The sequence below is a fragment of the Microbacterium barkeri genome (genome assembly GCF_027921765.1).
Lineage (GTDB): Bacteria > Actinomycetota > Actinomycetes > Actinomycetales > Microbacteriaceae > Microbacterium > Microbacterium barkeri.
Map to the genome: position 1 here is coordinate 1 of NZ_BSEJ01000006.1, position 57,157 is coordinate 57,157.

At 70.7% G+C, this 57,157-nt stretch carries 51 protein-coding genes and 1 pseudogene (1 of these 52 cut by a window edge); 25 read left to right on the top strand and 27 right to left on the bottom strand.

Annotated features, from left to right (window positions below; all coding sequences use genetic code 11):
* Positions 1-156: 156 nt before the first annotated feature.
* The 3 genes from PKE79_RS07505 to PKE79_RS07515 form a co-directional block, all read right to left on the bottom strand.
* Positions 157-2,715, bottom strand: a complete 2,559-nt coding sequence (locus tag PKE79_RS07505) for a GH116 family glycosyl-hydrolase (RefSeq protein WP_271173066.1) — start codon at positions 2,713-2,715, stop codon at positions 157-159.
* A complete protein-coding gene (locus PKE79_RS07510) occupies positions 2,712-4,229 on the bottom strand; it encodes an FGGY-family carbohydrate kinase (RefSeq protein WP_271173067.1) in 1,518 nt (505 codons plus the stop codon). Before PKE79_RS07510 ends, PKE79_RS07505 begins: the two co-directional genes overlap by 4 nt.
* A 108-nt stretch (positions 4,230-4,337) precedes the next feature.
* A complete protein-coding gene (locus PKE79_RS07515; RefSeq protein WP_271173068.1) occupies positions 4,338-5,327 on the bottom strand; it encodes a LacI family DNA-binding transcriptional regulator in 990 nt (329 codons plus the stop codon).
* 121 nt (positions 5,328-5,448) lie between these two features.
* Between PKE79_RS07515 and PKE79_RS07520 the strand changes: the two genes are divergently transcribed.
* The 4 genes from PKE79_RS07520 to PKE79_RS07535 are packed head-to-tail and all read left to right on the top strand — an operon-like array spanning position 5,449 to position 9,974.
* On the top strand, positions 5,449-6,588 hold the full coding sequence (locus PKE79_RS07520) for a glycoside hydrolase family 172 protein (RefSeq protein WP_271173069.1): 1,140 nt from the start codon (positions 5,449-5,451) through the stop codon (positions 6,586-6,588).
* A gap of 4 nt (positions 6,589-6,592) precedes the next feature.
* Positions 6,593-7,789, top strand: coding sequence for a DUF4185 domain-containing protein (locus PKE79_RS07525; RefSeq protein WP_271173070.1), 1,197 nt, complete (start codon positions 6,593-6,595; stop codon positions 7,787-7,789).
* Complete coding sequence (locus PKE79_RS07530) at positions 7,789-9,420, top strand: glycoside hydrolase family 183 protein (protein ID WP_271173071.1); 1,632 nt, start codon at positions 7,789-7,791, stop codon at positions 9,418-9,420. The genes PKE79_RS07525 and PKE79_RS07530 overlap by 1 nt, the downstream gene beginning before the upstream one ends.
* Positions 9,417-9,974: a GNAT family N-acetyltransferase gene (locus PKE79_RS07535; protein ID WP_271173072.1), complete on the top strand. Its 558-nt coding sequence runs from the start codon at positions 9,417-9,419 to the stop codon at positions 9,972-9,974. The genes PKE79_RS07530 and PKE79_RS07535 overlap by 4 nt, the downstream gene beginning before the upstream one ends.
* 444 nt (positions 9,975-10,418) lie before the next feature.
* Here PKE79_RS07535 and PKE79_RS07540 read toward each other — a convergent pair whose 3' ends face one another.
* The 5 genes from PKE79_RS07540 to PKE79_RS07560 all read right to left on the bottom strand — a co-directional run bounded on the left by PKE79_RS07540 (position 10,419) and on the right by PKE79_RS07560 (position 17,009).
* Positions 10,419-11,483, bottom strand: a complete 1,065-nt coding sequence (locus tag PKE79_RS07540) for a glycoside hydrolase family 183 protein (RefSeq protein ID WP_271173073.1) — start codon at positions 11,481-11,483, stop codon at positions 10,419-10,421.
* 160 nt (positions 11,484-11,643) lie between these two features.
* Positions 11,644-13,686, bottom strand: a complete 2,043-nt coding sequence (locus PKE79_RS07545) for a DUF5005 domain-containing protein (protein WP_271173074.1) — start codon at positions 13,684-13,686, stop codon at positions 11,644-11,646.
* Between the two features lie 79 nt (positions 13,687-13,765).
* Positions 13,766-14,587: a carbohydrate ABC transporter permease gene (locus PKE79_RS07550; protein WP_271173075.1), complete on the bottom strand. Its 822-nt coding sequence runs from the start codon at positions 14,585-14,587 to the stop codon at positions 13,766-13,768.
* A gap of 13 nt (positions 14,588-14,600) precedes the next feature.
* A complete protein-coding gene (locus PKE79_RS07555) occupies positions 14,601-15,596 on the bottom strand; it encodes a carbohydrate ABC transporter permease (RefSeq protein WP_271173076.1) in 996 nt (331 codons plus the stop codon).
* A gap of 75 nt (positions 15,597-15,671) precedes the next feature.
* The gene (locus PKE79_RS07560) at positions 15,672-17,009 is read right to left on the bottom strand and encodes an ABC transporter substrate-binding protein (protein ID WP_271173077.1); all 1,338 of its coding nucleotides are present in this window, start codon (positions 17,007-17,009) and stop codon (positions 15,672-15,674) included.
* Between the two features lie 347 nt (positions 17,010-17,356).
* Between PKE79_RS07560 and PKE79_RS07565 the strand changes: the two genes are divergently transcribed.
* Positions 17,357-18,943, top strand: coding sequence for an alpha-amylase family protein (locus tag PKE79_RS07565; protein ID WP_271173078.1), 1,587 nt, complete (start codon positions 17,357-17,359; stop codon positions 18,941-18,943).
* On the opposite strand, the gene PKE79_RS07570 is transcribed toward PKE79_RS07565, so the two are convergent.
* A complete protein-coding gene (locus PKE79_RS07570) occupies positions 18,940-19,689 on the bottom strand; it encodes an enoyl-CoA hydratase/isomerase family protein (protein ID WP_271173079.1) in 750 nt (249 codons plus the stop codon). The genes PKE79_RS07565 and PKE79_RS07570 overlap by 4 nt on opposite strands.
* A gap of 156 nt (positions 19,690-19,845) precedes the next feature.
* Between PKE79_RS07570 and PKE79_RS07575 the strand changes: the two genes are divergently transcribed.
* The 6 genes from PKE79_RS07575 (at position 19,846) to PKE79_RS07600 (ending at position 26,078) form a co-directional block, all read left to right on the top strand.
* On the top strand, positions 19,846-20,604 hold the full coding sequence (locus tag PKE79_RS07575) for an SDR family NAD(P)-dependent oxidoreductase (protein ID WP_271173080.1): 759 nt from the start codon (positions 19,846-19,848) through the stop codon (positions 20,602-20,604).
* A gap of 76 nt (positions 20,605-20,680) precedes the next feature.
* The gene (locus PKE79_RS07580) at positions 20,681-22,207 is read left to right on the top strand and encodes an MmgE/PrpD family protein (protein ID WP_271173081.1); all 1,527 of its coding nucleotides are present in this window, start codon (positions 20,681-20,683) and stop codon (positions 22,205-22,207) included.
* Positions 22,207-23,106, top strand: coding sequence for a methylisocitrate lyase (gene prpB, locus PKE79_RS07585; protein ID WP_271173082.1), 900 nt, complete (start codon positions 22,207-22,209; stop codon positions 23,104-23,106). Before PKE79_RS07580 ends, prpB begins: the two co-directional genes overlap by 1 nt.
* Positions 23,107-23,119: 13 nt before the next feature.
* The gene (locus PKE79_RS07590; protein WP_271173083.1) at positions 23,120-24,298 is read left to right on the top strand and encodes a bifunctional 2-methylcitrate synthase/citrate synthase; all 1,179 of its coding nucleotides are present in this window, start codon (positions 23,120-23,122) and stop codon (positions 24,296-24,298) included.
* Positions 24,299-24,329: 31 nt separating this feature from the next.
* Entirely contained in the window at positions 24,330-25,511 is a 1,182-nt protein-coding gene (locus PKE79_RS07595) for a thiolase family protein (protein WP_271173084.1), read from the top strand.
* 414 nt (positions 25,512-25,925) lie between these two features.
* Positions 25,926-26,078, top strand: a complete 153-nt coding sequence (locus PKE79_RS07600; RefSeq protein ID WP_271173085.1) for a hypothetical protein — start codon at positions 25,926-25,928, stop codon at positions 26,076-26,078.
* 9 nt (positions 26,079-26,087) lie between these two features.
* Here the strand turns inward: PKE79_RS07600 and PKE79_RS07605 are convergent, their stop codons facing one another.
* Together PKE79_RS07605 and PKE79_RS07610 are read right to left on the bottom strand one after the other, a co-directional pair.
* Positions 26,088-27,020: an aldose 1-epimerase family protein gene (locus tag PKE79_RS07605; protein WP_271173086.1), complete on the bottom strand. Its 933-nt coding sequence runs from the start codon at positions 27,018-27,020 to the stop codon at positions 26,088-26,090.
* 95 nt (positions 27,021-27,115) lie between these two features.
* Positions 27,116-28,303, bottom strand: coding sequence for an MFS transporter (locus PKE79_RS07610; protein ID WP_271173087.1), 1,188 nt, complete (start codon positions 28,301-28,303; stop codon positions 27,116-27,118).
* 65 nt (positions 28,304-28,368) lie between these two features.
* On the opposite strand from PKE79_RS07610, the gene PKE79_RS07615 reads away from it, so the two are divergent.
* The 4 genes from PKE79_RS07615 to PKE79_RS07630 all read left to right on the top strand — a co-directional run bounded on the left by PKE79_RS07615 (position 28,369) and on the right by PKE79_RS07630 (position 32,371).
* On the top strand, positions 28,369-28,941 hold the full coding sequence (locus PKE79_RS07615) for a TetR/AcrR family transcriptional regulator (RefSeq protein ID WP_271173088.1): 573 nt from the start codon (positions 28,369-28,371) through the stop codon (positions 28,939-28,941).
* Positions 28,942-28,967: 26 nt separating this feature from the next.
* The gene (locus PKE79_RS07620) at positions 28,968-30,383 is read left to right on the top strand and encodes an amino acid permease (protein WP_271173089.1); all 1,416 of its coding nucleotides are present in this window, start codon (positions 28,968-28,970) and stop codon (positions 30,381-30,383) included.
* Between the two features lie 64 nt (positions 30,384-30,447).
* Positions 30,448-31,560 (top strand): baeRF11 domain-containing protein, encoded by a 1,113-nt coding sequence (locus tag PKE79_RS07625; RefSeq protein ID WP_271173090.1) that lies wholly within the window; start codon positions 30,448-30,450, stop codon positions 31,558-31,560.
* Between the two features lie 28 nt (positions 31,561-31,588).
* On the top strand, positions 31,589-32,371 hold the full coding sequence (locus PKE79_RS07630) for a DUF429 domain-containing protein (RefSeq protein ID WP_271173091.1): 783 nt from the start codon (positions 31,589-31,591) through the stop codon (positions 32,369-32,371).
* Here PKE79_RS07630 and PKE79_RS07635 read toward each other — a convergent pair.
* On the bottom strand, positions 32,272-33,849 hold the full coding sequence (locus PKE79_RS07635) for an HNH endonuclease signature motif containing protein (RefSeq protein ID WP_271173092.1): 1,578 nt from the start codon (positions 33,847-33,849) through the stop codon (positions 32,272-32,274). The two genes, PKE79_RS07630 and PKE79_RS07635, sit on opposite strands and share 100 nt — an antisense overlap.
* A gap of 385 nt (positions 33,850-34,234) precedes the next feature.
* On the opposite strand from PKE79_RS07635, the pseudogene PKE79_RS07640 reads away from it, so the two are divergent.
* Positions 34,235-35,403, top strand: a pseudogene (locus PKE79_RS07640) (RtcB family protein).
* A 30-nt stretch (positions 35,404-35,433) separates the two neighbouring features.
* On the opposite strand, the gene PKE79_RS07645 reads toward PKE79_RS07640, so the two are convergent.
* Positions 35,434-36,471, bottom strand: coding sequence for a LacI family DNA-binding transcriptional regulator (locus PKE79_RS07645; protein ID WP_271173093.1), 1,038 nt, complete (start codon positions 36,469-36,471; stop codon positions 35,434-35,436).
* Entirely contained in the window at positions 36,450-38,471 is a 2,022-nt protein-coding gene (locus PKE79_RS07650) for an aldo/keto reductase (protein WP_271173094.1), read from the bottom strand. The genes PKE79_RS07645 and PKE79_RS07650 overlap by 22 nt, the downstream gene beginning before the upstream one ends.
* A gap of 192 nt (positions 38,472-38,663) precedes the next feature.
* On the opposite strand from PKE79_RS07650, the gene PKE79_RS07655 reads away from it, so the two are divergent.
* From PKE79_RS07655 to PKE79_RS07670, 4 genes are read left to right on the top strand one after another with little or no spacing between them, the layout of a single operon-like run.
* Positions 38,664-38,996, top strand: coding sequence for a PadR family transcriptional regulator (locus tag PKE79_RS07655; RefSeq protein ID WP_271173095.1), 333 nt, complete (start codon positions 38,664-38,666; stop codon positions 38,994-38,996).
* A gap of 2 nt (positions 38,997-38,998) precedes the next feature.
* Positions 38,999-39,364 carry a DUF1048 domain-containing protein gene (locus tag PKE79_RS07660; RefSeq protein WP_271173096.1) on the top strand — a complete coding sequence of 122 codons (366 nt, stop codon included), beginning with the start codon at positions 38,999-39,001 and terminating at the stop codon, positions 39,362-39,364.
* Positions 39,361-40,128 carry an ABC transporter ATP-binding protein gene (locus tag PKE79_RS07665; RefSeq protein WP_271173097.1) on the top strand — a complete coding sequence of 256 codons (768 nt, stop codon included), beginning with the start codon at positions 39,361-39,363 and terminating at the stop codon, positions 40,126-40,128. Before PKE79_RS07660 ends, PKE79_RS07665 begins: the two co-directional genes overlap by 4 nt.
* Complete coding sequence (locus tag PKE79_RS07670) at positions 40,125-40,886, top strand: ABC transporter permease (RefSeq protein WP_271173098.1); 762 nt, start codon at positions 40,125-40,127, stop codon at positions 40,884-40,886. Before PKE79_RS07665 ends, PKE79_RS07670 begins: the two co-directional genes overlap by 4 nt.
* A 75-nt stretch (positions 40,887-40,961) precedes the next feature.
* Here PKE79_RS07670 and PKE79_RS07675 read toward each other — a convergent pair whose 3' ends face one another.
* Genes PKE79_RS07675 through PKE79_RS07685 form a run of 3 tightly spaced genes read right to left on the bottom strand, consistent with a single transcriptional unit; the run spans position 40,962 to position 42,567 of the window.
* A complete protein-coding gene (locus PKE79_RS07675) occupies positions 40,962-41,501 on the bottom strand; it encodes a YaeQ family protein (RefSeq protein ID WP_271173099.1) in 540 nt (179 codons plus the stop codon).
* Positions 41,502-41,534: 33 nt separating this feature from the next.
* Positions 41,535-41,864 carry a branched-chain amino acid transporter permease gene (locus tag PKE79_RS07680; RefSeq protein ID WP_271173100.1) on the bottom strand — a complete coding sequence of 110 codons (330 nt, stop codon included), beginning with the start codon at positions 41,862-41,864 and terminating at the stop codon, positions 41,535-41,537.
* Positions 41,857-42,567 (bottom strand): AzlC family ABC transporter permease, encoded by a 711-nt coding sequence (locus tag PKE79_RS07685; RefSeq protein ID WP_271173101.1) that lies wholly within the window; start codon positions 42,565-42,567, stop codon positions 41,857-41,859. The genes PKE79_RS07680 and PKE79_RS07685 overlap by 8 nt, the downstream gene beginning before the upstream one ends.
* A gap of 62 nt (positions 42,568-42,629) precedes the next feature.
* On the opposite strand from PKE79_RS07685, the gene PKE79_RS07690 reads away from it, so the two are divergent.
* On the top strand, positions 42,630-43,082 hold the full coding sequence (locus tag PKE79_RS07690) for an Lrp/AsnC family transcriptional regulator (protein ID WP_271173102.1): 453 nt from the start codon (positions 42,630-42,632) through the stop codon (positions 43,080-43,082).
* 6 nt (positions 43,083-43,088) lie between these two features.
* Here the strand turns inward: PKE79_RS07690 and PKE79_RS07695 are convergent, their stop codons facing one another.
* From PKE79_RS07695 to PKE79_RS07725, 7 genes are all read right to left on the bottom strand, one after another.
* Positions 43,089-44,627 carry a molybdopterin-dependent oxidoreductase gene (locus tag PKE79_RS07695; RefSeq protein ID WP_271173103.1) on the bottom strand — a complete coding sequence of 513 codons (1,539 nt, stop codon included), beginning with the start codon at positions 44,625-44,627 and terminating at the stop codon, positions 43,089-43,091.
* 75 nt (positions 44,628-44,702) lie between these two features.
* Positions 44,703-45,716: a LacI family DNA-binding transcriptional regulator gene (locus PKE79_RS07700; protein WP_271173104.1), complete on the bottom strand. Its 1,014-nt coding sequence runs from the start codon at positions 45,714-45,716 to the stop codon at positions 44,703-44,705.
* A 78-nt stretch (positions 45,717-45,794) separates the two neighbouring features.
* Positions 45,795-47,012 (bottom strand): endo-1,4-beta-xylanase, encoded by a 1,218-nt coding sequence (locus PKE79_RS07705; RefSeq protein ID WP_271173105.1) that lies wholly within the window; start codon positions 47,010-47,012, stop codon positions 45,795-45,797.
* Positions 47,009-47,692 carry a hypothetical protein gene (locus PKE79_RS07710; RefSeq protein ID WP_271173106.1) on the bottom strand — a complete coding sequence of 228 codons (684 nt, stop codon included), beginning with the start codon at positions 47,690-47,692 and terminating at the stop codon, positions 47,009-47,011. The genes PKE79_RS07705 and PKE79_RS07710 overlap by 4 nt, the downstream gene beginning before the upstream one ends.
* Before the next feature lie 3 nt (positions 47,693-47,695).
* Positions 47,696-48,610 carry a carbohydrate ABC transporter permease gene (locus tag PKE79_RS07715; protein WP_374727765.1) on the bottom strand — a complete coding sequence of 305 codons (915 nt, stop codon included), beginning with the start codon at positions 48,608-48,610 and terminating at the stop codon, positions 47,696-47,698.
* Entirely contained in the window at positions 48,604-49,629 is a 1,026-nt protein-coding gene (locus tag PKE79_RS07720; protein WP_271173108.1) for an ABC transporter permease, read from the bottom strand. The genes PKE79_RS07715 and PKE79_RS07720 overlap by 7 nt, the downstream gene beginning before the upstream one ends.
* Before the next feature lie 62 nt (positions 49,630-49,691).
* Positions 49,692-51,311, bottom strand: a complete 1,620-nt coding sequence (locus PKE79_RS07725; protein WP_271173109.1) for an ABC transporter substrate-binding protein — start codon at positions 51,309-51,311, stop codon at positions 49,692-49,694.
* A gap of 210 nt (positions 51,312-51,521) precedes the next feature.
* On the opposite strand from PKE79_RS07725, the gene PKE79_RS07730 reads away from it, so the two are divergent.
* Complete coding sequence (locus tag PKE79_RS07730) at positions 51,522-51,725, top strand: three-helix bundle dimerization domain-containing protein (RefSeq protein ID WP_271173110.1); 204 nt, start codon at positions 51,522-51,524, stop codon at positions 51,723-51,725.
* 48 nt (positions 51,726-51,773) lie between these two features.
* On the opposite strand, the gene PKE79_RS07735 is transcribed toward PKE79_RS07730, so the two are convergent.
* Entirely contained in the window at positions 51,774-52,679 is a 906-nt protein-coding gene (locus tag PKE79_RS07735; RefSeq protein WP_271173111.1) for a LysR family transcriptional regulator, read from the bottom strand.
* A gap of 105 nt (positions 52,680-52,784) precedes the next feature.
* Here PKE79_RS07735 and PKE79_RS07740 point away from each other — a divergent pair, with 105 nt between their 5' ends.
* Genes PKE79_RS07740 through PKE79_RS07750 form a run of 3 tightly spaced genes read left to right on the top strand, consistent with a single transcriptional unit; the run spans position 52,785 to position 55,809 of the window.
* Entirely contained in the window at positions 52,785-54,164 is a 1,380-nt protein-coding gene (locus tag PKE79_RS07740) for a YfcC family protein (protein ID WP_271173112.1), read from the top strand.
* A 1-nt stretch (position 54,165) separates the two neighbouring features.
* The gene (locus PKE79_RS07745) at positions 54,166-54,972 is read left to right on the top strand and encodes an alpha/beta hydrolase (RefSeq protein WP_271173113.1); all 807 of its coding nucleotides are present in this window, start codon (positions 54,166-54,168) and stop codon (positions 54,970-54,972) included.
* Between the two features lie 42 nt (positions 54,973-55,014).
* Complete coding sequence (locus PKE79_RS07750; RefSeq protein ID WP_271173114.1) at positions 55,015-55,809, top strand: DNA/RNA non-specific endonuclease; 795 nt, start codon at positions 55,015-55,017, stop codon at positions 55,807-55,809.
* Between the two features lie 27 nt (positions 55,810-55,836).
* On the opposite strand, the gene PKE79_RS07755 is transcribed toward PKE79_RS07750, so the two are convergent.
* Positions 55,837-57,045 carry an amidohydrolase gene (locus PKE79_RS07755; protein ID WP_271173115.1) on the bottom strand — a complete coding sequence of 403 codons (1,209 nt, stop codon included), beginning with the start codon at positions 57,043-57,045 and terminating at the stop codon, positions 55,837-55,839.
* Positions 57,046-57,056: 11 nt separating this feature from the next.
* A protein-coding gene (locus PKE79_RS07760) for an AbgT family transporter (RefSeq protein WP_271173116.1) crosses the window boundary here: on the bottom strand, positions 57,057-57,157 show its final stretch. 1,450 nt of this gene lie beyond the right edge of the window; only the last 101 of its 1,551 coding nucleotides appear in the window; the start codon falls outside the window, past its right edge — the gene reads right to left on this strand; its stop codon occupies positions 57,057-57,059.

Below are 57,157 nucleotides of genomic sequence, written 5' to 3' on the forward strand. Positions count from 1 at the left end.
GGTCGTTCAGCACGCGCGTCACCGCGGACTCGAGCGCGACCTGCGTGGGCCATCCTGCGACGTTCGCGGACTCGCGCAGATCGCCCGACGCGATGAGGTAGGCGGTCTTCGGCGGGGCGGTGACGCGCTCGCGCGCGGGCGGGAGGGTATACGTCGTCATGGCATCTCCTGGGGTGAAGGGTCTGGGATCGGGGTGGCGGCGCAGGCGACGCTGTCGCCCGCCGCGACGATGAGAGGACCGGAGGCGGTGCACCCGCGCAGCACGAGCCGGTCGAGGTCGAGCCGGCCACCGTCGACGTGGAGCACGATGTCGTCGCCGCTGATGTCGACGCGGCCCCATGCCTGGCCGGTCGTGAAGGCGGCACGGAAGGGCTCGTCACCGATCGGATCGAACGCGAGCGTCCGGGTCGGCGCATCCCATTGCGCGCCCGTGAAGGCGAGCAGCAGGCCCCACGACGCGAGCGAGCGAGCGTAGTGGTTGCCGCACTCGATCTCGTTCCACGGGTTGCGGGTCGTGCCGTCGTACCGTGCGCGCAGCGTGCGCTCCACCTCGAGGGCTTCGTCGACGAGACCCGCGTAGGCGAGCGACGCCGCGACCTGGTGCTCGACGCCGGTCCACACCTCGTCGGAGTAGACGAACGGGATCGCCGGACGCCCGCCGAGCGGCCACGAGGCGAGCAGGAGCCCGCCCTCGTCGTTCAGCGCGTAGACGCGCTGCGTGCTCTCGTGCGCCGTGAGGTCGGAGCGGTGGTTGTGCGTCACGATGGCGCCCAGCGCGCGGCGCACCCGCTCGCGCGGCAGCAGGTCGCCGAGGCCGTTGATCCACGCGTGGAACTGCCCGAGCAGCTGATCCGACAGCACACCGTCGCCGTACTGGTAGCGATGCGCGTCGACATCGCCGATCACCTGGCGGTAGTACTGACCGTTCCAGAGCACCTCGTCCATTCCGCGCGCCGCGCGATCGGCGCGGTCGAGCCAATCGGCCGCACGGTCGGTCTCGCCGAGGTGCGCGGCCATGCGGGCGCCGGCCCGGAGTGCGGCGGCGAACATGCCGTTGGCGAGCGGATCGATCCCGTGGAACTCGATGTCGTACGTGTTGTGCAGCTCGCCGTCGAGGAGCCCGTCGCCGTCGCGGTCCCACTCTCGGATCGCGTGCTCGAGGGTTCGCACGGCGGCCGGCCACGATTCGCGCAGGAAGTCGTCGTCGCCCGAGAACCGCCACTCGCGGTGCAGCCGCAGGAACGTCCCGAGCTGCCCGTCGACGGCGGGCCCCATGAACCACGACTCACCGCCGAAGACGCGGTTGCTGCGGAACTTCTGCGCCCCCTCGGCATCCGTCTCGAGCAGGAACTCCACTCGTCGAGCGCTGCGCTCGAGCGACGGGAAGAGCCACGCGACGGTCTGCGCGTACGACCACACGTGCGTGCACGTTCCCTCGCACGATCCACCGTGGTCGAACGACCCCTCCCACGCGGCGAAGACAGGTCCCGCGCCGAGCTCGGGGTTCGGACTGTCGACGACGAACGCCGTGGTCGACCGCACGGCGGCGATGTTCGCGCCGACGGCGTCGGCGATCACCGGGTCGAGCGTGCCGCCGTACAGCGCCTCGACGAACGCGAGCGTCGTCGCCTCGAGCGCGGGAAGCTCACGATGCAGGTGGGATGCCGCCGCCCACGCGTCGGGCCAGAGCCCTGCGTAGTGGTTGCGCATGACCCCCTCGTCGGGGACGCGCGCATCGGCCACGATGTGACCGCGCCACGATCGGTGACGGTTCGGGAAGCTCCACGCCAGCACGAACTCGAAGTCGCGGCTCTCACCTGGCGCGACCTCGTGGACGATGCCGAGCGAGCCCGTGCGCAGGCGCGGGAGCGTGTCGAGCAGCTCCTCCTCCGTCATCGCGCTGTCCGGTTCGGGCGCCGAGTCCGCGAAGAGTCCGCGCGGCCGGTCCTCGAGCGTCGGACGCGGCTCGGGCTCGAGCAGGCCGTCGGCGGTGAGGTCGTTCCAGAACAGGCGGGGCCCGTCGGGCCAGAACCCGGTGACCCATTGCGGCTTGGCGGTGGTCGAGGAATCCGTCGTTGTGAGACTGAGGGTGCCGTAGCCGAGGTCGTCCTCGGGAAGACGGATGCCGAAATCCAGCCCCCGCACGCCGCTCTCGTCCCGCCAGCGCACGGTCTGCTGTGCGCGCATGCCGAAGGGGCCGTCGCCCCGGCCGGCGGTGTGGCTCATGCTGCCGACGACCGTCACGCGCGCGCGGGTCGGGCCCGGGTTGGTCACGCGGTAGCGCAGCACCGCGGCGGGGATGCCCGACGCGTCGGGGTCGAGGGGCACGAGCGGGGTGAAGGCCCGCAGCGACACCTCCACGGGGAGAGTGTCGTCGTGGAAGTCGATGTCGACGACCGGGTACTCGCCGTGCATCGTCGCGCCGCGCAGGCGCGGAAGGCCGGCCTGCCGCTCGAAGGGATAGCCCGCGTCCCCGTCGCGACGCCCGGTGATCTGGGCCTCGAGAACCCGCGTCACGGCGGTGCCGCCCTCGGGCGCGGCGTGGATCGCGAAGAACGAGTACGGGTTGACGCGGCCCTTGTCGGGAAGATTCTCGAGCTCCCAGTCGCGCAGCTCGCCACGCGCGCCGAGCGACACGTTTCCCGTGCCGACGCCGCCGAGCGGGAACGCCGCGCGCTCCGCCGTATGCGGGATGCCGCGAGCGCGCCGGCTCATGCCGCGACCTCCGCGGGCACGCGGCGCTGATCCGCAGCCAGCTCGTGGACGAGGCTCTTCGTGCTCTCGCAGAGCCGCGCGTACCGCTCGAAGAGCTCGTCGTAGCGCGGGACGAGATCGGGGTCGGGGTTCACCACCGTCTGGACCGGATTCCAATCGCCGATCCGCGGCGGCTCAGCCGACACGGCGCGCGCTGCCAGGAAGGCCGCGCCGTAGCTCGCGCCGATGGTCGTGCGCGGCACCTCCTGCACGAGCCCCGTGGCGTCCGACACGATCTGCAGCCACAGCTGGCCCTGCGTGCCGCCGCCGACGGCGACGATGCGGCGGATGTCGGCGCCCGCCGCCCGCATGGTCTCGACGTTGTGCCGCACACCGAACGCCGTCGCCTCGAGCGCGGCGCGGTAGAGGTCGCCGCGCGTGTGGTCGAGCGTGAGCCCCGCCACCACACCGCGTGCGTCGGGATCGAGGATCGGTGTCCGCTCGCCGGCGAAGTACGGAAGCATGAGCAGGCCGCGCGCTCCGGGACCTGATTCCTCGGCCTCCTCGAGGAGCGTCGGGTAGTCGGCGCCGGTGAGGTCCTTCAACCAGTCGGTCAGCGCGCCGGAGGTTGCGAGCCCGCCGGCGAGGTTGCGGGTGCCCGGGAAGGCGCCCACCGTGGTCCACATCGAGGGCGTGCGCAGCGTCTGCGACCCCGTCGCGATGAGGAACATCGTGGTGCCGTACATCAGCATCAGGTCGCCGTCCTCGTGTGCGCCGACGCTCACCGCCTCGGTCCACGCGTCGATGGTCCCCACGATGACCGGCGTACCGGCCCGGATGCCGGTGACGGCGGCCGCAGCTTCCGTCACCCCTCCGGCGACGTCGCCGGGCCAGGCGAGCGGAGGCGCCTCGATGCCCGGAGCGAACCGCCGCCACCAGGGCGCGTGCCACGCGAGGGCCTCGACGTCATACAGCGGCGACACCTGGCTCGCGGACTGATGATCGAGCACGTACGCGCCGGTGAGGCGGCGTGCGAGCCACGACGCCGGCATGAACAGCCGGCGGGCGCGGGCGAACGACTCGGGCTCTTCCTCCGCAATCCACTGGATCTTGGGCCCCGCGGCCTGTGACGTGAGGATCGAGCCGCCCACACGAGTGATCTCGCCGGCACCGAGCGCGGCGGTCATGCGCTCGATCTGAGAGCCGGCGCGCATGTCGACGCCGTAGAGGATCGCCGGACGCACCGGCTCGTCGTGCTCGTCAGCCAGCAGCACGCAGGGGCCCATGCCGCTCACGCCGACCGCGGCGACGTCGGGCTCGATGCCCTCGGCCCGCGCGGTCCTCATCAGCTCGCGCGAGATCTCGACGAACTCGTCCCACCAGACGTGGGCGTCCATCTCGACATGTCCCGGTCGCGGCCGCGATACGTCATGGGCGACGGATGCCGTCGCCAGCAGCCGCCCCGACGCGTCGACGAGCACGCCCTTGCTGCTGGACGTGCCGATGTCCACACCGAGCGTGCAACGGACGGTCATCGATCCTCCTCGATCATGACAGGGCCTGCGAATGCGTTCACTCTAGACGAAATCGATTTCATGCTCAACCGAGCAAAACGGGGGTGGGGCTGAAGGCGGACGGCCCCGTCAGACTCGCAGCGAGGAGCGCGCCGGCTGCACCTCGTTGCGCAGCACGACCGTGCGCGCAGGCTGCTTGTCACCGTTGATGCGCTCGAGCAGCATCTTGGCCGCGGTGACGCCCATGTGGCGCGCGGGCAGCCGCACCACCGTCACCGCGGTCGGCGACAGAGTCGTGAAGGGCAGCGAGCCGACCACCGCGACGCCGATCTTCGGCGGCGTCAGCCCATGCTCGGTGAGCACCTGGATGGCGCCCACCCCGAGGAGGTTGTTGCCGGCGACGACCGCGTCGGGCGGCTCGGGAAGCGCCAGCAGCTCCTCCATGACCTCGCGTCCGCCGTCGACACGGAAGGTCGAGTAGCGCAGCAGCTCGTCGGCGTCGGCGTCGGGGAAGTGCCGCGCCAGCACGGCACGCCAGCCCTGCGCGCGCTCGTACGCGGTCTCGATGTGCTGCGGCCCCGTGATGCAGGCGATGCGGCGGTACCCGGACTGCACGAGGTTCTCGGTCGCGGCCTGGCCTGCCGTGCGATTGGACATCACGACGCCGTCGATGTCGTAGCCGGTGCCGCGGTCGACCGCGACCACGGGACGCCCCGTCGCCATGAGATCGTCGAGGTTCGTGTGGTCCGACGCCGCGGCGAGGATGACACCCGCCATATGCTCCGAGATCGCGATCTGGAGGTAGGTGGCCTCCTTCTCGATCTGCGAGTCGGTGTTGCACAGGACGACGGAGTATCCGGCCTGCGACGCGACGTCCTCGACGCCGCGCGCCATCTCGGTGAAGTACGGGTTCTCGATGTCAGGGATCACGAGGGCGATCACCTCGGACGCCTGCTTGCGCAGCGTGCGCGCCGTGCGGTTGGGAGTGAACCGCAGCGCGCGTGCAGCCTCGCGCACGGCGAGCGCCTTCTCGTCCGAGACGCCCATGCCGTTGAACACCCGCGAGACCGTGGCCGGCGACACGCCGGCGAGCTTCGCGACCTCATAGATCGTGGCCATGGCACCTCGCTCCCGCGCGCCCGGCCTCGTTGACATGCCGGTCTGCCAACCATACAGTGTTGAAATCGATTCCAAAAGTGCGCCGCGATTCGGCGTGCCGACACGAGGATGTGCTGCCCCGATGAGTTCCCCCTTCCCTTCCCCCGACCTCTCGTCGATCGCCGGCCTGCGCCGCCTGCAGACGCGATCGATCTCGCCGGAGAACTTCGACGGCGCCGTCGGCGGCGGCGGGCGAGCCACCGAGGGCACGGGCGCCTCCTGCGCGCGGGATCTCGGGCCGGGCTGGAAGATCTCGCCGAGCGTCGACATCAAGGCCGGCGAGACCTTCGACCTCGCGAACATCGAGGGCGCCGGCAAGATCACGCACATCTGGATCACGACGCACACCGACAACTGGCGCACGCTGATCCTGCGCGCCTACTGGGACGGCTCGGAGGCACCGGCCGTCGAGGTGCCGTACGGCGACTTCTTCTGCAACGGCTGGGGCGTGTTCGCCCAGGTGAACTCGCAGGCGATCGCCGCCAACCCACACGGCGGGTTCAACTCGTACTGGCCGATGCCGTTCCGCTCGGGGGCGCGCCTCACGATCGAGAACACGTCCGTCGTCGACGTCCGGGTCTACTACCAGGTGACGTACGAGATCGGCGGCGACTACTCGCAGGACGGATACTTCCACGCCCAGTGGCGCCGCTCGAACCCGCTCGAGGAGCTCGTGCCCCACACGATCCTCGAGGGCATCGAGGGCCAGGGCCAGTACGTCGGCACGTACATCGCGTGGGGCGTGAACTCGAACGGCTGGTGGGGCGAGGGAGAGATCAAGTTCTACCTCGACGACGACACCGACTATCCGACGATCTGCGGCACCGGAACCGAGGACTACTTCGGCGGCGCATGGAACTTCGACATCCCCGGCGAGGGCTACACCGAGTTCTCGACGCCGTACCTCGGCATGCCCCAGGTGATCCGCCCCGACGGCCTGTACGTCAGCCAGCAGCGGTTCGGCATGTACCGCTGGCACCTGCTCGACCCGATCTTCTTCGCGACCGGCATCCCCAAGGTCGACATCCAGGCGCTCGGCTGGCGCAGCGGCTGGCGCTACCTCCCGCTGCGCGACGACATCGCCTCGACCGCGCTGTTCTACCTCGACCGGCCCACCGCACGTCGCCCCCAGACGCCGACCGCCGACGACATGGAGGTGCACCTAGGGACCGCCCCGGTCCCCGACCTCGGTTCCACTCCTCCGCGCGCACCCCAGGACTGAGCGCGTGCCGGCTCTCCGCAGGAGGGCGCGTGGCGCGATCGCCGGGGTCGCGGCATCCGTCCTCGCCCTCACGGCGTGCGCGCAGGCCTCGCCGCCTCCGGGTGTGACGTTCGGCGACCCACTCCCGGGCGCCTCGCTTCGCGCGAGCGTCGGCGACGCGGTCACCGCCGTCGGCGTCTCGGACGGCGACCTGTGGCCCAGCTGCTGGTCGGATGACGACGCCCTCTACGCCGCGAACGGCGACGGCGCGGGATTCGGGAACGAGTTCTTCGACATCGCGGTCAACCGCATCACAGGGTCGCCGAGCGACGAGAACGGCCTCGAGGGCGAGTTCCTCGCGGGAGGCGACGACGTCGGCCAGGTCTGGTCGGGGGAAGGCTTCACGCGCAAGCCGACGGGCATGCTGTGCGTCGACGGCACGATCTACCTCGCCGTGCAGGATCTACGCCTCGACTTCAACGAAGCGCCGGCGGCGACGATCGCGCGCAGCGACGATCACGGCAGGACGTGGACGTGGGATGCCTCGGCGCCCATGTTCGACGAGGGCGTCTTCACCACCGTATGGTTCGCCGACTACGGCAGGGACGCCGAGCACGCGCCCGATTCCGAGTACGCCTACGCGTACGGCCTCGACGGCAACTGGCGCGACTCGTTCGACGACTCGGTGCCCGATCCGACGGAGCTGTTCCTCGCGCGCGTGCCCGTCGACTCGATTCAGGATGCCTCGGCCTGGGAGTTCTACGCCGGCGAGCCTGGCGACGCCGAGCCGACGTGGACCGACGACATCGCGGCGAAGCAGCCGGTGCTGGTCGACGAACGCCTTCAGCACCCGGGAAACGCTGCGGCGGAGGACGGACAGACGGTCGGCGCGCAGAACCTCACCGTGATCTCGCAGGGCGGCGTCACGTACCTGCCGAAGCTCGACCGGTACATCTACGCGTCGTGGACCGAGCTCACGTTCGAGTTCTACGAGGCGCCGACACCGTGGGGACCGTGGACGCTGTTCCTGAGCGAGGACTTCGGCCCGTACCCGTGGACCGACGAGCGCTACGGCGGCTACGCCACCACGATCCCGTCGAAGTTCCTCTCGGACGACAACCTGTCGATGTGGGTGCAGTCGAACGTGTGCCCGTGCGCGCCCGCGGGCATGTCGTCGTACTGGTTCGGGCTGCGGCCCCTGTGGATCTCACCGAGCGAGTGATGTCGGCATCCGCGTTCCCCGTCGTCGACGGCGCGCCGGTGAATCCGGGTGCCGCCCCGCTGCGCCTGCGCGTCGCCCACGTCGACCAAGCGAACACGGTATGGGCCGACGGCGACGGCGACCTCTGGCCCTCCGCGTGGGCCGACGACGACGGGCTTTACACGGCCGCCGGCGACGGCACGGGGTTCGCACGACACGGCTGGCACGACATCCTGGTCGGCCGTGTCGACGGGATGCCGCAGGCCGGACTGACCGGCACGCCGATCGCTGCCGGCGACGAGGTCGCCCCGACGTGGGACCCACCGCGGTTCAACCGCAAGCCCACCGGCATGGTCGCCGTCGACGGCGACGGTGACGGCCGCGACGAGCTGTACCTCGCCGTGCAGGACCTGCGCTGCGGCGACGAGCCCGGCATCTTCGACGAAGCGCCGACCGCGACCGTTGTGCGCTCCGCCGACTACGGGCGGACGTGGACGTGGCCGGCCGAGCCGCTGTTCACGGACCACGTCTTCACGACCGTGATGTTCCTCGATCTCGGGCGTTCGAACGGCGGCAGCCCGTGGGTGTACGCATACGGGATCGATGGCAACTGGCGCACGTCGTTCACGCGCATCGTGCCCGATCCGACAGCGCTGTTCCTCGCGCGGGTGCCCGCGGCATCCATGCAGGACCGGTCGGTGTGGCAATTCTTCACGGGACACGACGACGACGGGATGCCGCGCTGGAGCCACGACATCGGCGAGAAGTCGCCGGTGCTCGAGGACGAGCGCGTGATGTACCCCGAACCTGCGCCGTACGGCGGTCGCGCCGGCTTCACCGCGATCGCGCAGGGCGGTGTGGTCTGGAACCCCGGCCTCGGCCGGTACCTGTACTCATCGTGGAGCGAGTACACGCACGAGTTCTACGAAGCGCCCGCGCCGTGGGGCCCGTGGCGGCACCTGCATTCGGCCGACTACGGGCATTTCCCATGGCAGGGCCCGATGTCGCCTCTCGCGAAGCACGGCGGGTACGCGCCGACGACGCCGTCGAAGTTCCTGTCGGCCGACGGGCGCGACCTGTGGCTGCAGAGCAACTGGTTCTTCGGTGCCGCATCGCGGGGCGGGCGCGCGTACACCTTCGGCCTGCGTCGCGTGCGCTTCGATCCGGGAACGGATGCCGTCGCCCCCGACTCCGACGGCAACCTCGCGCTGTCGCCCGACACGTGGCCGCTGGTCTCACGCGTCGCGGACGGGCAGACGTCGGTGCTCAACGACGGCCGCCGAGACCTCGTCGAGGACTCTTCGCGCGGTCCCGGCGCCGGCGAGGATGTGTGGGGCTACCAGTGGCCTTCGCCGCGGCGCTTCGACCGGGTCGTGTACGTGCCCGGCGGTCAGGACTCGATGGGCGGATGGTTCGCCGACGGGCCCCGCCTCGAGGTACGCGTGGACGGCGAGTGGCGGGCGGTCGAGACATCCGTCGCTCCGCCGTATAGGAACGCCTACACCGCGCTCGAAGAGGACGCGTACGTGTTCGACTTCGCCGAGGTGTGCGCCGACGGCGTGCGGATCACCGGGACGCCCGGCGGCCACCTGCGATACACGTCGATCGCCGAGCTCGAGGTGTGGCTGGTGTCTGGGGAGGAGCACGGATGAGTGTGCGTGTGGTCACAGCGACGTCCTCGGATATCGAACGTCTCACCGTCGCCTTTGGATCGTGGCCCAAGCCGCCAGAGCTGTTCGCCGACTATCTACGCCGGCAGGCGGGTGGAGAGGTCGAACTCGTTGTCGCGTACGTCAGTGACGCCGTCGCCGGATACTGCCTGCTGGAGTGGGAATCGACGTACGAACCCTTTGCTCGGGAAGGTCTGCCGGAGATTAAGGATCTCAATGTGATCCCCGAGCAACGTGGCGTGGGCGCCGGCGGTGCCCTGCTGTCAGCGGTTGAGGATCTCGCCGCCGTGCGCTGCGCGGCGGTGGGGCTACGCGTCGGCCTTTACGCCGACTACGGCGTTGCTCAGCGGACGTATGTGCAGCGCGGGTATATGCCCGACGGGCGTGGTGTCTCGGTCAGGGCTGGCACGCCAACCTCCTCGCTGAGATGCAGGAGTCGATCTCCGAGAACCACGGCTACGTGTGCGCCCCACGCCGAGGTGTCTGCATTGAAGAGCACCAGATCGAGGTCGCTCACGTCATCCAGGCCGGGGTGAATCATCGCAGGATCCGCCCACAGCTCGCTCGACCGATGGGGCGGGACCACCCGACCGAATAACGCAAGCACCGCGTACGCATGGCGTTGACAGTTGGCTCCATCCGACAGGGGCGCATCCGTGGCCTGCGGGTGTCGCGCAGCGACGTACGGCGCCCGGAACACCCACTCGGGCCACCCGCCCTGAGGTGTGGGCTCGGTTGGCATCGACGCCCTCGCAAAGATCATCGAACTCCCTCGATCGTCTCTTCGCGAGACTGAGTCGGCACGCGCCGCGCTTCCCGTGCGCTGCAGTCGCTTGCGCCCGCTGCCGCATAGTGCAGCCGCGGCAGTGCGCGGCGACCGTGCGCGGTATGTTCCGACGCTCGCTCCGTCTTGCGACGGCGCGAACGTCAGAAGCTGGCGCGCCCGCACCGCACCCCGCCGGTGCGGTGCGGGCGGCTCGTCAGACGAGACCCTGGATACGGAACTGCTCGGAGTGGTACACGCTGTTGTTCGCCGTGTTCCACTGACTCACGCTGAGGTGCAGATCCGAGAGCGTCGACCCCGGGATGATGTACCCGCCGTACAGCTGGGCGACGTGCGAGGCATCCTCTGCACCCCAGCTCGTGCCGGTGAGCAGGGTGGTCTTGGGCGCGGTGTAGAGGTTGTCAGTCGGCGTGTTCAGCACCATCGCGTCGATGCGGTACGCGGCCGCGTTGAACCAGACCAGGATCCACTTGCCGCCGAGCGGACGCAGGCACATCTCGCCAAACGATCCCGGCAGCACCTCGGTCACCGGCTTGCCCCACCCCCACGAACCGTCCCAGCCCCACGCCTGATAGGCCGACAGCGAGGTCATGCTGTGCGAGGGCACACGGTAGAGCACGATCCCTTTGTCACGTTGGAAGCCGGTGCCGTAGATGTACACGTAGCCGTCGTTGCCCTCGCCCCACGTGATGCACTGGAACCGCCCGCCGGCCATGTCGGCGGGGAACTGCAGACCGGTGTGCTGCCACGTCGCGCCGTTGTCGTCGGACTTCCAGAGCTCCGTCCACCGCACGGCGCCGAACTGCGGGCCGTTGACGATCGCGTGCAGGTACATGCGCGAGCCGATGGTGATCACGTCGGACGGGATGACGGTCGTGAAGTACCCGTCATGCGGGTAGTACCAGAGCTGCGGCGCGGTGCCCTGGGTGTTCGCTCCGGCGCCCGCGCAGCCGTTGAATGTTACCCCCGCGGTGAGGTTCGTCGTCGACGAGTACAGGGCGACGGGCGAGCGCCAGTTCGTTCCGCCGACGGTGTCGGCCCACGTGTCGCCGAACATGAACAGCATGCGGCCGTCCGGCGTGCGGGCGGGGATTCCGAGGTCGGTCGCCCCGATTCCGTATTGGACGGGGCTCTGGGTGCCGGCGAGGACCTTGATCCTCGACACCGACAGCGGGCCCGCGGCCGCGGCGGGCGCGGCCGTCGAGGCGACCAGGGCGGCGCCGAGCGCGGCGCCTCCCTGCAACAGGGTCCTGCGGGTCAAGCGGGGTGTGGTCTTCATTGAGTGCGACCTCTCGTCTCGCTAAGGCGCGACGAGCGGATGTCCGCCGCGCCGGTGGTGCCGGCGCCGCGTCGGAGCCGGCGTGTACGGCACGCCCGCCGTCAGATCCGTGGTGGATCTTGCGGCGGGCGTGCCGGTTCCCTCAGACCGCGCCAGGCTTGCCGGGCTTCTCGGGCTTGCCCGGCATGTCGGGGAACTCGGGGCGCGGCGGCCGCGGGTCGTAGTGCACCGCGGTCAGCGTCAGCTCGCAGCCGTCGCACGACGTGAGGATCGCACGCTCGCCCGTCGCCGACGTGGTCACCGTCAGCACCGAGTCGGTGCGAGACGCATCCCGGCGCACCGTCGCGGCGAACGTGACCGTGAGCGTCTCGCCGGCCGGGATCGCGCCGGCCCAGCGCAGGGTCGATCCGTCGAGCACCGGTGAGCCGTGCGACGAGCTCAGGGACGCGGCATCCAGCGTCGCGTCATCCACGAGACCCGCGAGGTCGACCGCGAGGTCGACCTGCTCGGACGCCGCGCTGTCGGTCGACGCCGTGACGGTGTACCTCACGACGTCGTCGCGCACGACCTCGCTGCCGGCCGTCGGGTCGGACGAGACCGCCACCGACAGCCCCGGCACCTGCTCCTTCGCCTTCACGAGCGACAGATCGTCGACCTGCACCCAGCGGTCGCCGTTCAGGTCCGTGCCCACGAACGCCTGCACCTCGGTGCGGTCACCGCTGTGGAAGGTCACCTCGTAGCGCGTGTAGGCGCCGACCGCTTCGAAGGATGCCTCGGCGATGGTCACCGCGCCGGCCCCGAGATCACGCACCCCGATCGATCCGGGCGCAGGCGTTCCGCCCGTCACGACGAAACCGGTGAGGGTGTACGTGGTGTTCGGCTCGACGGCGACGTCCTGGTGGATGTCGATCCATCCGGTGTTGGAGCGCATCCAGCCCTGCTTCGAGCCGCCATGCGCCCACGAGTGGTTGTCGTCGATGCCGCAGTTGCCGGTGCAGGCCCACGGCGTCGGCATCGTGTCGTCGGCGGCACGCTCGAACCCGCCGTTCTGGATGAGGTTCGGATTCACGACGGTGCCGTTCTCATCGATCTCGGCACGCATGAGATACACGTTGTACGGGTCCCACTGCGACAGCGCGAAGTAGAGGTCGCCGCCCTCCGACCAGGGGTGGATGTAGCCCCCGTAAAGACCCGGGTAGTCGGCGAAGCTCGCCAGGCGCTGCCGTTCGCTCCACGGCCCCTCGGGCGAGGGCGCCGTGCGCAGCACGATGTCGAGGTTCTCGTCGAGGTAGGTCATGAGCCACCCGCCGGTGTGCTCGCTGTACTGCACCGAGAGCTCCGCCACGTTGGGCGGGACGATCGCCACAGCCGCGGTGTCGTCGCCGACGACCCACGACGAGCCGTTCCAGTACGAGTACGCCGCCTTGTCGAGCATCTGCGCCTCGGGCACACGCGCGACATGAGCCGCGCCGAGCCGCCCGTTCGGCGTGCCGAACATGTAGACGTAGCCGTCGTGGCGCTCGAAGGCGACCATCTGGAACGGGTGCTGTCCGTCGGCGGTATTCGTCCACTCCGGGCCGTCGGTCGAGTTCCACGTCTCGCCGTTGTCGTCGGAGTACGCGATGCGGCTGAAGTTGGTGTCCCACTCGCCCGGAGGACCCCACTGGCGCACCGACATGAACGCCATGTACTGGCGCTCCCCGACCGCGATGCCGGCGGTCGGGATCGTGGTCATCTCGACCCCGCTCACCTTGAGCGACGGGATGAGCTCGCCGGCGTGCCCGGGCGCGTCCTCGACGGCCGAGTCGAAGCTCATGCCGTCCGACAGGTCCGTGTCGGTGCTGCGCAGCAGCACGTTCGAGCGCCAGTCTCCGCCCCCGCCGCCGGGTCCGCCCCAATCGCCGAAGGTGTCGCCGAACGCCGTCAGGATCTCGCCGTGCCCGTTGTCCCACATGATGCCCAGGTCGGTGCCCGTGACCCGCCACCGCGTGTCAGTCGCACTGAGCGACTTGGGTCCGGTCATCTTGCTGACCAGCACCGCCGGCGAGTGGTCGGCCGGCGGTGGCGTCACCGCCGCGGTCGCGACCGGAGCGGCCGCGGCTGCAGCACCCGTCGGTGCGACCGCGCCGATCACCAGCGCGCCGATCGCCGCGAGCGCTGCGGCGTTCCTTCGTCCTCTTCGCATGTTCGCGCCTTCCCTTTCACCCTCCACGTCCGTGTGGAGGAGGTCTTCGCCGGTTCAGTCACGCCTGCGAGGCGCCCGGCTACTTCATGCCCGCCAGGCGCACGCCGTTGACGATGTAGCGCTGGAAGATGAGCACGAGGATGATCGTCGGCAGCGCAGCGAGGGTCGAGCCCGCCATCAGCAGGCCCCACTCGTTGCCCCGTTCGGAGCGGAAGCCGGCGAGGTACTGCATGATCTGCTGAAGCCCGGGGTCCTGGATCGTCAGGATCGGCCACACGTACGCGTTCCAGTACGCCAGGTACGAGCCGACGCCGACCACCACGAACACGCCCTGCGACTGCGGGATGAAGATCGACCAGAAGATGCGCCACCGGCTGGCGCCGTCGATGAGCGCCGCCTCCTCGATCGCGATCGGGGTGTTCAGGTAGAACTGGCGGATGAAGAACATCTGCGCGGCGGCGGCCACGCCCGGGATGATCAGGACGGCCAGCGTGTTCAGCATCCCGAGGTTCGACACCACGACGAACGACGTCAGCAGGATGGCCATGCCGGGGATGAACATCGGCGTGATGCAGTAGATCCACCAGAACCGCTTGAACCGGAAGTCCAGGCGCGCGAACGCGTACGCGGCGAACGAGTTCACGGTGAGGCTCAGCAGCGTGAAGATGATCGCGCCGATGAAGGTGAGCACCATGGCCTGCACGAAGGCGGGGTCGCGCAGGATGTCGATGTAGTTCTGCCAGATCCAGATCTCGGGGAAGAACTGGAACGGCGTCTTCACGACCTCGTTCTTGCCCTTGAACCCCGAGATCAGCATCCAGGCGAGCGGCAGCATCGTGCTGATCACGATGAGCGCGGCGAGGAGGTAGGTGGCGACCCGGCGCCCGGTGGAAGTCTTCATGTGTCGTGGTTCCCTACGCGTCGATCGCCTTGTCGGAGCGGATCAGCCGGAAGATGAGGACGCTGATCGTGCCGAGGACGAAGAAGAGGATGAGTGCCGCGGTGAGCGAGAAGCTCGTCGCGTAGGGCGTCGGGTCCTTGAACGTGTTGAAGATGAACAGGTTCGGCGTCATCGTCGAGTTCGTGGGACCGCCGGCCGTCATCACCAGCGGCAGCTCGAACTGCTGCATGCCGGCGATGGTCGCTGTGACCAGCAGGTAGAGCAGCACGTTCTTCATGAGCGGGACCGTGATGAAGAAGGTCCGCTGGACGTAGTTCGCGCCCTCGAGTTGAGCGGCCTCGTAGTAGCTCTGCGGGATGTCGTACATGCCCGCGAGCATGATGAGCGTCGTGATTCCGAACGCGAGCCAGATGCCAGGAATCGAGATCGCCGGCAGCGCAAGGCTGGGGTCGGACAGGAACGCGTACGGCCCGAGCCCGACGAAGCTCAGCAGCCAGTTGATGATGCCGCCGTCCGCGCGGTACATGAAGATGAACACGATCGACGCGACCACGGCAGACACGACCGTGGGGATGTAGACGGTCGTCTTCAGGATCCCGGCGAGCCGGATGCCGCAGGTGCGGATGAAGCTCGCCATCAGGAACGCGATGATCATGATCGCGGGCACCGTATAGACGACATACATGGCGCCGATGCCGATCGAGCGCCAGAACTGCGGGTCTTCGAGCACGTACTGGTAGAACTGCAGCCCTACGAAGACCGGGTCCTCGTAGAAGCTGATCTCGAAGGTCGACAGATAGAAGGAGTACATCAGGGGCCACCACACGAAGATGCCCAGCAGGATCACCATCGGCGCGATCATCAGATACGCGGTCCGGTTGGCTATCAGGTGCGTGCTGATGCGCTCGCGTGTACGGCGACGGCGGCGCCCCGTGAGGGGCGGTTCGGGCTGCAACGCGACGTTCGCAGCGGTGCGCATGTGCGTCGTCGTCTGCGGCGACATCGTCATGGCGGTCTCCTTCGACTCGTGTGGGGTGTCAGGCGGGTGGGGCGGATGCCGCGGCATCCGCCCCACCGTCCGGTGTCAGCTTCCCGACCCGGCTCCCGCCAGCTTCTGCTTCTTGATGACGTCCTCGATCTCGGCCTGCGCCTCCTGGAAGGCCGCCGGGATGTCGCTGCCCTTCATCGCCTTCTCGATCGCCGTCGCGAACGCGAGGCTGACGTCCCACGGGTAGGCCGGCTCGGCCTTGGCGTAGGGAACGATCTGCTCGGTGATGGTGGCGAGGAACGGGCTCGCGCTGGCTTCCTCGGTCTCGGCGAGAGCCTCGGTGACCGAGACGCGCGCGGGGTACTTCGAGAAGCCGGTCGCGGTGAAGAAATCCACGAGGCGGTCCATGTCGTCGGCGAGCAGCCACTGCACGAACTCCGCGGCGCCCTCCTGTGCCTTCGACTTCGAGTCGACGGTCAGCGTCCAGCCGCCGAGCGTCGAGGTCGGCAGCGTGGTGTCGCCGTTGTGCGATGGGAACGGCGCCACACGCGTGTTCTCCCAGACGTTCGCCCAGTCGGGGTTGGACGAGATCTGACCAAGAGCCCACGAGCCGCACGCGCTCATCGCGACCTTGCCCTCGCCGAAGAACGAGCAGTCGGCGTACCCGTAGGTCGCCTCCTGCGGCATGAGCTTCTCCTGGTAGAGCGTCTGGTACAGCTCAGCGAGCTCTTCATATGCCGGGTCGATGGCGGATGCCTCGGACCAGTCGCCGCGCAGCGGCAGGTCGCCCGCGACGTTGTATTGCAGACCCCAGCTCGACCAGCCCAGGTCGTTGGCGGTCTGGGCGACGTTCATGCCGAGCACGCCGTCAGCGGTGAGGGTGCGGGCGTCCTCGACGAGCTCGTCCCACGAGGTCGGCGGCGCGTCGATGCCGGCCGCCTCGAGCAGATCGGCACGGTAGAAGAGCACAGTCGAAGGCTCGACGAGCAGCGGATAGCCGTACACGCCCTCGTCGACGGTCACGAACGGCGCGATGTTCTCGGCGATGTCGTCGAACGCGGACTCGTCCATGAGTGCGGTGAGGTCGGCGAGCTGACCGTTCGCCTGCATCGGCTTGATGCTGCCGTAGTTCGTGGTCTTGACGTCGGGCGCCTTGCCGGCCGCCTGCGCGGCCTTGAGCTTCTGGTCCCAGGTGTCAGCGGGTACGACGAGGTGCTCGATCTGGAAGTCATCGCTCTGCGCGTTGAACTCCTTGACCTGCTCCTTGAACCACGCCTGCTGGTAGTCCTCGAACTGCTGCTGCCAGAAGATCACCTTGGTCTTGCCGTCCTCCGTGGTCGGCGCACCGCCTCCGCCGGCGCAGCCGGCCAGGAGCGTGCCCGTCGCCGCCGCCGCGACGGCGGCGAGCATGAGCCTGCTGCTTCTCTTGTGCATTCGTCCCTCCTCAGGAACACGACTCTTCGGTGAGTCGGAGCTTGTTGGCCGGTCAGGGAGCCCGGTCTGACGCGCCCGTCGGCAGCCTCGCAGATCGTCGCTGATCGCGTCTCGGGCCAGGTTAGACGAAATCGATTTCATGTGCAACGGGCGTCGATCCCGACCCCCGGCCCGCCTCGGCGACCTGCGATCCAGACGGCCGTCGCGTGCCGCGCGACCGCGCGCGGGACAAGAGCACGGCACGCGAATCCGACTGCAGAGCGCAGTATCGTCTTCCACGAAATCGATTTCAGGTAGGCTTGCCGCGATACGCACGAGCCTCACGTGCTCTCGCGGGAAAGGACGACATGCACGACGATCTCAGCTTCGACCCGCGCGACCCCTACTTTCCGATAGATGGCGGTGGCGGCATCCGGTGGGCGGTGCAGGTCTTCACAACGCGCAACGGCTACGGCCTCGACGGCGTCGACCGCGGCACCGAGCCGGGAGTCTGGACGTTCCGCTACGCACAGCTGGGGCAGCAGCGCCGATTCGACGCCGGACAGACCACCGTCCGGATCGAACGTGACGACAACGGGTGGGTCTTCCACATCGAGGTGGCACACAGCGAACCCGTCAAGTCCGTGAAGCTCATCCTCCGGGGCCTGCCCGCCGACGATCTGGCACAGGGCTGGTGGAGTCCGACGACGCCGCGCGGGACGACGCAGCAGCCGCCCCTGCAATGGTCGTACCCGGGCCCGTCGTGGGCCACCCGCTGGGCGGCGGCCGGCGCGGTATCGCTGTCGATCCGCTCGCGCGTCGTGTCAGGGGCCGTGCTCCACGTCGCCTCACCGCCGTACGGCGAGGGCACGGAGGTGGAGGTCGTGCACGCCGTGCCGGCGTCCGAGTGGAGCTCGCGCGTGTCGGTCCCGCCGATCCGCCTCGCGATCGGGACGGATGCCGCGGCTGCCGAGCGAGACCTGGACGCGCATGTGCGGGCGACACGCGAATGCTTCGGCATCCCGTCCTGGCCCGACCGGCCAGACGTGCCCGACTGGGCGCGTGACCTCGACCTCGTCGTGACGCTGCACGGGCAGCACTGGACCGGTCACGTCTTCCACACGTTCGCCGACATGACGCGGCTCCTCACTGAGCTCGCCGACGACGTCGACCCGTCCCGAGTGCTCGTGTACGTGCCAGGGTGGGAGGGCCGGTACTACTTCGAGTACCCGAACTACGCCCCCGGAGAAGACCTCGGGGGCGAGGTGGGGTTCGCAGCGCTCGTGGAGAGCGCCCACGCGCTGGGCTACCGCGTGATGCCGATGTTCGGCGCGAACGGCGCGAGCGTCCTCCGCTATCCGGACTGGCAGGACGCCGCGATCCGCAACCCCAGCAACCGCTACCCGGTGCTGCTCAACGCGCCGGACTGGGACGGCGACCGCCATCCCGAGGGCGACCAGGTGTTCCTCAACCCGGGTGAGCCGCGCTTCCGCGCGCACCTCGTCGAGGCCGTGTCGCGCACGGTCGAACGCTACGGCGTCGACGCCGCGTTCTTCGACACCGCGTCGTTCTGGTTCGACGACCCCCGGAACCCGCTGTATGACGGCTATCGCGCGCTCACCGCGGAGCTGCGGACGCGGCATCCCGAACTCCTCCTCGTGTCAGAGGGATGGTGGGACGCCATGACCGCCCTCTTCCCGATGAGCCAGCAGTGGCTCGGCATCGAGCGCGACATCCGTGCGCCCGGCCTCGTCACGGAGGTCGCGCGGACGACCGCCCACCTCGCTGACGGAACGCCCGGGAGCGGAAGCACCGGCGTGCACGAGCAGGGTTTCCGCACCTACGCGCCCTCGGCTCGGATCAGCGGGCATCTTCCCGTCATCGCCTACGCGGGCGGCGATGGGTCCGCGCAGCGCGAGGCCGCACGGCGATTGCAGCAGTCGGACACGCCCTAGCCGCGTCGGGCGAACGCCTCCAGGCGCGCGGCGGCGAACGGCGTCGCGGCCTCGCGCGCGATCGCCGCGCGCTCCGCGGCGAGCGCGTCGGCATACGATCCGTCGAGATCGAGGAGCTCCTTCGTCGCGGACGGCGCGGTCGGACCCGCGCTCCGGATGGCCGAGAGCACGTCGGCGACGGATGCGTCGAGCTCCTCGGTGGTCGCCACCCGGGTGAGGAGCCCCCACTCGAGCGCCGTCGCGGCGTCGATCCGGCGGCCGGTGAGGAGGAGGTCGCGCGCACGCCGCTCGCCGATGGCGCGCGGCAGCAGTGCGGTCGCGCCGCAGTCGGGCACGAGGCCGATCGCGCCGTACGCCGGCGTGAACGTGGCCGTGTCGACGGCGATCGCGATGTCGGCGGCGAGCACGATGCCGATCCCGGCGCCCGCGACGATGCCGTTCACGCGTGCGACCACGGGCTGCCGCACCGCCCGCAGCGCCGTCATCGCGCGGTTGGCCGCCCCGACGAGGTCGAGCATGAAGGCGGAGCGGTCGTCGGCCGCGGCCATCGCCTGCACGTCTCCGCCCGCCGTGAACGCGCGGCCCGTGCCGGTGACCACGACGATCTCGGCGTCGGAGACGGCGGCGCGCTGCGCGGCGTCCGCGAGCGCCTCGGCGATCTCGATGTCGAGCACGTTGAGCCGCTCCGGCCGGTTCAGCGTGATCGTCGCGACGGCATCGGCGACCTCGAGCAGCACGGCGTCCATCGGCTTCCTCCCTCCCGCGTCCTCGGCGACGCGGCCCCGGCCATCCTGCCACGGACATCCGGCCCGCCCTTCCCGCCCGCGCGCTTCGCCGGTAGCGTCGAGCCAGGCAGACGACGGCGCCGCAGGCGCTCGGACGAGACAGAGCGGGGTGGGGCGATGGAGCTCGCTGGCGCATCGGCGGTGGTGACGGGAGGCGCGTCGGGGCTCGGTCTCGCGACCGCGCGGCGTCTCGCGCAGGCGGGGGCGCACGTCGTCGTCGTCGACCTTCCTGGCGCGCCCGGAGAGGCGGCGGCAGCCGCGATCGGCGGCACGTTCGCGCCGGCCGATGTCGTCGACGCCGCCCAGGTGGACACCGCCCTCGACGCCGCTGAGGCCCGCGGCCCCCTGCGCGCGCTTGTGCACTGCGCCGGGCGCATCACGCCCGTCCGGCTGGTCGAGCGCGACGGCTCACCCGGATCGCTCGAGGCGTTCGAGCAGGTCGTGCGCGTGAACCTCGTGGGCACGTTCAACGTGCTCCGCCTCGCGGCCGCGCGGATGGCCCGCAACGAGCCGCAGGACGGCGAGCGCGGCGTGTGCGTGCTCACGGCGTCGGTCGCGGCGTTCGAGGGGCAGATCGGCCAGATCCCCTACACGGCGTCGAAGGCGGGCGTCGCCGGCATGACCCTCGTCGCCGCGCGCGATCTCGCGTCGAAGCTCATCCGCGTCGCGACCATCGCCCCCGGCACGTTCGACACGCCCATGCTCGCGTCGCTGCCCGACGAGGTGCGCGCGTCGCTCGCCGCCGCTGTGCCGCACCCGGCGCGCCTCGGGCGCCCCGAGGAGTTCGCGGCGCTCGCGGCGCACATCGTCGAGAACGCCATGATCAACGGCGAGACGATCCGCCTCGACGGCGCGATCCGCATGCCCCCGCGGTGATCGCGGCCCCCGCGCCCGGTCGCCCCGCGCCGTGGCACCCTGGAGACATCCGCTTCACGACCACGGAGGCCTGCCGATGACCGTCATCCACCCCGTCCGCACGTACCGCAGCGAGGAGCCGCTCCCCCGCGAGCAGCAGCTGGCCTGGCGGATCGCCGAGGTCGCCGCGGACCCCGTGGAGGTCGAGGACGACGTCGTCGACATGGTGATCAACCGCGTGATCGACAACGCCGCGGTCGCTGCCGCATCGCTCACGCGCGGCCCCGTCGTCGCGGCCCGCGCCCAGGCGCTCGACCACCCGGTCTCGCGCGGCGGAGCGGGCGCGACCGTGTTCGGGTGCGCGCTCGACGAGCACACGAGCCCCGAGTGGGCGGCGTGGGCGAACGGCGTCGCGGTGCGCGAGCTCGACTACCACGACACGTTCCTCGCGGCCGAGTACTCGCACCCCGGCGACAACATCCCGCCGCTCGTCGCGGTCGCCCAGCATGTCGGCGCGGACGGCCGCGCTCTCGTCCGCGGGATCGCGACCGGCTACGAGATCCAGATGGACCTCGTGCGCGCGATCAGCCTCCACAAGCACAAGATCGACCACGTCGCGCACCTCGGGCCGTCGGCCGCCGCGGGCATCGGGACGCTGCTCGGCCTCGCGCCAGAGGTCGTCTTCCAGGCCGTGTCGCAGGCGCTCCACACGACGACCGCCACGCGGCAGTCCCGCAAGGGCGAGATCTCGACGTGGAAGGCGCATGCGCCCGCCTTCGCCGGGAAGATGGCCGTCGAGGCGGTCGACCGCGCCATGCGCGGGCAGACCTCGCCCTCCCCCATCTACGAGGGCGAGGACGGCGTGATCGCATGGCTCCTCGACGGACCAGAGGGCCGCTACGAGGTGCCCCTGCCCGCTCCCGGGGAGCCGAAGCGCGCCATCCTCGACTCGTACACGAAGGAGCACTCGGCCGAGTACCAGGCGCAGGCGTGGATCGACCTCGCGCGACGCCTCGGCTCCGCGCGCCCCGAGCTGCGCGATCCCGAGAACATCCGCTCGATCGTACTGCACACGTCGCACCACACGCACGTCGTCATCGGCTCGGGCTCGGGCGACCCGCAGAAGTACGACCCGACGGCGTCGCGCGAGACGCTCGACCACTCGATCCCCTACATCTTCGCGGTCGCGCTGCAGGACGGCGGGTGGCACCACGTCGACTCGTATGCGCCCGAGCGAGCCGCGCGCGGCGACACCGTCGCGCTCTGGCGCAAGATCACCACGACCGAGGACCCGGAGTGGACCCGCCGCTACCACTCCGAGGATCCCGACGAGAAGGCGTTCGGCGGGCGGGTCGAGATCGTCCTCGCGGACGGCACGACCGTCGTCGACGAGATCGCTGTCGCCGACGCGCACCCGCTCGGAGCACGTCCGTTCGCGCGCGCGGACTACGTCCGCAAGTTCCGCACGCTCGCCGAGCCCGTGCTCGACGACATCGAGATCGAGCGGTTCCTCGATCTCGCGCAGCGCCTGCCCGAGCTGACTCCCGCCGAGGTCGCCCAGCTCACGATCGTCGCGCGCGCGGGCGTGCTCGAGGCCGTCGCCCTGCCGAAGGGACTCTTCTGATGCTGTACGCGCAGACGCCGGCGCACGAGAAGCGCCGCCTGCTCCGCGAGCGGCTCGCGTCGGGCGAGCTGCTCCGCTTGCCCGGCGCCTTCAACCCGCTCTCCGCGCGTCTCATCGAGCGCAAGGGGTTCGACGGCGTGTACATCTCGGGCGCCGTGCTGTCGGCCGATCTCGGGCTGCCCGACATCGGGCTCACGACGCTGACCGAGGTCGCGCAGCGCGCGGGGCAGATCGCGCGGATGACCGAGCTGCCCGCGATCGTCGACGCCGACACGGGCTTCGGCGAGCCGATGAACGTCGCGCGCACCGTCCAGACCCTCGAGGACGCGGGCGTCGCGGGCCTCCACATCGAGGACCAGGTGAACCCCAAGCGGTGCGGCCACCTCGACGGCAAGGAGGTCGTCGACGTCTCGACCGCGACGCAGCGCATCCGAGCCGCCGCCGACGCCCGCCGCGACGGGAACCTCCTCATCATGGCGCGCACCGACATCCGCGCGATCGCCGGCCTCGACGCCGCGATCGACCGCGCGAAGGCCCTCGTCGACGCGGGTGCGGACGCGATCTTCCCCGAGGCGATGAAGGACCTCCGCGAGTTCGAGGCGGTCGCGTCGGCCCTCGACGTGCCGGTGCTCGCGAACATGACCGAGTTCGGCAAGAGCGACCTGTTCACCGTCGACCAGCTGCGCGACGCGGGCGTGCGGATGGTCATCTGGCCCGTCTCGCTGCTGCGGATGGCCATGGGCGCGGCCGAGCGCGCCCTCGACACCCTGAACGCGGACGGCAGCCTCGACGCCCAGGTCGGCGCGATGCAGCACCGCGCCGACCTCTACGAGCTCATCGACTACTCCGGATACAGCCGGTTCGACGCCGGCGTCTACGACTTCACGATCGAGAAGTGACAGGAGCGCGAACATGACGGACATCAAGAAGGGGCTCGTGGGCGTCGTCGTCGACGAGACGGCCGTGTCGAAGGTCGACCCCGAGACGAACAGCCTGCTCTACCGCGGCTACCCCGTGCAGGAGCTCGCCGCGACGCAGCCGTTCGAGGCGGTCGCCCATCTGCTGTGGCACGGCGAGCTGCCGACCGACGATGAGCTCGCGACCCTGCGGGCCGAGGAGCGGCGCCATCGCGCGCTCGCGCCCGAGGTCAAGGCCGTCATCGACCTCGTCCCGACGGCCGCGCACCCCATGGACGAGGTCCGCACCGCGGTGAGCGCGCTCGGCGCCGCCGAGCTCGGCGGACTGAGCGCCGTGGCCTCGGGCGGCACGGCCGAGCAGAACCTCGACCGCAGCCTGCGCCTCTTCGCGGCCCTCCCCGCGATCGTCGCGTACGGCCAGCGCCGCCGCCGCGGGCTCGAGGCCATCCCTCCGCGCGACGACCTTGACTACGCGGCGAACCTCCTCTGGATGACCTTCGGCGAGGAGCCGCACCCCGTCGTCGTCGACGCGTTCAACCGCTCGATGATCCTGTACGCCGAGCACTCCTTCAACGCCTCGACGTTCACCGCGCGCGTCGTGACGTCGACGCTCAGTGACCTGTACTCCGCGGTCACGGCGGCGATCGGCGCGCTCAAGGGCCCGCTGCACGGCGGCGCGAACGAGGCCGTGCTCGACATCTTCGACGAGATCGGCGAGGCGTCGAACGTCGTGCCGTGGCTCGACGACGCGCTCGCGCAGAAGCGCAAGATCATGGGCTTCGGGCACCGCGTGTACAAGCGCGGCGACTCGCGCGTTCCGACCATGCGCGCCGCGCTCGAGTCGCTCGTCGCGCACTACGACCGGCCCGAGGTGCTCGAGCTCTACACGGCGCTCGAGACCGAGTTCGTGAACCGCAAGGGCATCTACCCGAACCTCGACTACCCGTCGGGCCCGGCGTACAGCCTCATCGGCTTCGACACGCTGACCTTCACGCCGCTCTTCGTCGCGGCGCGCGTGACGGGGTGGACCGCGCACATCATGGAGCAGGCCGCGTCGAACGCGCTCATCCGCCCGCTCTCGGCGTACACCGGCCCCGCCCAGCGCCGGGTGCCCGGCTACGAGCCCGACGAGATCGACCGCGAGATCGCCGAGCGCGCGGAGGAGTCGGCCTGACACCGGCCGACGCCAGGACGAGGAGGTCCGGATGTCCGAGAGGGTCGCGATCGTGTCGGGAGCGCGCACGCCCGTCGGGTCGTTCGCGGGAGCGTTCCGCGACACCGACGCGCATCTGCTCGGCGCCGCCGCGGTGAGCGAGGCGCTGCGCCGCGCCGCCGTCGACGGCGCGGAGGTCGGCGAGGTCGTGATGGGCTGCGTGGCGCAGTACGGAGCCGACGCCTACAACGCGCGCCGCGTCGCGCTCGCGGCCGGGCTCGCCCCGAGCGTGCGCGCCTTCACCGTGAACCGGCTCTGCGGCTCGGGCCTGCAGGCGATCTGGTCGGGCGCGCAGGAGCTCCTCTGGGGCGACGTCGACGTCGTCGTCGCGGGCGGCGACGAGAGCATGTCGCGCACGCCCTTCCTCGTCGACGACGCCCGCGGCAACGCGCGCTTCGGCGACCGCGCCCTGCGCGACGGGACCCTCGCGATCCTCACCGACCCGTTCAGCGGCCGCCACATGGGCACGACGGCCGAGACCGTCGCCGAGCGGTACGGCGTGTCCCGGGCCGAGCAGGACGCGTTCGCGCTCGAGAGCCAGCGGCGAGCCGCGAGCGACGCCGCGCGCGCGGCCTTCGCGGAGGAGATCGTGCCCGTGACGACGGCCGGGCGCACGCCGGTCGAGGTGTCGCAGGACGAGCATCCGCGCCCCGACACGACCCTCGAGGCGCTCTCGCGCCTGCGGCCCGCCTTCCAGGAGGGCGGCACGGTCACGGCCGGCAACGCGTCAGGGATCAACGACGGCGCGGCCGCGACCGTGCTCCTGCGCGCATCGGATGTCCGCGCGCGCGGGCTCGACGCGCTCGCGACGATCGAGGCGGTCGCGACCGCGGGCATCGAGCCCGGTCTCATGGGGTACGCGCCCGTCATCGCGCTGGCCCGCCTGTTCGAGCGGACGGGACTCGCGCCGCAGGACGTCGACGTCTTCGAGGTGAACGAGGCGTTCGCCGCGCAGGCCGTCGCGGTCATCCGCGACGCCGGCCTCGACCCCGCCCGGACGAACCCCTACGGCGGCGCGATCGCCCTGGGCCATCCTGTCGGCGCGACCGGAGCCATCCTCGCGGTGCGCGCGGCTCTCGATCTGCGACGCCGCGACCTCGAGTTCGCGGTCGTCACGCTCTGCATCGGCGGCGGCCAGGCGATCGCCGCGCTGCTGCGCCGCTGGCACAGATGAGCGGCAAGCGCTTTCCTGCACGGGATCGCGGCGCGGAGGGGCTCGTCATCTTGCGGAAAATCTAAAGAACGGCGTTTTCTTTGCGAGATTTCTTCTCCCGCACCCCTTGCGGGAGGCGCATTCTGGACTCGACGCGGCACCGACCGCCCCCAGATCGCCGACAGAAGGAGAACATCATGAACGCTCCGGCCCTCGAGTACGACACCGACGCCTTCGACTTCGCCGCGGTTCCGGCGTGGTTCGACCGCCACCCGTCGCAGGCGGAGGGCGAGGACGACTGATCCTCCCCCGCACCTCCCGCGACGACGCGCGGCAGCGCCCCCTCCATCGACGGAGGGGGCGCTGCGCTGTCAAGGCCTTCCGAACGGGCGCGCCGCGCGGGAGACTGGCCTCATCCGAAGAGAGAGGTGCGACATGAGCACGTTCCCCGACCAGCCCTCACGTCCCTCGGACCCCGAGCACCGTCACCCCTCCCAGGCCGAGGGCGAGGACCCCGACGAGATCGAGTCGTCGAGCGATCCGATCGAGTTCGGGCATCCCTCGCAGGCCGAGGGCGAGGACGACTGAGCGCGGAGCTCAGATCGCGGCGATCGTCCAGGACGCCACCTCGACGGGCGCTCCCGGCTCGAGGAGGACGAGGTCCGTGCCCGAGTTGAAGGCGTCGGGCGGGCACGTCATCGGCTCGACCGCGAGACCGGCGCGGTGCCCCGCGCCGCGGCCGGGCAGGTCGGCGGTGTGGATCTGCACCCACGGGCAGCGCTCGTCCCAGGACATCCGCACCCCCGAGCCGTCGCCATCCGTCAGCGAGACGACGGCCAGCGCCCCCTGCCGCGCGAGGCCCGTGTAGGCGTGGTCGATCTCGACGGCGCCGATGCGGCGCGCGTCGCGGAAGTCGAAGCGCTCGGCATCGTCGGTCACGGGGGCGAGCCCGGTCGGCGACAGGCGGTCCTCCGTGACGTTCAGCACGGTGTCGGCCGGGAGGGAGAGCGTCCAGTCGTCGACTGTGCCGGCGCCGCCGACGAGGTACGGGTGCGGGCCCGTGCCGAACGGGGCGCGCGCAGCGCTCTCGTTGACCGCCGAGACGGTCTGCGTGAGACCGAAGTCGGGGTCGAGCGCGTAGGTCGTGGTGACCGTGACGCGCCACGGGTACGCCTCCTGCGGCTCGATCGTCGCGGCGAGCGTCACGTGGGCGCCGCTCTCCTCGACGATGCGGAAGCCAGCCCAGGAGAGGAGCCCGTGCAACGCGTGGCCCCGCGACGGCTCCGTGAGGGCGAGCTGGTACTCGACGCCGTCGAAGCGGTAGCGCCCGTCGACCACGCGGTTCGGCCACGGCGCGAGCGTCGTGCCGCGATACGCCGGACGCACCTCGTCCGCGCGGAACGGCACGACGAGGTCGCGCCCCTCGAAGGTCAGCGCGCGGAGCGTGGCCCCCACGCTCGCGACGGCGGCCTCATATCCGCCCGCTCGCAGGATGTGCTGAGTGCCCGAGACATCGGCGTGCGTGGTCATTTCGCTCCCTCATCGGATGTGCGCGCTCACATTTGCGCGATCGCCAGTATCCCGCGTCCGAGGCGCGCACGCGAACCCGACGTGCGGAGCCGCCCTCAGCGGCGCGCGAGCTCGCGCTCGGCCGGCGTGCGCGCACCCGGTGCGAGGAAGATCGCGACCGCGACGAGCGCGAGCACCACGATGAGCGCGGCGCGCAGCCCGAAGTGCTCGCCGAGCAGGCCGAGCACGGGCGGTCCGACGAGGAACGCGACGTAGCCGATCGTCGCCGCGAACGAGACGCGCGCGGCCGTGTCCTCGCCCGAGTCGCCCGCGACCGAGAGCGCGAGCGGGAAGCCCAGCGACGTGCCGAGGCCCCACAGCACGACGGCGGCCGCGGCGGCCGCCTGGCTGTCGACGAAGATGACGACCGCGAGGCCGATCGCCCCGAGCAGCGCGCTCGCGGCGAGCACCGTCGGGCGCCCGAAGCGGTCGACGAAGCGCCCGCCGGCGAAGCGGCCGACGGTCATCGAGACCGCGAAGATCGCATAGACACCCGACCCGAGCGCCGCATCGACGCCGTGCCCCTCGACCATGAGGATCGGCAGCCAGTCGCCCGCTGTCCCCTCCGCCATCGCGAGGGCGAGGATGATGCCGCTCACGAGGAGGAGGCCGGGGTCCCGCCAGACCGCGGCGCGCGGGGCGCGTCGCCCGCGCTCGCGCGGCGTCGCGCGGCGGCCGATGCCGCTCGGGACATTGCGGATGGCCGCGGCGAGCACGACCGCGATGAGCGCGGCGACGACAGCGAGATGCACGGCGACGGGGAACGCCGCGGCCGTGAGCAGCATGCCCGCGACCGCCCCGACGACCGTGCCGAGGCTGAAGAAGCCGTGCATGAGCGGCATGACGGAGCGGCCGATCGCCTGCTCGACCTCGGCACCCTCGACGTTCAGCGCCACCTCGGCGCCGCCCATCCCGAGCCCGAACAGACCGAGCCCGACCGCGACGAGCGGCGCGATCCCGAGGGCTGCGCCGAGCCCCACGACCGCCACGCCGGTCGCGCTCGAGAGCGTCCCGACGGCGATCACGGGGCGCGTCCCGAACCGGGCGACGAGCGCGCCCGAGGACAGGATGCCGATCATCGATCCGACCGAGAGCCCGAAGAGGATGAATCCCATCTCGTCGATACGCGCGCCGAGCAGCCGCTGCACGTCGGGCGTCCGCGTCACCCAGGACGAGATGCCGATGCCGGGGAGGAGGAACATCACGAAGAGCGCGTTCCGGCGCTGACGGATGGCAGGGGTCACTTGTACGATGGTACACACTCAGCCGCGGGAGGGGCCGGGTCCACGGACATGAGAGATTGGTCGGCATGAGCGGCAGCCGCAGGCAGGTTCCGAACGATCCCGACCGCCGGTCGCGCATCCTCGAGGCCGCCCTCGACGTCATCGCCGAGGTCGGGGTGCACAAGACCACGCATCGGCGCATCGCGGCGCGCGCCGAGGTGCCGCTCGGGTCGCTCACGTACTACTTCTCGAGCCTCGAGGACATCCTCGAGCAGGCGTTCGAGAGCCTGTCCGTCGAGATGTCGGCGCGGTACCGGCGCAGCCTCGAGGAGGCAGCCGGCCCCGCCGAGGCGGAGGCCGCCGTCGTCGACCTCATCTGCGGCGCGGAGTACGCGGTGCCGCGCGAGATGATCCTGCTCTTCGAGATGTACGCGTACGGCAACCACAACGCCGCCGTCGCCGAGCTCGCGCGCACCTGGCTCCTGCGCAGCCGCGACAGCCTCACCCTCCACTTCTCGCCCGACGTCGCGCGCGCCCTCGACGCGCTCGTCGAGGGCTGGCCCATGCACCGCACGTTCGAGCACCGCCCGCTCGACCGCTCGCTCGTGGCCGCCACCGTGCACGCGGTCGTCGTCGGACTCCAGGCGCGCGAGGGCTGAGCGCCCGCATCCGCGAGGATGGAGGGATGAGCACCCGAAGGATCCCCGCGGCCTCACGCGCCGTCGGCAGCGGCGACGGCGGTCTGAAGCGCGAGCTGCGCAGCCGCCACATCCAGATGATCGCGCTGGGCGGGGCGATCGGGACGGGGCTCTTCTACGGCTCATCCGACGCGATCGGCGTGGCGGGGCCATCCGTCCTCCTGGCGTACCTCGTCGTGGGCGCCGTGATCTTCCTCATCATCCGCGCGCTCGGGGAGATGTCGGTCGACGAGCCGGTCTCGGGCGCCTTCAGCCACTACGCGCACCGCAACTGGAGCCCGCGCGCGGGCTTCGTGTCGGGCTGGAACTACTGGTTCAACTACATCGCGGTCGCGATGGTCGAGCTCTCGGTCGTCGGATCGTTCGTCAACTACTGGCTGCCGGCCGTGCCGACGTGGGTCTCGGCGGCGATCGTGCTCGTGCTCATCACGGGCGTGAACCTCATCGGCGTGCGCGCGTTCGGCGAGTTCGAGTTCTGGTTCGCGATCATCAAGGTCGCCGCCGTGATCGCGATGATCGTCCTCGGCGTCGTCGTCGTGGTGCTCGGGATCAACAGCAGCCCCGACCTGCCGACGCCGAGCTTCGCTCATCTCGTCGATGACGGAGGCTTCTTCCCCCTCGGCGTGGGCGGCACCATCGCCTCCCTCGCGATCGTCGCGTTCTCGTTCGGCGGCGCCGAGCTCGTCGCCGTGACCGCGGGCGAGGCGGCGGACCCGGAGCGCACGATCCCGAAGGCCGTGAACCAGGTCGTCCTGCGGATCCTCATCTTCTACATCGGCGCTCTCGCGGTCATCATGTCGGTCGTGCCGTGGTCGCTCCTCGACGGGGAGACGAGCCCGTTCGTGCAGATCTTCGACCGCGTGGGCATCCCGGGCGCCGCGCACATCCTCAACCTCGTCGTGCTCACGGCGGTCGTGTCGGTCTACAACTCGGGTCTCTACTCGAATGGGCGCATGCTCTACTCGCTCGCGCAGCGGGGCAGCGCGCCCGCGTATCTCGGCCGGCTCTCCCGCCGGGGCGCGCCCGTCGCCGGAGTGCTCACCTCGTCGGCCGTCACCGTGATCGCGGTCGTCGTCGTGTTCCTGTGGCCGGAGTTCGCGTTCCAGTACCTGCTGTCGATCGCGCTCATCGCCGCGATCATCAACTGGGGCATGATCGTCATCACCCAGATGAGGTTCCGCCGGCGGATCGGGCCGGATGCCGCGGCCGCGCTGGCCTTCCCGCTTCCGTTCGCGCGGGTCGCGCCGTGGATCGTCCTGGCCTTCCTCGCGGGCGTCGTCGTGCTCATGGCGTTCTCGCCGCAGTACCGCACGGCGGTCGTCATCGGGCCGGTCTGGATCGGCGTCCTGCTCGCCGCGTACGAGATCCGCGCGCGCCGGGCGAAGCGCGCCGACGCCGCCTAACCCGCCCCGGGCGGATCCGCAACCCCCTCCCGTCCTCCCCGGGGGCTCTGCCTATCGTCGCCCCATGCTCACCGTGGACATCCCCGACGACGACCGACTTCTCGACCTCCTCGCGCATCGTCACCCCGCGAGCGCGACCATCGCCCTGGAGTCGTCCCCGGTTCCGGCGGATCATGAGCGCGTGCGGATCGCGCTGCGCGATGCGATCGATCAGGTCGCCGATCGTCTCGCGCAGCGTGGGATCCCGACCGAGGAGCAGCGCGCCGTGGTCCGCCGCCTCCGGGAGACGCTGGACGACGATGGGTTCTGGGAGCACCAGTCCCGCTCCCTCCTCCTGCTCGCCTCACCGGATCGGCGCGAGGCGTTCCGGCTGCCGTTCCCCGTGCAGGATCAGGTCCGTGTCGGCTCGCGCTTCGCGATCCGCGCGCTCCTGCGCACGCGCGACCACCATCCGTGCGCCTTCGTGCTGCAGCTGTCGAAGCATCGCGCGCGCCTGACCGAGCTCCAGGCCGACGGTTCGCTCGTCGAGCACCCGCTCGAGCTCCCCGACGATCTCGACCTCGTGTTCGCGCGCGCCGACAACGACGGACAGCTCGACCGCGACCGCGCTCGCGGAGCCGACGGAGATCAGAACGAGCGCGAGCGCTTCTGTCGCACCGTGCAGGACGAGGTGGTCCGCATCGTCCCGCGCGGCGTGCCGCTCATCCTCTCGATCTCCGACGATCTGGCAACCGCGTACCGCGCGCAGAACACGCACGATGCGCTGCTCGAGACCGCGATCCCCGCGCATCCCGATTCGCTCGACGATCGTCGGCTCGGCGACGAGGCTCGCGCCATCCTCGCGGATCGCCGCCGGGCTGCGACCGAGCAGTGGAAGGAGCGCTTCGGCGAGCTGCGCTCGCAGGGCCTCGCGACGTCGCGCCTCGAGGAAGTCGCGGCCGCCGCAGCGGCGGCGGCGATCGCGGAGCTGCGATTCGACCGCGCGGCCGATCTGCCCGGGAAGCTCGACGAGTTCGGCCGCGTCGTGGAGGACGGCGAGGATGCGGCCCTCATCGAGGACGTCATCGCGCGCGTCCTCGCATCGGGCGGCGAAGTCCGCGCTGTCCGACGCGAGGATCTTACCGACGGCGCCCCGCTCGCCGCCGTCCTGCGGTTCGCCGTGCCGACGCCGCGATAGGGGGCTCTGGCGCCCATAGTGTGGGGGCGTGCTCACGATCGGCGTCGACCTCGCAGCGGAGGCCCAGCGGACGGCCGCGGCCGGGATCGAGTGGACGGATGGCTCCGCTCGGCTCACGAGCCTCGCCGTCGGAATCGACGACGTGCAGATCGTCGCCCTCGCACAGGGGGCGGACGTCGTCGCGATCGACTGCGCATTCGGCTGGCCGGCCGAGTTCGTCGCCTTCGTCTCCGCGCACGAGCGCGGTGAGATGTCGCCGCGATCGCTCTCCGGGAGGGACTGGCGCCGTCGGCTCGCCTATCGTCACACCGATCGGGCGGTGCGGGAGGTGACCGGGCGGTGGCCGCTGAGCGTCTCGACGGACCGACTCGGGATGACCGCCATGCACTGCGCGGAGCTGCTCGCCGCCTTCGAGGCGGCAGGCGAGCGCATCGACCGCTCGGGCGCGGGAAGGCTGGTCGAGGTCTACCCCGCCGCGGCCCTGCGACTCTGGGGTGTGCAGACAGCCGGCTACAAGACCCAGCCGGACGCGCGGATGCGGGCCGCGGAGTCGCTCCTCGGCCTCACCCCGTGGCTCGACGTCGACGACGGTCAGCGCGATCTGCTCGGCCGTTCCGACGATGCGCTCGACGCGCTCGCGGCCGCGCTCAACGCGCGCGCCCATGCACTCGGGCACACCCTCCCCGTACCGGACGAGCTGCGCCCCGCGGCTCAGACCGAGGGATGGATCGCACTCCCGACCGCGCCGCTCGACTCGCTGACGAGCAGGTCGAACTCGTCCGCCTCGATCTCGGCGACCCATTCGTCGTAGAGCAACTGCTGCCAGGCCTCATCGAACGGAGGCGCGTCCGGCAGCACATCGGGGATCGGCACGTCGACCTCGAGGTCAGCATCGATCTCGACCTCGTCCTCGACCTCGTCCGACGGCCACTCCCCCGGCGGCGCGGCGCCGGATCTCGCCCTCGGCTCCGGGAGGGACTCGAACCGTACCTGGGGTCTCGGGCGATCGACCGAGGTCCGCCCGATCGGGCTGACCCACTCGAGCACCCCGGGGCTGATCTGGCGGACGGTCCACGGTGAGTGGTGCTTGTCGAGATGACAGCCCTCGCACAGGCACTCCAGATTGCCCACGCACGTCTCCCCGCCGCGCAGATACGGGATCGTATGGTCGAGATCCGCCGTCGCGGCTCGGTTCTCGCACCCCGGGCCACGGCACGTTTCGTCCCGCGCGAGGAGGAACCGGCGCTGCGCCGCGGTGGGGGCGTATCGGTCCACCGTGAGGAGGGCTCCGGTGTCAGGACGCAGGAACACCCGGTCCCACCCCGCCGCGTGTCCGGCCAGGCGCCGCGCCGTCTCGGGGTCGACCGGGCCGTGCCCGGCGACGAAGGCGGCCTCGTCGTCGAGCCCCACCAGCGTCTCGACGGGGATGACGATCTGCACGTTCGCCTGGATCGCCTCGAGCGCGCCGCCCTCACGGAGCGCGTGCGCGGACGGCCGGCCCGTCAGCGCCAGGTCCATCCACAGGTCCGCCTCGATCTGCGACTGCGTGCGCGGGTCGACCTCCGCTGCCGCCTCCGGCCCGCCTTCCGCTTCCGCCGCCTTCCGCGCGCGGCGGTTCTCGGCGACGATCGCTCGGGCCATGCTCCGGATGCGGTCCCGCGCCGCGTGGACCTCGGCTGTGGAGGTGATCAGCTCGAATCTGCTCACGCCGTCTTCGAGGTCATCCACGCGGACCCGTCGACGCGCGCGTGCGGCGGCATGCCGGTCGGCGATCGGCGTCGGGCACAGCCGCTCGGCGAATTCGACCGCGAACGCCCACAGCTGGCCAGGCGAGGCGTTCTCGGCGAACCCGATCGCCGCCTCCTCGTACTCCCGGTCGAGCTCTGCGGGCAACCGCTCCCCCGCCCGCCGGATCACGTCGACGTGCCGCACGGTGATCCGGCCCTCAGCCAGCGCCTGAATAGTCGCGGGGTACCGCTCGACCAGCACCTCCGCGTCTGCGAGCTTCGACATCATCCGCGACTTCGACTCGTGCAGCACGCCCGCGGTCTCGCTCGCCATCGAGCGGAACGGGAAGTCGTACGACGAGGGTCCGCCCGCGCGCTCCCGCTGCACCCGAGCGATCCGTGCGGCCTCGGCAAGTGCCTCGATCTCCATCGCATCGGCCTGGGCGCGCAGTCGCCGCGAGGTCTCCAGGCGCCCGCACAGCGCGCGGGTCGAAGCGATCTCGTCGTCCGCGAACTCCCACGGAACGCTCGAGAACCCGCTCGGCGACGTCGTCTTCGACATGCCTCCAGAGTACCGACCGCCTCGGACATTCCGCCGAAGAATCTCGAGCTGTGGATAACTCACGTGCGGACATCCGTTCGCATCGGTTCGCGATTCCGAGGCGGCCCCTTGCGCGCCGACACGGCCCGCCGGTAGGGTCGCAAGGCTGTGCCGACCGGCACACGCAGCGAGTCGAGAGGTCGACGCGATGAGCCCGCAGCGGGAGCTTCGCCAGGCGGTCCTGGGCAGCAAGCCCCAGAACCGCTCTTCGTCGACCCCTCCGGCGCCGGCCGTGTAGCAGCACCCGCTCGCATCACGCCCCGCACCGCACAGGTCCGGGGCGTCTCCTTTCCGTCACGCGGAGGAGGTCCGCGGACCAGGACCCGCGGATCGAAGGAAAGGAATCATGGAGAGGCTCTCGGAACGCCTGCTGTCGTGGGCGAGCCTGATCGACGAGCAGACGGTCGAGCAGGCGCGCACGTCCTCGCGCATGCCGTTCATCCACCCCCACGTGGCGCTCACGCCGGACGCGCATCTCGGGCTCGGCGCGACCGTCGGATCGGTCATCCCGACACGCGGCGCGATCATGCCGGCCGCGGTCGGCGTCGACATCGGCTGCGGGATGATCGCAGTGCGCACGCCGTTCACGCGCGCGGATCTTGTCTCGCGCGATCTGCGCGAGCTCCGCGAGCAGATCGAGCGCGCCATCCCGCTCTCGGCAGGGCACGACAACCGCAAGGTCGTCGCGACCGCCGAGCCGCGCGTGGCCGAGCTCGAGCAGCTCGCCGCCGAGGCGGGCTTCGATCCCGCGAAGCGGGCGAGGAGATGGCGGCTGCAGCTCGGATCGCTCGGCAGCGGCAACCACTTCATCGAGGTCTCGGTCGACGAGACGGATGCCGTGTGGATGTTCCTGCACTCCGGCTCACGCGGGGTCGGCAACCGGATCGCGCAGCATCACATCGCCGTCGCCAAGGGCCTGGCCCGGCGCGACGAGCTCGACCTGCCGCACATCGACCTGGCGTACCTCGTCGAGGGAACGGACGAGTTCGACCGCTATATCAGGGAGCTGCGGTGGGCGCAGCGGTTCGCGCTGCTCAACCGCGAGGAGATGATGGACCGCGTCGCGCACCAGCTCGGCCGCTTCCTCGACGCCGAGGTCGACGAGCTCGAGCGCATCAACTGCCACCACAACTTCACGGAGTCGGAGATGCACTTCGGCGAGCGCGTCTGGGGGTCCCGCAAGGGAGCGATCCTGGCGGACGCCGGTCGCCCCGGGCTCATCCCGGGATCCATGGGGACCGCGTCGTACGTCGTCGAAGGCAGGGGAACGCCCTCGCGCTGAACTCCTCGCCGCACGGCGCCGGCCGCGAGTACTCGCGGTCGGCTGCGCGCCGCACGTTCACGCGCGAGCAGCTGCGCGAGGCGATGGCCGACATCGAGTACCGCGACACCGAGGCGTTCATCGACGAGATCCCGCAGGCGTACAAGCCGATCGATCGGGTGATGGCCGACGCGGCCGATCTCGTCTCGGTGCGGCACACGCTGCGCCAGCTCGTGAACGTGAAGGGCGACTGAGGCGAGGGCGGGGCCGCGGCCCCGCCCTCGCTACGCCGACTCGCGCAGGACGAGACGATGCGGGACGACGCGGAAGCGATCGACGTCGGCGTCGCCGTCGCGGAGTGCGACGGCGAGCTCGAGGGTGTGCCGCGCGACCTCGTCGAAGTCGACGGCCAGCGTCGTGAGGGTCGGCGCGACGAGGGTCCCGATCGTGAGACCGTCGACCCCCGCCACGCGGATGTCGCGCGGCACGTCGAGGCCCGCATGGCGGCAGGCCGACAGCGCGCCGAGCGCCATCAGGTCGTTGAACGCCAGAAGCGCGTCGGGAGGCGCTGCCCGCCGCACGACCTGGGCGGTGACGGCGGACGCGTGCTCGGCGCTCGACGACGCCGCGTGCACGACCTCGGCCTCCACGCCGTGCTCGCGGAATGCCGCCGCCATCGCCGCGCCGCGCGCGCTGGGCTCGCGCGGCGCCGAGGCATCGAGCACGACGGGGCACCGCACGCCCATCGCCACGAGGTGCGCGACGAGATCGCCGATCGCGGCGACGGGGTCGAGCCGCACGCCCGCGTGCTCGGTGGTCTCGCCCGCATCCAGCTGGATGAGCGGCGTCGTCGCGAGGCCGCTCCCCCACCCGGCCGACCACTCCCCGAGATAGCCGACGACGACATCCGCCTGCTCGCGCAGCGACGCGAGGAGGCGATCCGCGTCGCTCGCGAGACCGATATCGACGAGCATGACGTTCCATCCCTCGTCCGCCGCGAGCCGCACGACGGCCGCCGCGAGCTCGGGAGAGTACGGGTTGCGCAGGTCGTTCACGACGAGACCCAGCTGCCGCGCGCCGCCTGTCACAAGGCCTCGGCCGAAGCGCGACGGCCGGTATGACAGCTCGCGCGCAGCCTCCATGACCCGCCGCTTGGTCTCGGCGCTGATGCCGCTCATGTCGTTCATGGCGCGCGTCACGGTCTGCCGCGAGACGCCGGCGGCAGCGGCCACGTCGAGGATCGTCGCGCGTCGGCGCCCGGCGGCGGACGACCCCGCGGGCGCGGGGTCGTCCGCTCCCGTCAGCTGCGAAGGTCCAGCCATGCCACCTCTTCGGCCGTGAGCTCGATGGACAGGCCCCGCATCGACGACCGGGCCTCCTCGATCGTACGCGGGCCGAAGAGGGGGAACGTCGGGAAGGGCTGCGCGAGCACGTACGCGAGCGCGATGGCGGTGGCGGGCACGCCCCGGTCGGCGCCCAGCTGCTCGGCGCGACGCAGCCGCTCGAAGTTCTCGTCGCTGTAGTAGCAGCGCACGAGCTCGGGGTCGCTGAGGTCGTCGGGCCGCGCGCGCCCCGTGAAGAACCCGCGGGCCTGCGACGACCACGGCAGCAGCGGGATGCCGCGCTCGGCGAGCCAGCGCTTGGATGCGGCGTCGGTCGCGTGCACGCAGCCCTCCCACGGGACGTCGAGCGCCTCGGCGAGCCCGAAGTGGTTGCTCACCACGGTGAAGCCCTGGCGCCCGTTCGCGCGCGCGTAGGCGTTCGCCTCGTCGATGCGCGCGGGGGTCCAGTTCGAGCCGCCGTACACGCGGATGCGCCCGGCGCGGAAGTGCTCGTCCAGCACGTCGACGAACTCGCCCACCGGCACGTCGGGATTGTCGCGGTGCAGCATGTAGATGTCGGCGTAGTCCGTGCCCTGCCGCTCGAGGCTCTCGAGCAGCTGACGAGACACCGACTCGGGGTCGCAGTGCGGCGTGTGGCCGCCCTTCGTGATGACGACGACGTCCTCGCGCACCCCGCGGTTCGCGATCCACCGGCCCAGACGCCCCTCCAGCGCGCCGTCGCCGTAGATGTACGCCGTGTCGAACGCGTTGCCTCCCTGCGCGAAGTAGTGGTCGAACATCGCCGACGCGTGGGCGAGGTCGGGCTGGTTGTCGACGCCCATGACGAGGCGCGAGACGCGCTTGCCGACGCCCGGGATCTCGCCGTACCGCATCGCCGCGTCCGAGACGACGAGCGGGCGCACGGGCGGGATGTCGGCGGTCTCCGCCTCGAAGGGGTAGCGCAGGCGGATGGCCGCACGCCAGCGGTCGAGGGTGCGCGCGGTCGCGAGGGTCTCGGCCGACGTCATCTCGGCCGCCTCGAGAGCGCCGTCGCGCAGGGCAGCGAGCGTCGCCTGCGCCTCGAGCGCGTAGGCCGGCGCCGCGTCGATCTCGATGACGCGCTCGCCCTCGTCGACGGTCGTGAGCTCGATCGTCGTCGCGCCCGTGGGCACCCAGGGCTCCGGGATGCGGATGCGCCCCTTCTCGCCGAGGATCGTGACGTCGTTCGGCGCGGTGGCCCGGACGCCGGCCGAGAGCGTCGCGGTGATGCCGCCGCGATAGGTCGCGCGCGCGACCGTCCACTCGTCGACCCCCGTGGGGCCGACGACGCCCGTCGCCGAGAGGTCGACCGGCTCCGACGCGTGCGCGCCCTCGGCCGCATCGACGATCGCGGAGACCATCGTCGCGGGGTAGCCGCCGACGTCGAGGATGCCGCCGCCGGCCACCGCCGGATCGAAGAGACGGCCCCCGCGCTGCGGGACGCGGAACGCGAACGACGCGTCGACGTGCACGACCCGGCCGATCGCGCCCTCCCGGACGAGGTCGAGCACCGCGCGGGTCTGCGGGTGGAACCGGTACATGTACGCCTCGACGAGCGGCACGCCGGCCTCGCGGGCCGCGTCGACGAGGGCCATCGTCGTGCCGTGGTTCACCGAGAGCGGCTTCTCGCACAGCACGGCCTTCCCCGCGTCGATCGCGGCGACGACGAGCGCCGGGTGCGCGGTGTGCACGGCGGAGACGTAGACCGCGGCGACGCGCGGGTCGGCGAGCGCCTCCTCGTACGTGCCCGCGGTCACATCCGTCGCCCCGCGCTCCTCCGCCTCGTCGGCGAACGCGCGGGCACGGCCGCTGTCGGAGCTGCCGACGGCGACGAGGCCGCCGCCGTTCTCGGAGAGCTCGCCGAGGAACCGTCGCGCGATCTGCCCGGGGCCGAGCACCGCCCATCCGCCCGTGGTCGGTCGCGTCGAGGGGTCTGCGGAAGCCAGCTGAGGAGAGGTCACCATCGTCCTTTCGATCGAAGGCCGTGAACGTTCACGGCGTGCACCACGATAGGCGCACCGCGCGGTGAGGTCAAGAGTTCCGTGAACGCTCACGGCGTGTTCCACCGAATTCAGTATTCAGTGTTGCCAAGTACCGGTACTCAGTGTTACCGTCTAGTGGTAGTCAGCAACACAGAGTAGAGGAGGTGAGCGATGGGCAATCAGATGACCGAGATGCTCAAGGGCACGCTCGAGGGCATCGTGCTCGCGCTCCTGGCCGGGCAGCCCGCGTACGGGTACGAGATCACGGCGCGGCTGCGCGAGCAGGGGTTCACGGACCTCGTCGAGGGCACCGTCTACGCCCTGCTCGTCCGGATCGAGCAGAAGGGGTTCGTCGACGTCGAGAAGGTCCCGTCGGAGAAGGGCCCGCCGCGCAAGGTGTACTCGCTCAACCCGCAGGGGCGCGAGCAGCTTGCCGAGTTCTGGAGGACGTGGAGCTTCCTCGCAGAGCGCATCGAACAGCTCCACGACGACAAGGAGAGGTGACCATGGCAGCGAAGTGGATCGAAGCCCTCACGGGCTCGCTCGAGCAGAAGAAGCAGTACCGGCAGTACAAGGCGCGGATCGAGGAGCTCCCCGAGCCGCACCGCACGGTCGCGCAGGCGGTCGACCGCTACCTCATGTACCAGGGCGGCGTCACCGACGGCGACACGATGATCACGATGCTCGGCGACCTCGCCGACCTGTTCGAGCGCGCGGCGGTCGACGGGATGGCCGTGCGCGAGATCGTGGGCGACGACCCGGTCGAGTTCGCGGACGAGTTCGTGCGCTCGTATCGGAGCCGTCAGTGGATCGACCGGGAGCGCGCGCGGCTCCGCAAGGCCGTCGACGACGCGACGGGAGGGCGATCATGACCGCGCCGGCCATCCGCGTGCAGGGGATCGAGAAGTCCTACAAGGACCTCGCCGTCCTGCGCGGCGTCGACTTCGAGGTGGCGCCCGGCAGCATCTTCGCGCTGCTCGGGTCGAACGGCGCCGGCAAGACGACGCTCGTGAGGATCCTCTCGACCCTGCTCGCGGCCGACGCCGGCCGTGCGCAGGTCGCGGGGCTCGACGTCGCGACGCAGGCCGGGCAGGTTCGCGAGGCGATCAGTCTCACGGGCCAGTTCGCGGCGGTCGACGAGGTGCTGACGGGCCGCGAGAACCTCGTCCTCGTGGCGCGGCTGCGTCACCTGCCGAACCCGCGCGCCGTCGCGGACGAGCTGCTCGAGCGCTTCTCGCTCACGGCCGCGGGCGACCGCAAGGCGGGCGAGTACTCGGGCGGCATGCGCCGCCGCCTCGACATCGCGATGAGCCTGATCGGCGATCCGTCGATCATCTTCCTCGACGAGCCGACCACCGGTCTCGACCCCGAGGCGCGCATCGAGGTGTGGGAGACGGTCAGGGAGCTCGCGGCCGGCGGCACGACCGTCCTGCTCACGACGCAGTACCTCGACGAGGCCGAGCAACTCGCCGACCGCATCGCCATCCTGCACCGCGGCCGGATCATCGTGAACGGCACGCTCGCCGAGCTCAAGCGGCTGCTGCCGCCGGCCGAGGTGGAGTACATCGAGAAGCAGCCCAGCCTCGAGGACGTGTTCCTCGCGCTCGTGGGCGACACGGAAGGAGAAGCGGCATGACCGCGCATGTCCTCGCCGACACGGCCGTCCTGACCGGGCGCTCGCTGCGGCACATCGGGCGCAGCCCCGACACCATCATCACGACGGTGGTCACGCCGATCGCGCTCATGCTGCTGTTCGTCTTCGTGCTCGGCGGCGCGATCGAGACGGGAGCGGGATCGTACGTCGACTACCTGCTGCCGGGCATCCTGCTCATCACCGTGGCGTCGGGCATCGCCTACACGGCGTACCGGCTCTTCATGGATCTGCAGGGCGGCATCCTCGAGCGGTTCCAGTCGATGCCGATCGCGCGCTCGGCCGTCCTGTGGGCCCACGTGGCGACCTCGGTCGTCGCGAACCTCGTGTCGGTGCTCGTGGTCGTGCTCGTGGCCCTGCTGATGGGCTTCCGCTCGCCCGCGGGATTCGGCGCCTGGCTCGGGGTCGCCGGGATCGTCACGGTCTTCACCCTCGCGCTCACGTGGGTCGCCGTGATCGCGGGCCTCTCGGCCAAGACGGTGGATGGCGCGAGTGCGTTCTCGTACCCGCTCATCTTCCTGCCGTTCATCAGCTCGGCGTTCGTCCCCACGGAGTCGATGCCGGGGCCCGTGCGCTGGTTCGCCGAGAACCAGCCCGTGACGTCGATCGTGAACAGCATCCGGAGCCTGCTCGCGGAGCAGCCCGTGGGCGCCGACCTGTGGGTCGCGCTCGCGTGGTGCATCGGGATCCTCGTCGTCGCGTATCTCGCGTCCCTGGCCGTGTACCGTCGCCGCTTCACGTGAGGCGCGGACGCCGCCCCGACCGCACCCGAGCCCCGTCTCGTCCGACCGCATTCGGACGGGACGGGGCTCTTCGCGTCAGGCGATCGCGTGATCGTGGACGGCGGAGCTGAAGCTCGACCCGTTGAGGTCGACGTAGAGGTGCCGGTCGGAGACCGAGACGGTCATCGTGTTGCGCCGCTCGAGCACGCGCACGAGATCGTCGATGAAGCCCGGGTCGAAGCTGTGCACGACGATGTCGTCGGCCCGGTGGATCGTCTTGCCCGCGAGCGCCGCGACGACCTTCGCGGGATCGCGGTGGGTGTACACCGCGGTGCGCTCGGCGAGCTTGCTCGCGAAGTGGAGCCGCTCGGCGTCGGGCGCGCCGACCTCGATCCACGCGGTGATCGCGCCGGTGAGATCGCGCACGAGCACGGCCGGCTCATCCGTCGACGAGACCCCCTCGCCGAACGCGATCCCCTCCGCGTGCTCGAGGCAGTACGCCAGCACCCGCGTCGCCATGTAGGCGTCCGTCTCGGACGGATGGCGCGCGACGCGGAGGACGAGCTCGTCGTAGACGCCGCGGTCGACGTCCGCCAGCTGGACCGTGAACGTGTGGATCGTCGCGCCGATGGCCATGGAGACCGAGCCTATCGGCCGCCGACCCCGCGGTCAGGCCCAGGCCGCGAGCGTCGAGGCGAGCACGGTGCACACGACCGTGCCGGCGAAGAGGCTCAGCACGGCGTTGCCGCGCCACAGGTGCAGGGCGACCGTGACCGCCAGCGCGACGAGGGGCGGCAGCGCCGACGCCATCTCCGGGCGGACGTCGTGCAGCGTGTAGACCGCCAGGATGATCATCACGCCGAGGGGCATCCGCTCGCCCACGTAGGCGAGCAGCTCGCTGTCGCGCAGCGGACGCAGGAGTGCGAAGGGCACCGCGCGCAGCGCCCACGTGATGAGCCCCGAGATCGCGATCGCCGCGGCGATGTACCGCTCATCCACGGCGCGGCCCCTTCCGCTCGATGAGGAACCGGCCGACGAGCGCCGCGAGGAACAGGCCCATGGCCGTGAGCAGCATGTCGTGCGGCGCCACGACCGCGGCGATGAGCGCGCAGAGCAGGGCGACCACGGCGACCGGGATGGACCGCCGGATGCGGTACGCATCGATGCTCAGGACCACGAACAGCGCCGTCACGGCGAAGTCGAGCCCCACGACCTGCGGCGGGATGAGCACGCCGAGCGCCGAGCCCGCCGCGACGCTCGCCACCCAGGAGCCGTGGAAGAGTCCCTGGATCGCGAGGATGCGCGCACCGCTCCAGCCCGCGGACTCCGGCGTCGCGGTGAGGGCATAGGCCTCGTCGGTGAGCGCGAACGTGCTGTAGACCCGCGCGCCGCGTCCGCGCACGCGGTGCAGCGGGAAGGAGAGCGCATAGAACACGTGACGGAAGTTCACGAGCAGGGCGCTCACCGCGATCTGCGCGAGCGGCGCGGCGGCCGCGATCATCCCCACGAGGAGGAACTCGAGCGAGCCGGCGAACACGAACGCCGCGATCACGGGCCCCCACCACCAGTCGAGCCCCGACTGGACGACGAGGACGCCGAGCGCGAGCCCGAGCGGGATCACCGCGAGGCAGGCCGGGGCGACCGTGCGCGCGCCGGCCCGGATGTCGCCGGTCGCGCGCGGGGAGCGGACGGATGTGGTCACACCGCAATCGTAAGGAATTCAGCGCGCACAGTGCTTGCGAGATCACGCGGCATAATCGAGTCGTGCGCAATAAACACGAGCTGGATGACATCGACCACGCAATCATCCGCGAGCTCACTGCGGACGCGCGTCTGACGAACCTCGAGCTCGCCCGCCGCGTCGGCCTCACGCCGGCCCCGTGCCTGCGCCGCGTGCAGCGCCTCGAGACGACCGGAGTCATCCGCGGGTACCGTGCCGTGCTCGACCCGAAGGCCGCGGGGCGCGGCTTCGAGGTGATCGCGTCGATCGACATCGCCGTCAACGACGGCCAGACGATCGAGGACTTCGAGGCCGCCGCGAGCGCCGTGCCCGAGGTGTTCGAGCTGCGCCGCATGTTCGGGCAGCCCGACTACTACCTGCGCATCCTCGTCGCGGATCAGGACCAGTACGCGCTCGAGACCCTGCCGAAGCTCTCGCGCCTGCCCGCCGTCAACCGCATCACGTCGCATCAGACGATGTGGCTCGTCAAGGAGTAGGCGGGGTCAGCGCGCGGTGACGCGCACCGCGTGCCAGCCGGTCGCGCCGTCGGGAACGACCGGCGCGGCCTCCCCCGTCTGCACCTCGCCGTCCGCGCTCACGGCGCGGCAGCGGATGGTGTGCTCCCCGGGAGCGAGATCGGCCGCGGCCGACCACTGCACCCACGTGTCGTCGGAGATCGCCGTCGCGAGCTCGGCGTCTAGCCATGCCCCGTCGTCGATGCTCACCTCGACGCGTGCCACCCCCACATGCTGCTGCCACGCGACGCCCGCGATGACGACCCGGCCCGCCGCGACAGCGCCGCTGCGCGGCACGTCGATGCGCGACTGCAGCTTGATCGGGCCACGCTCGGACCATCCGCGATCCGTCCAGTACGCCCGCGCGCGATCGAAGCGCGTGACCTCCAGCTCGACCACCCACTTCGTCGCGGACACGTAGCCGTAGAGGCCGGGCACGACGAGCCGCGCGGGGAAGCCGTGCGCGAGCGGGAGGGGCTCGCCGTTCATCCCGACCGCGAGGATCGCGTTCCGCGCGTCGGTGAGCGCCTCGAGCGGCGTTCCCGCCGTGAAGCCGTCGACCGAGCGCGACAGCACCATGTCGGCATCGGGCTGCGGCGCCGCCCGCGCGAGGAGCTCGCGCACGGGATACCCCAGCCAGACGGCATTGCCGATGAGGTCGCCGCCGACGGGGTTCGACACGCACGCGAGCGTCGTGACCGACTCCTCGAGCGGCAGGGCCATGAGGTCGTCCCAGGTGAGCTCGTACGGATGGTCGACGAGGCCGTGGATGCGGAGCCTCCAGTCGGCGGGGGCGAGCTCGGGCACGACGAGGGCGGTGTCGATGCGGTAGAACGCGTCGTTCGGGGTGATCACGGGAGCGATCCCCTCGATGTCGAGGGACGCCGACGCGGGCACCGTCGCGCGCGTCGACGCGCGCGGCAGCACGAGGGCGTCGCGGATGGCCGCGACCGCGCTGCTCGCGACGCGGCTCGTCGTCGACGCGACCGCGGCCACCGCACCCACGACCGCCGCGGACACGGTGAGCAGGAGGAATCGCCGCCGCGAGAGCCCGTCGCCGCGCGGGCCCCCGCGGCGCGCCGGCACCAGGACGGCGAGGGCCGCCGCGGACAGGATCCCCGCGACGGCGGACGGGACCGCGGAGAGCGCGTCGGCGTCGGCCCGCGTGAGGGCGGCCGCGACCCCGACCAGTCCGACCGCGAGGAGGGCGACGGCGCCCCAGGGCGGCCGCGCGCGCTGCAGCAGCCCGTCGGCGCCGCCGATCGCGGCGAGCACGAGCGCGATGCCGACGAGCAGGGCGATCTTGTCGGCGGTGCCGAACAGCGCGATCGCGAGATCCTTGGCCCACGGCGGCGCGAGATCGATGAGCGCCGCGCCGACGACCGCGGTCGGCCGCGCCGCCGGAGCCCACCATGCGGCGATGAGCTCGCCCAGGCCGGCGCCGAGGATCACGGCGGCCGCGCCAGCTCCCGCCGCGCGTCGCCTCTGCCCGGCGTCCGCGGCGATGTCGCCCGCCCGTGTCGTCATCGCTCTCCCGCGATCGGAGCCGAGAAGCGGCTCGCTCCCATCATCGCGCGGATGCGGGCGCGGCGGGAGGGCGTCTCACGCCGGCGGGGCGGTCGACTCCCGGATGATGAGCTCGGTCCCGAGCTCGACCTTCTGCGACGCGAGGGGCTCGCCATCCGAGAGCGCGATGAGCATCTGCGTCGCGAGCGCGGCCATCTCGGCGAGCGGCTGGCGCACGGTCGTGAGCGACGGCGCGAGCCACGACGCGAGCGGCAGGTCGTCGTAGCCGACGACCGAGACGTCCTCGGGCACCCGCAGGCCGAGCTCGTGCGCCGCGCGGATGAACCCGAGTGCCTGCACGTCGGACCCCGCGAACACCGCGGTCGGCCGATCCGATCGGCGCAGGAGCTCGAGCCCGTGCTCGTAGCCGCCCTCGACCTCGAAGGTGCCCCAGCGGACGAGCGACGGGTCGACGTCGAGCCCGATCTCGGTGTGCGCGCTGCGGAAGCCGTCGACACGGGCGCGCGAGCACAGCACGTTCTCCGGCCCCGAGATGATGGCGACGCGGCGATGCCCGAGCTCGATGAGGTGCCGCGTCGCCGCGAGGCCGCCGCTCCAGTTGTTCGACCCCACGGTGGGCACGCCAGCGGGAGTCTCGCCGTCGGTGTCGAGCACGACGAAGGGGATCGACCGGGCCATGAGCTGCCGCTGCTGCGTGTCGTCGAGGCGCGAGAGCACGAGGAGCACGCCGCGCGTGCCGCGGGCCGTGATGCTGTCGATCCACTCCTGCGGCGGGCGGTGGGAGCCGCCGAGCTCGCTGAGCACGACGCCGACGCGACGCGGCGCCGCCGCCTTCTCGACGCCGACGATGATCTCCTGCGCCCACGAGCTGCCGAACTCGTGGAACACGAGGTCGAGGAGCCCCGCGGTCTTCGTGGGGGACGCCGGCCCGACGGGCTTGCGGTAGTCGTGCCGCGCGAGGGCCTCCTCGACGCGGCGACGCGTCGCGGGGGCGACGTCGCTGCGCCCGTTGAGCACGCGCGAGACCGTGGGCACCGAGACGCCGACCTCTCTGGCGATCGTCGCGATCGTCGCGCCGCCTCGTGGCATCCGCACCCTCCCCGCCGAGACTTCCGGAACATCCTATGCCCGAGGGTGCCGGGGCTCGCAGGCCTCGGCACCCTCGGATCAGCGCAGCTCGACCTCGGCGTCCGAGACGCCCGCGGCCGCCGAGAGCACGCCGCGCCGCCCGGCGGCGGTCACCTCGAACTCGCCCGCGAACGCCCGCAGCGGAAGCCGCCCGTCGGCGTCGGTCCGCACGGTCGTCGGCTCGAGCCACCACTCGCCGCGGACCAGATCGCGCAGCGCGTCGTACGCGGGCTTCGGCGAGCCGTCGCGGCGGATGAGGCCGCTCGGCGCGTTCAGCCACGCCGTGGCGTCGTCGAAGCCCCAGTAGGTGATGGCGGCGACCGACGGATGCTCGACGAGCGTGCGGTAGTGCCGCACGATCTCGTCGGCCTGCCGCTCCTCCCCTTCCGGGGTCGACGGCCAGTCCTCGACGACGTAGTCGTTGAGGTCGTCGATGTGCTTCGGCATGAGGTCGCCCGAGACGAGGGACGTCTCGGTCCAGTGCAGGGGCAGCCCGAAGCGCGCGAAGCGCTCGCAGATGGCGTGCACCTGCTCCTCGCCGCGGAAGCCCTGGTGCATGTGCGACTGCAGGCCGATCGCGTCGATGCGCACGCCCGCGTCGAGCACCTCCTGGATGAGCCGCTCGTAGTCGGGCCCGAGATCGAAGTCGTTGAGGACGAGCACCGCGTCGGGGTTGACCGCGCGCGCCTCGTCGACGGCCATCCGGATGAACTCCACGCGTCCGTGCTTCTCACACAGGCGCGTGATGGCGTTGCGGATGCCGTCGGGCTCGTTCTCGAAGCGGGGCATGATCACGGCCTCGTTGACGACGTCCCACGTGTCGACGAGCCCCGCGAACGCGCTCACCTCGCGGCGGATGCGGCCGCGCAGGGCCGCCTCGGCCTCATCCAGCGGGAGGGCGTCGACCCAGGGCGCCTTGACCGTGTGCCAGACGAGCGGATGGCCCTTGAGTCGCACCCCGTGCCCGCTCAGCGCGCGCGCCTGCCGCGTCAGCTCGGCCTCCTTCGTCTGCCCGGGCTCCGGCTCGTAGCGCCCCCAGTAGAACTGCAGGGTCGCCGTGTCGAACAGGTCGAGCCAGCGCGCGAGCGGCCCCTCCCCCGGCACACCGGGAGCCGTGCATCCGAACCCGATCTCGTGGCGCAGCTGCGCCACGGTCACGTCGTGCTCGCGAAGGGGCTCCCCGTCGGCGCCGCGCACGAGCACGATCGCGTCCACCTCGCGGTGGTGGTATCGGGAGGAGGTGAGGACATCGGTCATCGGGTGAATCTCGCTTTCACATCGGCTTCGACAGGACGGGAGACGCTGCGCAGGAGGAGCGCGAAGGCCCACGCGCACAGCAGGAGGACGGCTTCGGACGCGAGGGCCACGACCGCGGCCGCGACGATCGCGAGCGACGCGAACCCGAGGGTGGCGCGCCACTGGGAGAAGAGCTCGGCCGCCGCGATCCGGAGGGCGTCGCGCGTGCGGAACGAGAAGTACGCGGTCACGACGAGCAGGTGCCCCGACCAGAGCACGAGCACCGCGAGCAGCACGATCGCGACCGGACGCAGCACGGCGCCGCCGGGCGCGGCATCCGCTCCGGTCGCGTTCACGACGAGGATCGCGGCCGCCGCGAGGACGGGCGCCCACCAGAGCGCGACGTCCTTCGCGTTCCGCGCGAGCCCGCGCCACAGGGCGCGCGCGGGGCGGAGGTCGGGCGCCTCCGCCCACGCGCGCTGCGCGTAGAGCGCCGCCGAGAGAGCCGGCGCGACCGGGAGGAGCGCCACGACGTAGAGCGCGGGCGAGACCCCGTCGGCGAGGCCGAGCGCCATCCACGCGAGCAGGGTCGGCGCACCCATCAGCGCGAGGAACGCCGCGAGGACGATCCAGCGGTACACGACGGCCGTGGCCCGGGAGAGGACCCCGGTGCCCACCTCGTCGACGAGCTCGGCGGCCATCCGTCAGCCCTTCACCGAGCCGAGCATGACGCCCGAGACGAAGTAGCGCTGCACGAACGGGTACACGCAGAGGATCGGGATGACCGTGAGGATCATCGTGACCGACTGGATGTTCGCGTTGAGGTCGGCCGCGGTGCTGCCCACGGCCGCGCTCTCGCTCGCGGTCGTGGAGGCGCCCGCGATGAGGTTCCGCAGGAACAGCGTGACCGGGAAGAGCTCGTTCTTGTCGAGATACAGGAACGCGCTGAACCAGTCGTTCCAGAACGCGACCGAGTAGAACAGGATCATCGTCGCGATCACGGCCTTCGACAGCGGCAGGACGATGCGCGTGAAGATCCCGAACCATCCGAGCCCGTCGATCTGCGCGGCCTCCTCGAGCTCGTGCGGGAGGTTCTCGAAGAACGACTTCATCACGAGCAGGTTGAACACCGAGATCGCGCCGGGCAGCACGATCGCCCACATCGTGTTCTTCATGCCGAGCGACGAGATGAGCACGTAGTTCGGCACGAGGCCGCCGTTGAAGAACATCGTGAACACGGCGATGCCGATGAGCAGACGGCGCCCGCGGAGGTGGTGCTTCGAGAGGACGTAGGCGTACGACGTCGTCAGCGCCATCGCGATCGCCGTGCCGACGACCGTGTAGAGCACGGTGTTGCCGTAGTTGCGCCAGAACATCCCGTTGCCGATCACGGCCGTGTATGTGTCGACGTTGAAGTCGACGGGCCAGAAGCTCACCTGCCCGGCCTTGATCGCGCCCGACGAGCTGAACGACTGCGCGAGCACCGTGATGAACGGATAGAGCATCGCGAGGCACACGAGGATGAGCAGGCCCGTGTTCACGACCGTGAACACGCGGTACCCGACGGAGTCGCGATTGCCGACAGTGCGGGACGGCGCCCGCTGAGCAAGAGTCACCACAGGCTCGTTCCCACCATTCGCCGGGACAGGTAGTTCGCGCCGAGGACCATCACGAGGCCGATGAGGGCCTGGAAGAGTCCGATCGCGGCGGCGTAGCTGAGGTTGTTCGACACGAGGCCGACGCGGTACAGGTACGTCGAGATGACGTCTCCCGTCGAGTACGTCAGCGGGTTGTAGAGGAGCAGCACCTTCTCGAACCCGACGTTGAGGAACGACCCGATGTTGAGGATGAGCAGCGTGATCATCGTCGGCCGGATGCCCGGGAGCGTCACGTGCCAGATCTGCTGCAGCCGGTTCGCGCCGTCGATGCGCGCGGCCTCGTAGAGCGACTCGTCGATCGTCGTGAGCGCCGCGAGGTAGAGGATGGTCCCCCATCCGACGGTCTGCCACGCCTCGGACCCGACGTAGACGGCGCGGAACCACTCCGGCCGCTGCAGGAACGGGATGGCCTCGCCGCCCATCGCGGTGATGATCTGGTTGACCGTGCCCTGCAGCGACAGCAGCTGCATGACCATGCCGACGACGATCACGACCGACAGGAAGTGCGGCAGGTACGAGATCGACTGCACGACGCGCTTGAACGCGCGCTTGCGCACCTCGTTGAGCATGAGGGCGAGGATGATCGGCAGCGGGAAGCACACGAGGAGGGTGAGGCCGCCGAGGATGGCCGTGTTCGCGAACACCTGCCAGAAGGCCGGGTCCTTGATGAACATCTCGACGTAGCGGAAGCCCACCCACTCCTCGCCGAGGATGCTCCCGCCGGGGCGGAACCGGCGGAACGCGATGACGTTGCCGATCATGGGGCCGTAGCGGAAGATCGCGAAGAAGATCAGGGGCAGCAGGGCGAGGGCGTAGAGCTGCCAGTCCCGCCGCAGCGCGGTGCGCCACGGCGTCCGGCCGCGTCGCCCTGAGCGGCCGCGGGGCCCGCCCGCGGTCGTGATCACGCGGGTCGTCGTCGCGCCCGGCGGAGCGGAGGACGGGTCTGCGGCGAGCGCCGCACCCGTGGTCGTGGAGGTCATGTCGTCATCCCTTCGACGGGTTCCGGGTCGCCGCCGCGCGCGCGGCGGCGACCCGGAGTGCGTCAGCCGTTCTGCTCCGCGAAGCGCTCGCGCGCGCCGTCGATGAGATCGACATAGGTCTGCAGGCCGGCGGCCTCCAGCTCCGCGACGTACGCGTCCCATTCGGAGAGGTCGCGGTCTCCGAGGATGAACTGCAGCGTCGCGGTGCGGACCGCGTCAGAGAGCGGCGTCGACAGGAGCGACGCCTGCTCGAGCTCGGCCTCGTCGAGCGGGGCAGGCGGGTTCGGGTCGCGCGGTGTCCGCGTCGACAGGACGGTGTCGATGTACTCGACGAACTGCGGTGCGTTGTACGACTCCTTGAGCTCTCGCGACTCGGTTGATCCCGCGAGCACATCGTTGCCCCATCCGAGATCCTTCTTGATGTCGGTCGCGCCGTCGGGGTTGATGTTGAAGTCGTCGTACGAGAACTCGGGCTTCAGGGTGATCGTGCCGTCGGCCGCCTTGTCGTAGGTCTCTCCCTCGACGCCCCAGCGGAGCAGCTCGCGCGCCTCGGGGTTGTAGTAGAGCCAGTCGAGGAACTGCAGCGTCGCGATGAAGTTCGGCGACTCCGCGATGTCGGCGCTCAGCATGAACCCGTTCCAGAAGTTGCGCGGCTCGACGACCATGCCCGCCTCTCCGCCAGGGGGCGCGAGCTGGACCAGCTCGTAGTCGGTCACGCCGGCCGCGTCGAGGGCCGCCGCGAACTCGTTCACCGTGCCGTTCGAGCCGGAGGCGGCGAAGACCTGGTTGTTCGCGATCTTCTCCGCGACGTTCGCCGCGCCGCCGCCCGCGTCAGCCGCCGTGAACGACTCGGTGTCGAGCAGGTCGGCCTCGACGAGCCCGTGGAAGTACTCGACCATCGAGCGGTAGCCCTCGGACGTGCCGGCGTACTCGAGCTCGCCCTTCTCCTCGTTCCAGATCGTGCCGTCGCCGAAGCCCCATCCGGCCTGCGTGCCGAACGCGTGGGCCGCGTAGTTGAGCATCGACTGGCCCTCGAAGCCGTCGGCCAGGGGCTTCGAGTCGGGGTACTTCTCCTTGATGAGCTCGAGGCCCGTGCGGAGGTCCTCCCAGGTCTCGGGCGCCGGAGCGCCGACCTCGTCGAACACGTCCTTGCGGATGATGAGCGTGAAGACCGGGACCGAGACCTCCTGCAGGCCCGGCAGCATGTAGTACTTGCCGTCGGACTGCTTGAGCCGCTCGACCATCGCGCCGAGGTCCCACTCCTCGACGTACTTCTGGAAGTTCGGCATGTACTCGACGTAGTCGCTGATGGGGAGGACGGCGCCCGACGAGACGAACGGCTCCTCCTCGCCCGTGTAGACGAGCGGGATGACCGTGGGGGCGTCGCCGGCCGAGATGAGCAGGCTGCGCTTCTCGGTCGCGTCGCTGAACGGGATGTGGGTGAGGTCGATCGAGACGCCTGTCCGCTCCTCGATGACGTCGAAGATCTGCCAGTCGTCGGTGACCGGCACCTCGGGCCAGTCGGTCCAGAGCATCGAGAGGTCGAACGGCTCCGTCGCCGTGAACTGCTCGTCGGCGGCGAAGTCCTCCATCGCCCCGACCGACTGCGCATCGACATCGACTTCGGCGGCGTCTCCGCCCTCTGCCGTGCAGGCGCTCGTCGCGACGAGGCCGGCCACCACCCCCGCTGCTGCGACTGCGCGGACCCACGTTGTCCGGCGCGTGGAACGAACCATGATTCTCCTCTTCGAGATCGGCTGCTGTGCTCGCGGCTCCGAAACTTTCGGAAGCGACTTCGAGACTTTCTGAAGAGTAGGGCGGGCCCGAAACGTTGTCAATAGCCACAATTAGGAGGTCTTGCGGGGCGGCAGCGGGAGCGCCATCCTTTCGCCATGACACGCGGAGCACTCGATGAAGAGCATGAGGTCGCGGAGATCACGCAGCGCCTCGCGGCGCGCTTCCCCACGCTGACCGTCGACGCCGTCGCGACGGCGGTCGACGAAGCACGACATCGCTTCGACGACGCGCGGGTGCGCGACTTCGTGCCCGTACTCATCGAGCGCGAGGCACGAGCCCGCCTCGAGCATCCGGCGTGACACGGGGTCGACAGTGTCCGGGGCGGCGTCGCGGGGATCGCCCGACCGTCACCCCAGCACGAGCCCGGGATGGCACGCGGCGAAGGCGTCGCGCACCAACTCGCGCAGCACCGATACCCGCGACGGGTGCGGGTGATGCTGCCGCTCGCCGATGCCGGTCTCGACCGGCGGCGGACCCTCATGGATCCGCAGCACTCGGACCTCAGGGAAGCGAGCGAGCATCGTCGCGCTGACCACGAGCTCAGGCACCAGCGCGACGCCGGCGCCGATCGCGGCCATCCCCACAAGGCTGTCGGAACTCGCGCTCTCGAACGCGATGTCGATGTCTCCCATCGCGGCGAGGAAGCCGGACAGGTGCGTGCGCACCCCTCCCGCCTTCGGGAGGAGAAGCGCACGCTTCGCCAGATCTGCCGCGGAGAGGACGTCCCGATCGCCGCGGAACGCTGCAGCGCCCGCCACGGCGACGATGTCGCACCGGAGGATCGGCGAGTAGGCCATCGCGGACGTGGCTGCCGTCGACGCTAGCGCGACGACATCCACGAGCCCGCGCGCGAGCAGCGCGCCGAGCTCACCCGATGACGCCTCCACGAGACGCGGCGCCGGGTCGAGAGCGCGCGCCGCTGCAAGCTCGAGCACCATGGGGAAGAGCTCTCGAGCCAGGGTCGGTGCCGCGCCGAGGGTGAGCGGGGCGGCACCGTCGGCTCCCTGCGCAACGTCGAGAGCGCGTGCGTAGGAATGGACGATCGTCCGAGCCTGAGGCAGGAATCGCCGCCCCGCCTCGGTGGGTTCGATGGGCGAGCGCCCGCGATCGAATATGGCGAAGCCGAGCTCGCCCTCGATGCGCTTGACGAGTTGGCTCATCGCCGACTGCGTGATGTGGAGGTTCCCGGCCGCGCGCGTGAAGCTGCGCTCGTCCGCGATCGCGACAAGCACCTCAAGGTGACGGATATCCACGGCATCATCATGTCTCGGTTATGAGAGGGATAACAACATTAGCCATTCCTTGTTCGGAGCGTCCCCGACAAGCTGGGACGGACCACAGAAGACAACGGAGTGACTGTGACTGCTACCCACACCCAGATCCGGACACGGCGCTGGACGCCGGATGTCCTGACGATCCTGCTCGCGATCCTCGCCCTGTGCGCGATCGCGACATACGTTGTCCCCGCCGGGAAGTTCCAGACCGACGAGCACGGCATCATCCTCCCCGGCACGTTCGAGATCATCCCGAGCACTCCGGTCAACCCCATGGCAGTCCTCACCAGCCTGCATACGGGGCTGGTCGAGTCCGCGCCCATCATCTTCGGCATCCTGTTCACCGGCGGGGCACTGGCCGTGCTCGACTCGCGCGGAGCGCTCACGCTCGTGGTGCAGCGCCTAGCATCCCGATCCGGATCGAATCGCTACCTCGTGGCGAGCGCGGTCATGCTCTTCTTCGGCGTCTGCAGCGCGCTCGGAACGATCACGTCCGAAGTCATCGCCTTCCTCCCGCTGGCTCTGGTCCTCGCGAGGGCGCTCGAGATCTCACGGCTCACGGCGGTCATGACGCTGATGCTGCCCGCGTCCATCGGATATGCGGCATCCTTCCTGAATCCCTCTTCCCTGGCGCTGGCCCAGACGATTGCGGGACTCCCGCTCTTCTCCGGCGCGCTGTTCCGCGTGGTCCTGTTCGGCACCCTCCAGGTCGTGACGATGGCGTTCGTACTGTGGCGCATTCGGCGCGAGACGCGCGAGACCGGGTTCGCCGCGGACGAAGGCGACCTCGCCGTCCACGCGGATCGGCCGTTCCCACCGTTCGGATGGCGTCACGTCCTCGCACTGGCCGCCTTCGTCGCGTGCCTCGCCCTGTTCGTGACGGGAACGGTCCTGTACGGCTGGGGAGTAGGCGAGATGGCTGCCTGCTTCGTGTTGTCCGCTGTCCTGGTGACTGCGATCTTCGGCATCCCCATGCGAGAGGTGCACGACACCTTCATCGGCGGCATGCGCGACCTGATGTGGGTGGTCCTCGTGATCGGAACCGCGCGTGCGATCGCGGTCGTCCTGAGCGATGGTCAGATCCTCGACACGATCGTGTCCGCCCTCGGCACGCTCGCCGACGGGCTCTCGCCGATCGGAAGCGCACTGGCACTGACAGTCGGCGGAGGGATCATCAATTTCTTCATCGGATCGGGCACGGGGCAGGCGGCGCTCACGATGCCGATCATCGCGCCGCTGACCGATGTCATGGGCATCACTCGTCAGGTCGGCGTCCTGAGCTTCCAGCTCGGCGACGGCATCACCAACCTCGTCTACCCCACTTCCTCGGTTCTCGTGGCCGGGCTCGCGACGGCGGGGGTCTCGTTCGGGCGCTGGTTCCGGGAAGCCGGGTGGTACCTGCTGACCCTCGTCATCATCGCGATCGCCGCGATGACCATCGCCGTCCTGATCGGATACAACTGACGTGAACGAACGACTCCCTCTTCGCGAGAGCTCCTCGCATGCCTTCGTCGAGCTCTACTCGGGCCTCACGCACCGCCAGTTCGGGGACGCGGGGCTCTTCCCCGGCGGGCAGACTCTCCAGTTCGATCTGCTCAAGCCCGGCACCGACGGAGACGTGCCGCTGGTCGTCTTCGTCAAGGGCGGCGGACTGCTGAACAATCACCGCTCACGCTACCTTCCCGCCCTCGTCGACCTCGCCGAAGCCGGCGTCGCCGTCGCGAGCGTGGAATACCGCACGAGCAACCAGACGGGTTTCGCCGGAAGCCTCGATGACGTTGTGCACGCCGTGCACTACCTGCGCGCCCACGCAGGGCAACTCGGGATCGACCCCGAGCGAGTCGCGCTCTGGGGCAACTCAGCAGGCGCCACATTGGCGGTGCTCGCCGCGTCGACACTGCCCGACGGGACGGTGTCGGCCGTCGCGGGGTGGTACGGCGTCTACGACCCGGCCGCGGATCAGCGTTACCTCGAGCCCGACTCCCCGATGCGGCTCTCACTGGGAGACCCCGCCGACGGCGGCTGGTTCCGTCCGTCGAGCTTCGTGCGCCCCGGGATGCCGCCGGTGCAGCTGATCCACGGGACGGACGACGCAACGGTCGACTGCGCGCAGAGTCAGGCGCTGGCAGAGGAACTGGCTCGCCAGGGCGTGCCCCACGATCTCCTCATCGTCGATGGCGGCACCCATAGCTTCGCGCAGTTCTGCACGCGCACAGACGCTCTCGCGCGCACCCGCGAGTTCCTCCTCGCGCACCTCACGGGCTCTCGCTGACGCAGGGTCGACAGTGTCCGGGGTCCGCGCGAGACTGCTCGCGTGACCTCAGACGGCTATGCGTCCGACTTCCTCGACATCGATCTCCCCCTTCCCGCGCCCGACCCGGCTCGCGCCATCAGCGAGCTGGCCTATCCGCGGTTCTCCGTCCTCCTCGACACCGATCGCCGGCTGGCGGCGGTCACCGCCGTGAACATCGACGGCGCTCAGCTGCAGGATCTGCGCCGCAGCGGCGAGTGGCGCCTCGATCCGCGCGTGCCCGAGCGTGAGCAGACCGGGCCCGCGGTGTATGCCGGCAACGACCTCGATCGCGGGCACCTCGTCCGCCGCCGAGACCCCGGCTGGGGCTCGATGAACGACGCGCGCGCCGCGATGGAGGCGACGTTCTTCTACACGAACGCCGCGCCCCAGGCCGCGGGCTTCAACCAGTCGAAGGAGCTCTGGCTCGGCCTCGAGGACCACGTGCTCGCGTACGCCGAGACGACCGATCAGCGGCTGTCGGTCTTCACCGCCCCGGTGCTCGACCGCGACGATCCGCCCTATCGCGGCATCCGGGTGCCGCTGCGCTTCTGGAAGATCGCCGCGTGGCGCACGGACAGCGGGCTCGCGGCGACCGGTTTCGTGCTCGACCAGACCGACCTCGTCGACACGAGCGGGGGCCGGTTCGCGACGCCGCCGCTCGGCGCGTTCCGCACGTTCCAGGTGCCGATCGCCGACATCGCCGAACTCGCGGAGCTCGACCTCGGGCTGCTGCCGACCGCCGACGTGCTCGATCGCCCCGAGGTGCGGGCGAGCGGATGGCGCGCGCTGAGCTCGCGGGAGGACGTCATCGTGTGAGGGGGGAGGGCTGAGTGGCCGCGTGACCTACCGAATCCGCTGGTCGAAGGCGTCTTGCGCAGCCTCGACGAGTTCGGGGCGCTCGAAGGCGACAAGGGCAGTCGCTGCGAGGAGCAGCGCTCCGTCGAGGACGACGCCCTCCGCTGCCTCCCCGTCCGCCGCCGCAGCGAAATCGTGCGAATGGGGCGTGGCGTCGCGGTCGAGCAGGAGCACCGGATGGATCGCGGGCACCACCTGGCTGACGTTCCCCATGTCGGTCGACCCCTTCGTGGGCGGGGTCGCTTCCGGCACGCGACCCAGGCCGCGCATGGCCGCGTCGGCGAGCGCGCCCAGCACGGAGTTCGTGATGAGCGAGTGGTAGGCGGGGGTGTTCTCGGCGATCTCGACCGAGCACCCGGTCGCGATCGCCGCGCCTTCGAAGCAGGCGGTGACCCGCGGAACCAGGTCGTCCATGAGATGCGCGCGTGTCTCGGAACGCACGAAGACCCGCAGTGCGGATCGCTCGGGGATGATGTTCGGCGCCTGCCCACCGTCCGTGATGATCCCGTGCACGCGGTCGCTGGGCAGCATCTGCTGTCGCAGGAGTCCGATGGCTGAGAGCGCGAGCGTGGCTGCATCGAGCGCGTTGACGCCCAGCTCGGGGCTCACAGCGGCGTGCGCGGCGCGTCCGGTGAAGGTGACGTCAAGCGCCACCCGGGAGAGCGTGAAGTTCACGACGGAATCCTCATTGGAGGGATGGATCATGATCGCGGCATCGATGCCGTCGAGGACGCCGCCCTCGATCATGGGGACCTTCCCCGCGGCTCCTTCCTCGCCGGGGCTCCCCACGACCACGACATGTGCTCTCGTCGACGAGCCCTCCAGAGCGTCCTTAAGGGCGAGCCCCGCGCCGAGACCCGCAGCCGCGATGAGGTTGTGCCCGCATCCGTGGCCGATGCCCTCGAGCGCGTCGTACTCGCAGAAGACCGCGATCCGCGGCGCCGGCTCGTCCTCCGCCGCGGAGGACCATCGCGCCACGAAAGCGGTGTCGAGCCCTGCGAACCCTCGTTGCACGGCGAAACCGGCCGTCTCGAGCTCGCGACTGAGCCGCTCTGCGGCATGCACCTCGGTGAAGCGGATCTCCGGGTGCGCGTGGATGTCGGCCGCGACATCGACGAGCAGGTCTCGTCGGGCGTGGACCAGCGGGCGGAGGCGCTTTAGGGCGCCCGCGATGTCGGAGGTATCTGGCTGTGTCATGAGGAGTCCTCTCAGAGCATGAGCGAGTGGGAAGGGCCGACCGGGAGACCGAGAAGACCCCACGCGATGAACAGCAGGGTCCATGTGATCCAGACCGCGACGGTGAAGGGCA

Coding starts and splice junctions, on each gene's coding strand:
- PKE79_RS07625 (WP_271173090.1), top strand. CDS start 30,448: ATGCTCACCGTGGACATCCCCGACGACGACCGACTTCTCGACCTCCTC.
- PKE79_RS07755 (WP_271173115.1), bottom strand. CDS start 57,045: ATGACACAGCCAGATACCTCCGACATCGCGGGCGCCCTAAAGCGCCTC.
- PKE79_RS07545 (WP_271173074.1), bottom strand. CDS start 13,686: ATGCGAAGAGGACGAAGGAACGCCGCAGCGCTCGCGGCGATCGGCGCG.
- PKE79_RS07645 (WP_271173093.1), bottom strand. CDS start 36,471: ATGGCTGGACCTTCGCAGCTGACGGGAGCGGACGACCCCGCGCCCGCG.
- PKE79_RS07710 (WP_271173106.1), bottom strand. CDS start 47,692: ATGGCCGCCGAGCTCGTCGACGAGGTGGGCACCGGGGTCCTCTCCCGG.
- PKE79_RS07615 (WP_271173088.1), top strand. CDS start 28,369: ATGAGCGGCAGCCGCAGGCAGGTTCCGAACGATCCCGACCGCCGGTCG.
- PKE79_RS07675 (WP_271173099.1), bottom strand. CDS start 41,501: ATGGCCATCGGCGCGACGATCCACACGTTCACGGTCCAGCTGGCGGAC.
- PKE79_RS07660 (WP_271173096.1), top strand. CDS start 38,999: ATGGCAGCGAAGTGGATCGAAGCCCTCACGGGCTCGCTCGAGCAGAAG.
- PKE79_RS07720 (WP_271173108.1), bottom strand. CDS start 49,629: ATGACCTCCACGACCACGGGTGCGGCGCTCGCCGCAGACCCGTCCTCC.
- PKE79_RS07535 (WP_271173072.1), top strand. CDS start 9,417: ATGAGTGTGCGTGTGGTCACAGCGACGTCCTCGGATATCGAACGTCTC.
- PKE79_RS07555 (WP_271173076.1), bottom strand. CDS start 15,596: ATGACGATGTCGCCGCAGACGACGACGCACATGCGCACCGCTGCGAAC.
- PKE79_RS07570 (WP_271173079.1), bottom strand. CDS start 19,689: ATGGACGCCGTGCTGCTCGAGGTCGCCGATGCCGTCGCGACGATCACG.
- PKE79_RS07665 (WP_271173097.1), top strand. CDS start 39,361: ATGACCGCGCCGGCCATCCGCGTGCAGGGGATCGAGAAGTCCTACAAG.
- PKE79_RS07575 (WP_271173080.1), top strand. CDS start 19,846: ATGGAGCTCGCTGGCGCATCGGCGGTGGTGACGGGAGGCGCGTCGGGG.
- PKE79_RS07520 (WP_271173069.1), top strand. CDS start 5,449: ATGAGTTCCCCCTTCCCTTCCCCCGACCTCTCGTCGATCGCCGGCCTG.
- PKE79_RS07580 (WP_271173081.1), top strand. CDS start 20,681: ATGACCGTCATCCACCCCGTCCGCACGTACCGCAGCGAGGAGCCGCTC.
- PKE79_RS07560 (WP_271173077.1), bottom strand. CDS start 17,009: ATGCACAAGAGAAGCAGCAGGCTCATGCTCGCCGCCGTCGCGGCGGCG.
- PKE79_RS07505 (WP_271173066.1), bottom strand. CDS start 2,715: ATGAGCCGGCGCGCTCGCGGCATCCCGCATACGGCGGAGCGCGCGGCG.
- PKE79_RS07515 (WP_271173068.1), bottom strand. CDS start 5,327: ATGGCCACGATCTATGAGGTCGCGAAGCTCGCCGGCGTGTCGCCGGCC.
- PKE79_RS07695 (WP_271173103.1), bottom strand. CDS start 44,627: ATGACGACACGGGCGGGCGACATCGCCGCGGACGCCGGGCAGAGGCGA.
- PKE79_RS07595 (WP_271173084.1), top strand. CDS start 24,330: ATGTCCGAGAGGGTCGCGATCGTGTCGGGAGCGCGCACGCCCGTCGGG.
- PKE79_RS07550 (WP_271173075.1), bottom strand. CDS start 14,587: ATGAAGACTTCCACCGGGCGCCGGGTCGCCACCTACCTCCTCGCCGCG.
- PKE79_RS07510 (WP_271173067.1), bottom strand. CDS start 4,229: ATGACCGTCCGTTGCACGCTCGGTGTGGACATCGGCACGTCCAGCAGC.
- prpB (WP_271173082.1), top strand. CDS start 22,207: ATGCTGTACGCGCAGACGCCGGCGCACGAGAAGCGCCGCCTGCTCCGC.
- PKE79_RS07620 (WP_271173089.1), top strand. CDS start 28,968: ATGAGCACCCGAAGGATCCCCGCGGCCTCACGCGCCGTCGGCAGCGGC.
- PKE79_RS07590 (WP_271173083.1), top strand. CDS start 23,120: ATGACGGACATCAAGAAGGGGCTCGTGGGCGTCGTCGTCGACGAGACG.
- PKE79_RS07655 (WP_271173095.1), top strand. CDS start 38,664: ATGGGCAATCAGATGACCGAGATGCTCAAGGGCACGCTCGAGGGCATC.
- PKE79_RS07700 (WP_271173104.1), bottom strand. CDS start 45,716: ATGCCACGAGGCGGCGCGACGATCGCGACGATCGCCAGAGAGGTCGGC.
- PKE79_RS07530 (WP_271173071.1), top strand. CDS start 7,789: ATGTCGGCATCCGCGTTCCCCGTCGTCGACGGCGCGCCGGTGAATCCG.
- PKE79_RS07605 (WP_271173086.1), bottom strand. CDS start 27,020: ATGACCACGCACGCCGATGTCTCGGGCACTCAGCACATCCTGCGAGCG.
- PKE79_RS07705 (WP_271173105.1), bottom strand. CDS start 47,012: ATGACCGATGTCCTCACCTCCTCCCGATACCACCACCGCGAGGTGGAC.
- PKE79_RS07730 (WP_271173110.1), top strand. CDS start 51,522: ATGACACGCGGAGCACTCGATGAAGAGCATGAGGTCGCGGAGATCACG.
- PKE79_RS07635 (WP_271173092.1), bottom strand. CDS start 33,849: ATGTCGAAGACGACGTCGCCGAGCGGGTTCTCGAGCGTTCCGTGGGAG.
- PKE79_RS07600 (WP_271173085.1), top strand. CDS start 25,926: ATGAGCACGTTCCCCGACCAGCCCTCACGTCCCTCGGACCCCGAGCAC.
- PKE79_RS07565 (WP_271173078.1), top strand. CDS start 17,357: ATGCACGACGATCTCAGCTTCGACCCGCGCGACCCCTACTTTCCGATA.
- PKE79_RS07670 (WP_271173098.1), top strand. CDS start 40,125: ATGACCGCGCATGTCCTCGCCGACACGGCCGTCCTGACCGGGCGCTCG.